Here is a 57,671-nt window from a genome sequence, read left to right on the forward strand (position 1 = left end):
CCGGGCTCCCCGGGCTCGCCGGGCTCCCCGGACTCGCCGGGCTCCCCAGAGCACCCGCACCCCTCGCGCCCTCCGCCCCCGGACGCCTGAGCACGCCGGCCAGCCGCCCCCCGAACGCGGCCCCGTGATCCTCGCCGGAGCGCTGCAGGAGTTCGACATCTCCGCCGTGACGGCGCGCGGTCACTCGCGCCAGGGCGAGCCCGATGCCGTGGGACGCCCGGTCGCCGGGTTTCGTCGTCCACCCCTGCGCGAAGACGTCGTCGGCGTCCGCCTCCGCCACCCCGTCGCCGCTGTCGACGACGTGGAAGACGAGGTCCGGACCGTCCGACAGCACCGTGACCTCGACCCAGGCCGGACGCCTCCCACCCCCGGACGCCGCCCGAAGAGCGTTGTCGATCAGGTTTCCGAGGACCGTGACCGCGTCGAGCGGGCTCGCCAGGCGGCCTTCGACCCACGTCTGGTCGGTGACGCGCAGTTCTACGCCCTGCTCGGACGCCACGGCCCCCTTGGCCACGAGGATGCCCCGAAGATACGGGTCCGCCAGGCCGTCACCGTGGCCGGTCGCCCCGGACAACTCGTCCAGGTACGCGCGCGCCGCGTCGGCGTCCCCGAGGTGCAGCATGCCCGACAGCGCGTGGAGGCGGTTCGTGTACTCATGCGCTTGCGCCCTGAGCGCGTCGGTCAGGGCGCGGGTCGCCTCGAGCTCGCGCCCCAGGTCGTCGAGGTCGGTGCGGTCGGTCAGCGTCACCACGGCGCCGATGTCGCGGCCCAGCCTCCGGACGTCCACGCGGCGCGCCACCAGCACGCGTTCCCCGAGCACGAGCAGTCGTCCGGCATCGGGGGCGACGGCGTCCGGGCTCAACAACTCCGCGACGGCCGGCGGCAGGCCGGCCTCCCGGACGCCGACCCCGGTCGGGATGGGCGTCCCGAGGTAGTCGCGGGCGGCCTGGTTGGCGAGCCGGATGCGTCCGGACTGGTCGACGCCCACCACCCCGGCGAGCGCGCCGCCGAACACGGCGGCGTGCTCGAGCAGCAGGTCGGCCATCTCGTCCAGCTCGAGCCCGTGGGTCATACGGCGCAGGCGCCGCGTCTGGAGCCCGATGATCAGCGCGCTGATCGCGAACGCGGCCAGCCCCACCGACAGCAGGACGACCGCGAGGCGGCGTTGCAGGGCGTCCACGGCGCTGATCGCGATACCGACCGACACCGAGCCGATGACCTGCCCGGACGCCGACCGCAGCGGCACCTTCCCGCGCGCGGACAATCCGAGAGTCCCGCGCTCGATGCCGACGACCTCCCCGCCGGAGAGCGGCACGGACGGATCGGTGCTCACCCGCTGCCCGACCAGCGCCGGGTTGGGGTGGCTGTACCGGATCCCGTCGTCGTCGGTCACCACGACGTAGAGAGCCTGCGTCCGGGCGCGCAGCACCTCGGCGGCGGCCTGCGCGGGGCCGGTCGGGCTCGGCGGGCCCGCCAGCACCCAGGAGGCGAAGCGGGGATCCGCGGACGCCGATCGTGCGATGGCCAGCGCCTGCTGCTCGCTGAGGGACTCGGTGCTGCGGCGCGCAGCGGCGAGGGCGCCCACGAGCGACACGACGGTCACGAACGCGGTCAAGCAGAGCACCATCAAGAGGATGCGCGACCGCCAGGTGAGACCTCGGGCTCGCGCTCCCCGGGCACCGCTGCTCATGGTGAGGACTGTACGGATGGACGCTCGTGAGCGCAATGAGCACAACTGGTTGTATGCGGACATCACCGCTTGTGTGCAGAAGGGTGCCCGGGCCTTTTCCTGGCGTTACTCTTAGCCCGACGCGGGGAGACCTGCGTTCCGAGATCAAAGGAGAGCTCGATGTTGGCAATGTGGGGATTGCTGATCGTCATCATTTTCATGGTGTTGATCATGACGAGGCTGACCTCGCCGTTCACGGCGCTGGTTCTGTCGCCCGTCATCGTGGGTCTGGTGGCGGGTTTCGCCAACCAATTGGGCGCTTTTGCGCTCGCGGGAGTCGTCGGCAGCAAGACGGAAGCGACGGACAAGGGCGTGGCGCCCACCGTCGTCATGTTGATGTTCGCGATTCTTTTCTTCGGATTGATGTTGACCGCGGGATTGTTCGATCCGCTGGTGCATTTCATCCTGCGCATCGTTCAGGGAGACCCGCTGAAGGTGCTCGTCGGAACCGCGATTCTCGCCTCGGCCGTGTCGGTCGACGGCGACGGCTCGACCACCACGATGATCGTGTGTTCGGCCATGATTCCGGTCTACAAGAAGCTGAACATGAAGATGATGGACCTGGCGGTCATCATCATCCTCGCGAACTCGATCATGAACCTGCTGCCCTGGGGCGGCCCGACGGCCCGCATCATCGCCGCCCTCAAGGTCGACGAGGGCGAACTCCTGCGCAAGATCCTGCCCGGCATGGCCATCGCCATCGTGTGGGTCATCATCGTCGCGGTGCTGCGCGGTCTCTCCGAGCGCAAGCGGTTGGGGATCGTGGCGTTGTCGCCGGAGGAAATCGCCGGCCTGCGCGCGAACCTGAACGACGAGGAAGGCGACTCCCTCAAACGGCCGAAGATGATCTGGGTCAACCTGCTGCTGACGCTGCTCGTGATGACGTACCTGATCTTCGGCGGCATGTGGATCATTCCGAAGATTCCGTCGGCGATCATCTTCATGGTCGCGTTCGCCATCGCGCTCCTGATCAACTACCGCAAGCTGTCCGACCAGCGCAAGATCGTCGAGGAGCACGGCGCGAACGCGATGCACGTGGTCACCATGGTGTTGGCCGCCGGCATCTTCATGGGCATCCTGAACCAGTCGCACATGTCCACGGCGATGGGCGAATGGCTGGCCAACGTGGTGCCGTCCTCGATGGCGAGCCACTGGGGACTGGTCGTCGCGCTGGCGTCCGTCCCCGGCACCTTCATGCTGAGCAACGACGCGTTCTACCTCGGCGTGCTGCCGATCCTGTCCCGCACCGGTGAGCAGTACGGCTTCTCGGCGATGGACATGGCGGTCGCCTCCACGACCGGCCAGGCCTTCCACCTGCTCAGCCCGCTGGTCGGCTTCATCTACCTGCTGCTGCACCTGACCGGGGTCGATATGGGCACCTGGCAACGCAAGTCGGCGAAGTGGGCGATCGGCACGTTCGTGGTCTTCCTGTTCAGCATCGCCACATTCGGCGGCGTGCGCCTCTAGGCTGGTGCACGACCAAAGGGGGTCGCTCATGGACGCCGCGCCGGCACTGTCGGTCGTCAGCGTCGCACACGACCCCGACGCTCTCGTCCCGGTCCGGGCCCTGCTCGCGGAGCAGGGCCTGGGCCTCGACGACGACGTCGAGTTGTTCGTCACCGCGCACCGCGGCGAGGACCTCGTCGGGTGCATGGGGCTGGCCGGCAACGTCGTGAAGTGCTCCGCGATCAGCGACGACGAGCGGGGCTTCGGGCTGAGCGCCCGGCTGATGCAAGAGGTCACCTACCAGGCCCTCGACCGCGGCCGCTCCCATCTGTTCGTCTACACCAAGCCCACGAACCGCCGCGTGTTCGAGTCGTTGGGCTTCACGTTCCTCGCGGAGGTGCCCGGCACCGTCGTCCTGCTGGAGAACACCCCGTTCGGGCTCGCCCGCACCTGCCGGCAACTGCGGCGTCACGACTACGTGCCGGCCACCCGCGTCGGCGTCGCCGTGCTGAACGCGAACCCGTTCACGCGTGGCCACGAGTACCTGGTGCGCACCGCCGCCCAGAACGTCGACGTGCTGCACGTCTGGGTCGTCTCCGAGGACGCCTCGATGTTCTCCGCCGACGAGCGCTTCGAGCTCGTGCGCGCCGGCTGCGCGGCCGTCCCCGAGGGGGATCGCATCCGAGTCCGGCGGGGCACCGACTACACCGTGAGCCGGGCGACGTTCCCCAGCTACTTCCTCGGCGACGAGGCCGAGATCGTGCGCGGGGCCGCCGGGCTCGACCTCCAACTGTTCCGCGAGCATCTCGGGCCGGCGATCGGGGCGACGGACCGCTTCGTCGGCACCGAACCCCTGTCGCCCATCACGAACCTGTACAACCAGGAGATGCACCACTGGCTCGAGGAGGCGGCGTCGGCGTCCCCGACCATCCGCGTCCACGAGATCGAGCGCGTCGCCGTCGGCGACGCTCCGGTCTCGGCGAGCCGCGTCCGCGCGCTGTTCGCAGCCGGACGCCTCGACGAGTTGGACGCCCTCGTGCCGCCCACGACACTCGCGTACCTGCGCGCTCGCGCGCACACCGGCCAGACGTCACCGACGCCATCAGTGAAGAAGTGAAGAGGAAAGGAGTCAGGCCATGAGGATCGTCAGAGCGGCGGTCGCCGGGAGCCTGGAGTCGAGCGACGCTCTCGTCAAGGTGTCGCCGAACGACGAGTTGGAGGTGGACATCCAGAGCACCGTGATGGGTCAGTACGGCGACGCGATCACCACGGTGGTGAACGAGACGCTGGAGAAGCTGGGTGTCACCGAGGGCTTCGTCTCCGTCGACGACAAGGGGGCGCTGGACTTCGCGATCCGCGCCCGCGTCCAGGGGGCCGTCTTCCGCGGCTCCGACGAGCAACCCGATTGGAGCCGGCTGTGACCGAGACCACCGAAGTGATGCCTCGCCCGAGGCGCTCCATGCTCTTCGTGCCGGGCTCGAACGCGTCCTGGCTGTCGACGGTGCACGTGTACGGCGCGGACACGGTCATGTTCGACCTGGAGGACAGCGTCGCCCTGCGGGAGAAGGACACCGCCCGGATCCTCGTCCGCGAGGCCCTCATGTCCCCGATCTGGAAAGACGTCGAGGTCTGCGTCCGGGTCAACGCGATCGACACGCCGTTCTTCCGGCCCGACCTGGAGGCGATCGTGCCGGCCGGGGTCGCGATCGTCCGTCTGCCGATGGTCCGCGACGCCGACATGGTGCGCGAGCTCGACCGCGTCCTCACCGAGATCGAGGAGAAATGCGGCCGCGAGGTCGGTTCGACCAAGTGCATGGCCGCCGTCGAGTCGGCGTCCGGCGTCGTCAATGCTGTCCAGATCGCGAAGGCCAGCCCGCGCATGGTGGCGATCGCGCTCGCCGCGTACGACTACATGATCGACATGCACACGGTGCGCGGCACGGCCGCCGACGAGTCCGAGCTCTTCTACGCGCGTTGTGCGGTGCTGCACGCCGCGCGTGTCGCCGGCATCCCGTGCTACGACGTCGTCTACAGCGATGTGAACGACGAGGAGGGCTTCCTCCGCGAGATCGGGATCATCAAGCGGCTCGGCTTCGACGGAAAGTCGCTCGTGAACCCCCGTCAGATCGAGCCGCTGCACAACGCGTACGCTCCGACGGAGGCCGAGGTCGACCGGGCCAAGCGCGTGATCGAGGCGGCCGACAAGGCCGAGGCCGAGGGTCTCGGCGTCGTGTCGCTGGACGGAAAGATGGTGGACGCCCCCATTGTGGCGAGCGCCTACCGCACGGTGCGGCTGGCCGAGTTGTCCGGGACCAGGCGCTGAGGGGACGACGATGACTGAAACACAAACCACGGAAACCACTCAGGCCGCCCAGGCCGCGCCCGAGGCGTCCACGACCACGCCGGCACCGCCGGCCGACCCGGCTCACCCGGCCGAGTTGGACGCCCTCCCCGCGTTCAGCGGTTGGGCGGCCAAGATGCCGTACCTGCGCGACTCGAAGGCGAAGCGCCGCCGCAAGGTCATGCGCTCGCTCAAGGAAGCCATCATCCGCAGCGGGCTCACCGACGGCGACACGATCAGCTTCCATCACCACTTCCGCGAGGGCGACAAGGTCATCCTCCAGGTGGTGAGCCAGCTCGCCGAGCTGGGCCTGGGGAACCTGACGCTGGCGTCCTCGTCGCTGAACAACTGCCACGCCGGGCTCGTCGAGTACATCCGCAGCGGCGTCATCGGCCGGATCTACACGTCCGGCATGCGCGGCGAACTGGCCCGGCAGATCTCGGCGGGCGGCCTGCTCCAGCACCCGGTGACGATCCACTCGCACGGCGGTCGCGCCGCGCTCATGGAGACCGGCGAGCTGAAGCCCAAGGTCGCCTTCCTCGGCGTCTCGGCGTGCGACGAGTACGGCAACGCGAACGGCTTCACCGGGCGCGCGCACTGCGGCTCGCTCGGCTACGCCCGGACGGACGCCCAGTACGCCGAGCAGGTGATCCTGCTGACCGAGCAGATCGTCGACTACCCGAACACGCCGGCGTCGATCCGCCAGGACCAGGTCGACTTCGTCGTCGAGGTCGACGAGGTGGGCGACCCCTCCCGCATCAACGTGGGCGCTGTCCGCAACACGAAGAACCCGCGCGACCTGCTCATCGCCCGCCGCGCGGCCGCCGTCATGGAATTCGGCGGCTACTTCGAGGACGGCTTCTCTATGCAGACCGGCTCGGGCGGCGCGGCCACCGCGACGACGCTCTACCTGAAGGACCGCATGGAGCGCGCCGGCATCAAGGCCGCGTGGGCGCTGGGCGGCATCACGGGCACGCTGGCGTCGCTGCACGAGCAGGGCCTCGTCGGACGCCTGCTCGACGTGCAGTCGTTCGACGCCGGAGCCGCGGAGTCGCTCGCGACCTCGCCCGCCCACACGGAGATCTCGGCGGCCGAGTACGCGTCGCCGCTGGCGAAGGCCTGCTGCGTGGACGAGCTCGACATGGTGATCCTGTCCGCCCTGGAGATCGACCTGAAGTTCAACGTGAACGTCCTCACGGGGTCCGACGGGCTCATGATGGGCGCCTCCGGCGGGCACTGCGACACGGCGGCGGGCGCCAAGCTGGTGATCGTCGTGGCGCCGCTGATCCGCTCGCGCATCCCCACCGTGGTGGAGAAGGTGTCGACGCTCATCACGCCCGGCGACAACGTGGACGTCCTGGTGACCGACTACGGCATCGCTGTCAACCCGCGCAGCGTGGGCGTGGCCGAGCGGCTGAGGGCGGCCGGGCTGAAACCGACCACCATCGGCGACCTGTACGAGCAGGCGCTCAAGATCTGCGGCAAGCCGCGGCAGATCGAGCGGGGCGACGAGATCGTCGGCATCGTCCGGTACCGCGACGGTTCGGTGATCGACACGGTCAGGAACGTGCCGAGCGCGTGACGGACGCCGAGGCCGTCCTGCGGCGACGCGAGGAGCGGCGGGCAACGCACGAGGCGTTGCTCGCCCGCTTCGCGCTTCCGGTGGTGAGCATCACCGTCGTCGCCCCAGGCCCGCTCAAGGATTCGCCGGCGATCCGTCGGCGGCTTCAGGCCGCGGACGCCGCCGTGCGTGCCTGCGTCGCGGGCGCCGGCTGGACCGTCGTCGAGTCGTGTGACCTCGGCGGTCCGACCGGGCCCGAGTCGATCTTCGTGGTGGACGCCGAGCCGCGCGCCCTCAAGCGGGCGCTCGTCGCGCTCGAGGACGCCCATCCCGGCGGCCGGCTGTGGGATGTCGACGTGGTCTGCGCCGGCCCGTACGGCCCTCAGCCGCTCGGACGCGGCGAGCTGGGCGAGGCCCCGCGCCGCTGCGTGCTGTGCGAGCGGCCCGCGCACGCCTGCGCGCGTGCGCGCCGCCACCCGCTCCCGGTGCTGCTGGCCGGCATCGAGGCCGTGGACGCGGGGGCTGCCGTCCCGGGGGACGCCGCCGCGTGGGCCTCGCTCGCCGCGGAGGCGCTGCGGGTCGAGGCGCGCCTCACCCCCAAGCCCGGCCTGGTGGACGCCGCCGGCTCCGGCTCGCACGACGACATGACGCTCGACACGCTGCTGGCCAGCGCGGACGCCCTGGAGGAATGGTTTCTCGGGTGCGTCCTGCTCGGCCGCGCGCAGGGGGCGAGGGCAGAGGCGTCCGACGCCCGGAGCCCCGGCGTCGACGAGGCCGCGCTCGACGACCTCGTCGCGATGGGCAAGGCGGCCGAGGACGCGATGCTCACGGCGACGGGCGGCGTCAACACGCACCGCGGCGCGCTGTTCTCGCTCGGGTTGATCCTGGGGGCGGTCGGTCAGGCGACCGCGGGCGGGCGGCGTCCCGACGTGGACGCGGTGTGCGCGGACGCCGGCCGCGTGGCCGGCGTGCTGCGCGACCGGTGGGCCCGCTCGCTCGGCGCGCGCGCCGCCCGAGACCAGGCCGGATCGCACGGGGAGCGAGCGTACCTGGCCGCCGGGACGGGCGGGATCCGGGCCGAGGCGGCGTCCGGGTTCGCGACGGTCCGCGGGGCGGGGCTGCCGGCGCTGCGGGAGCGGCGGGCGGCGTCCGGGGGTGCGGGCCGCGAGGACGCCGCCCTCCTGTGGGCGCTCGTGTCGCTGATGGCCGTCGTGGACGACTCCAACATGGTCACGCGCGGGGGAGTGGCCGGGCTGCGCGAGGCGCAGGCGTGGGCGTCCGGGCTGGTGAGCAGGCGTCCGGACGACGACGCGCTCGTCGCCGAGCTGCGCGCCGCCGACGACCGGTTCGTGGCCCGCCGGTGGAGCCCGGGTGGCTCGGCGGACCTGTTGGCCCTGACCTGGTTTCTCGATCGCGTCGGCGCGATCGGTCGGGATTGACGAACCGCGCCCCGCGCTTGATCGTTAGTTCGTATTTCCGTATTATCGGAGCATGAACGCCGACGAACCCACCCTCGAGCAGCGGGTCGCGCGCCTGGAGGCCCTCGTGGAGGCCCTCCAGGCCGGCGGCGCGGGTGGGGGCGCGGGCTCCGCGCAGGCGGACCGGTCGCCGGCAGGTCCGGCGCTCGACCCCGACACCTTCTGGGCGCTGGAGGAGCTGATCCGGCGCGCCCCCGAGGGGGCCCTGCTCTACACGGGTGCGTTCGATGTGGCCGATCGCGGCCCGGTGCGCTGGCAGTACGGGGGGACGCCCGACGAACTGCTGGCCGCCGACCCCGACGACCTCGCGGTCACGCTGGACGCCCTCGCGCACCCCGTGCGCATCACGCTGCTGCAGCTCGTGCTGGGCGGCGTCCGGACGACGTCCGAGCTGGCTGAGCGCCCCGAGCTCGCCTCCACCGGGCAACTGCACCACCACCTGCGCATCCTCGTGTCCGCCGGCTGGCTGACCAGCCCGTCGCGCGGGCGCTACGACGTGCCGGCGTCCCGGATCGTCCCGCTGCTGACGATCTGGCTCGCCGCGCGTCCCACCTGACCGTCCTCCACTGACCCCCTTCACCGCCACCGACCGCCGGCCGGGCGCTGCGCCCTGCCCTGACGACGAACGGAGCACCGCCATGTCCACGACGCCGACCACCTCCGCGACGAACGCCACCCCTCCCCACGACGCCCCCTCCGGACGCCTCGGACGCCTCACCCGACGCCGCCTCGGCCTGATCGCGCTCGTCGGCGCCGTCCTCGGCACGCTCGTCGCCCTCGCGGCGGGCGTCGGGGCGCCGCACCCGGTGGGCGATCACGGGGACGCCGCGCTCGCGGCGCGCGTCCGGGCCCAGATCGCCGACGACCGCGGGTTCGCGTCCCTGTCGGTGGCCGAGGTCACCCCCGAGCGGGTCACGTGGGCCGGGCTGGGGGAGGCGTCCCCGGGGGTGCCGCCGACCTCCGGGACGCCGTACCCGCTGGGCTCGATCACGAAGACGTTCAACGGCATGCTGCTCGCGGACGCCGTCCGGCGCGGCGAGGTCCGGCTCGACCAGCGCGTCGACACGCTGCTGCCGGGGCTTCGCGGCAGCGAGGCCGGCGGCGTCACCCTGGAGGAGCTGGCCAGCCACCGCTCGGGCCTGCCGCGGCTGCTGCCGTCGGAGATGGCGTGGGGGGCGGCGTCCGCGTTCTCGCTGGGCAACCCGTACCGCCTGAGCCGCGAGCAGCTCGTCGAGGGGGCCGCGCGAACGCCCCTGTCCGGCCGCGGAACCGTCGCCTACTCGAACCTGGGGGCCTCCCTGCTGGGCCACGCCCTGGCCGCGGCCGCGGACGCGCCCGACTGGGAGACCCTCGCCCGCGAGCGGCTCTGGACGCCGCTCGGCATGACGTCCACGCGCGAGGCCTCCGTGCCCCAGGACATCCCCGCGGGGACGGCCGTGGAGCGCACGGCGTCCGGCGGGCACCCCACCCCGTGGACGACCGAGGGCCAGGCGCCCATGGGGGCGTCCGTCTGGACGACCGCCGACGACCTGGCGCGCTACGCGCAGGGCGTCCTGACCGGCCGGGCGCCCGGCATGGCGGCCCTCGAGCCCCACTGGGACGCCTCCGGGCGCGCCCGCGTCGGGCTGCACTGGTTCACCAGCGAGGTCGACGGACGGACGTTCGCCTGGCACAACGGCGGGACCTCCGGCGGCCGGACGATGCTCGTGGTCGACCGGGACGCCCGGCGCGCCTACCTGGTGCTGGGCAGTTCGACCCGCGAGGTCGACGACATCGCGATGGGCCTGGCGACCAACGGGCGCGTCGAGTCCCGCCCCGAGCTGCCGATCGTGGGCCTCGTCGTGCTGGGTTTGGCGTTGCTGACCGGGATCGGGGCGTTCCGGCAGGCCGGCCGGCCGGCGACGCGCGCCCAGCGCGCCGAGACCCTCCTGAGCGGCACGGCGTTCGCCATCCTGCTCGTGCGCGTCGGCCCCTGGACGCTGCTGCCCGGCTGGCTCGCCGGCGCGCTGGTGGGGGCGATGATCCCGGCGCTGGTCGTGGCCGGTCTCGGGCTGGTGGCGGGTCCGCACCGGACGGAGGGCCCGGTGCGGACGGTGCTCGGCTGGCTCGGCGCGCTGGTCGGCGCGGCGCTGCTCGCGGTCGCCGCGTCCGGGGTGATCTAACCCTTCTTCGGCGTCCGTTCGATGAGGAACTTCTGCAGCAGGTTCGTCGTCCGGGCGGCCGGCTCGGCGTCCGCGGAGACGAACGGCTTGGCGCGGAAGCGCACCTGCATGACCGTCGCGCGCGTGCCCTTCCAGGGCTGGTAGGCGTTGAAGATGATCTGGTAGGCGGTGCCGTCCAGTTCGCCGCGGACGGTGCAGGACGCGGTCTCGACGCGGTCGTCGCCCATCGGGTTGGGCAGGTTCGGCGCGTCGGACGCCTTCGTCATCTGCTTCGCGCTGGCCTTCGCGTTGGCGCCGCAGAGCGTGGCGGCGGGCAGCCGCCTCGGCGGGTTGTAGTCGCTGACGGCCATCACGGTGTCGCCCCGGCCGTTCCACGAGGCGGTGATCGTGTCCTCGCCTCCCGAGCTGGTCTGCTGGTCGATCGTCCAGCGGGGGTCGAGCGTCAGTTCGAGCGTGCCCTGCTTGACGACGACCCATCCCTGCGGGGTCGACGACGGCGGGCCGGGGATCGGCGCTGCCGACTCCGAGGGCGTCGGCGTCGTCGCCTGTCCGCCGGGGGACGCCGCTCGGTTCGCCAGCGCGCGGCCGGGCATGGCAAGATCGCTGGGTGAGCCCGCACCGTCTATGCGGGCCGATAGAAAGGAACATCGTCATGCTGCGAACCCACGACGCCGGAAGCCTGCGGGCCGAAGACGCGGGCAAGACCGTCACCCTCGCCGGTTGGGTGGGGCGACGACGAGACCATGGCGGTGTCGCCTTCATCGACCTTCGCGACGCCTCGGGCATCGCCCAGGTGGTGGTGCGTGACGAGATCCTCGAGTCGTCCGGGGCGCACGACCTGCGCAACGAGTTCTGCATCCAGGTGACAGGCGTCGTCGAGTTGCGTCCCGACGGCAACGCCAACCCCGACCTGCCCACGGGCGACATCGAGGTGGCGATCACCGAGCTGACGGTGCTGAACCCGTCGGCGCCGCTGCCGTTCCAGATCGACGAGCGCCTCAACGTGGGCGAGGAGGCGCGGCTGCGCTACCGCTACCTCGACCTGAGGCGTCCGGCGCCCGCGGCGGCGATCCGGCTGCGCAGCAAGGTGAGCCGGGCCGCGCGCGACGTGCTGCTCGACCGCGAGTTCGTCGAGATCGAGACCCCGACCCTGACGCGGTCGACGCCCGAGGGCGCGCGCGACTTCCTCGTGCCCGCCCGCCTCGCGCCGGGCAGTTGGTACGCGCTGCCGCAGAGCCCGCAGCTGTTCAAGCAGTTGCTCATGGTCGCCGGCATGGAGCGCTACTTCCAGATCGCGCGCTGCTACCGCGACGAGGACTTCCGCGCCGACCGGCAGCCCGAGTTCACCCAGCTCGACATCGAGATGAGCTTCGTCGACCAAGACGACATCATCGAGCTCGGCGAGGCGATCGCGAAGAGCGTGTGGAAGCTGATCGGGGTCGACCTGCCGACGCCGTTCCCGCGCATGACGTTCGCCGACGCGATGGACCATTACGGCTCCGACAAGCCCGATCTGCGCTTCGACAACCCGATCCAGGAGGTCACGGACTTCTTCGCCGACACCCCGTTCAGGGTGTTCCAGGCGCCGTACGTCGGGGCGGTCGTCATGCCCGGCGGCGGCTCGCAGCCGCGCCGCACGTTCGACGCCTGGCAGGAGTGGGCGAAGCAGCGCGGCGCGAAGGGCCTCGCCTACGTCACCGTCGGCGACGGCGGCGAGCTCGGCGGCCCCGTCGCGAAGAACATCTCGGACGCCGAGCGCGCCGGTCTGGCCGCCCGCGTCGGCGCGCAGCCCGGGGACTGCATCTTCTTCGGCGCGGGGGAGCGGACGGCGTCGCAGAGCCTGCTCGGGGCCGCGCGCCTCGAGATCGGACGCCGCTGCGGCCTGATCGACGAGGACGCCTGGAGCTTCCTGTGGGTCGTGGACGCGCCGCTGTTCAAGTCGGCGTCCGAGGCGAAGGCCGAGGGCGACGTCGCCGTCGGCGGCGGCGCGTGGACGGCGGTTCACCACGCCTTCACCTCGCCGAAGCCCGAGTGCCTCGACACGTTCGACACCGATCCGGGCCACGCGCTGGCGTACGCCTACGACATGGTGTGCAACGGCAACGAGATCGGCGGCGGGTCGATCCGTATCCACCGGCGCGACGTGCAGGAGCGGGTGTTCAAGGTCATGGGGCTCGGCCCCGAGGAGGCGCAGGAGAAGTTCGGCTTCCTCTTGGACGCTTTCCAGTTCGGGGCGCCGCCGCACGGCGGCATCGCCTTCGGCTGGGACCGCATCGTGGCCCTGCTGAGCAAGTCGGAGTCGATCCGCGAGGTCATCGCCTTCCCGAAGACCGGCAACGGTTACGACCCGCTCACGCAGGCCCCGGCGCCGATCTCCGCGCAGCAGCGCAAGGAGGCCGGCGTGGACTTCAAGCCGGAGGCGTCCAAGAAGCCCGCCGTGTGACGTTTCTCTGCGACGTTCTCCACACTCTGGTGTCGAGAACGTCGCACGCCCCACGCGGTCATGCCGCGTGGGGCGTGCGACGAGAGCGCCCTCCCAGGGGCCTCACTCGGGTCGATCATTCTCCTTGTCGGCGTCGTCCTCGGCCAGCAGGCCGAACAACCGCCGCCGGGCGTCGGTGAGGACGCCCTCGGCGTCCGCGATCTGCTCGGACGTTCCCGACGTCATCACCGCCTTCGTCGCCATCGCGAGCGAGCCGTAGGCGCGCCATAGACGCACCGCGTCGTCGGGATGGAGCGGGCCGAACTCGTCGTTCACCGCGTCCCAGGGCTTGGGGTCGATGTCGGTGGCGACGCCCCGGCCGGTCTCGGTCAGGCGGAACGCCTTCGCCCCGTCGTTGTCGAAGGCCTCGATGAGGCCCTCATCCTCGAGCGCGGACAGCTGCGGGTAGACCGCGCCCGGGCTGGGCTTCCAGACGCCGTTCGTCTTCTCGGCGAGCCCCTGGATGAGCTGGTATCCGTTGCACGGCTGCTCGAGCAGCAGGGCGAGGACGGCCAACCGGACGTCCCCGCGGCGCGCCCGCCGGACACCGGGGCCGTGGTGCCGCCCGGGCCCGAAGCCCATCGGCCCGGGGCCACCCGGCCCGCCCGGCCCGAACCCGCGTCCGAGGCCCTCGGCCTCGAACTCGCCGGGACCGAAGCCCTCACGGCCCCGTGTTCCCCGCGGACGCCCACGGCGTCCTTCTCGGCGCTCGGCACCCTCGGCTCGGCGCCGGCCGCGCCCCGCGCGACGACCGAGGTCGTCGCCGTCATTCATCATCAGCCACCACGGCTGTCGCATGGCGTAGTCCATGACGTTCTCCTTTCGTCGTCTACGTACTACTAACGATATATCGCGAGTGTTCGTCTGGCAAGTCCGCCGTTCTGTCGGCCCGCCCGCCTAGGATGGCGAGCCGTGACGGACCTGTTCGGAAACCCCGACCCCCCGGCGCGCGCCGGCGAGGCGTCCTCGCCCCGCGGGGGCTCGCTGTCGAGCGCCGATCACGCGAACCTGCCGCTCGCCGTGCGCATGCGGCCGGTCACGCTCGACGAGATCGTGGGCCAGCAGCACCTGCTCGGCCCGGGCTCGCCGCTGCGGCGGCTGGCCGAAGGGCGGCCGATGAGCGTGTTCCTGTGGGGGCCGCCGGGCGTCGGCAAGACGACGATCGCCTCGGTGGTCTCGCGCGCCACCAACCGCCGCTTCGTCGAGTTGTCGGCGGTGACGGCGGGCGTCCGGGAGGTCCGCGCCGAGCTCGAGGCCGCTAAGCGCGAGCTCGCGCGGGGCACCAGCACGGTGCTCTTCGTCGACGAGGTGCACCGGTTCAACAAGGCCCAGCAAGACGTGCTGCTGCCCGCCGTCGAGAACCGCCTCGTCACGCTCATCGCGGCCACGACCGAGAACCCGAGCTTCTCGGTCATCTCGCCGCTGCTGAGCCGCTCGCTGTTGCTCACGCTGAAACCCCTGACCGACGACGACATCGGCGTCCTGCTCGACCGGGCGCTGACCGACGAGCGCGGGCTCGTCGCCCCGGGCGGCGAGCGGTACACGCTCACCCCCGACGCCCGGTCCACGCTCGTGCGCATGGCGGGCGGGGACGCGCGGCGCGTCCTCACCTACGCCGAGGAGGCGGCGGCGTCCGCGTCGGCTCGGGGCGCGACCGAGATCGACGCCGACACCGTCGAGAAGTCGGTCGACCGCGCGGCGCTGCGCTACGACAAGGACGGCGACCAGCACTACGACGTCATCAGCGCGTTCATCAAGAGCGTCCGGGGCAGCGACGTGCAGGCGGCGCTGCACTACCTGGCCCGCATGATCGAGGCCGGGGAAGACCCGCGGTTCATCGCCCGGCGCCTCATCATCCTCGCCAGCGAAGACATCGGGATGGCGGCCCCCTCCGTGCTGCAGACCGCCGTGGCCGCGGCGCAGGCCGTCCAGCTCATCGGGATGCCCGAGGCGCGCATCAACCTGGCCCAGGCGACGGTCGCCGCGGCCACCGCCCCCAAGTCGAATGCGGTGATCATGGCCATCGACGCCGCCCTGGCCGACGTCCGCTCGGGGCGGGTCGGCGAGGTTCCGGCCCACCTGCGCGACGCGCACTATCCGGGCGCCAAGGCGCTCGGGCACGGCGAGGGCTACCGGTACGCCCACTCCTACCCCCATGGCGTCGCCGCGCAGACCTACCTGCCCGACGTGCTCGAGGGCGCCCAGTACTACCGCCCGACGGGCAACGGCAACGAGGCCGCGATCGCGGAGCGGCTCGGCGTCCTCGACGAGCTTCTCGGCCGGACGCCGCCCGCCGGCCGGTCGCCGGCCGACGGGGCGTCCGGCTGATCTTCCGGACGCCCGGGCCCGACTCCCAACCCCCGCCCCTCCGGCTGGGATTGTCGGCGGCGTGCACTAGGCTGCGCATGGCCGCTCCGGCAGGGGCGTCCGCATTCGTACCTGACGAAGGATGGCTTTGATGAAGACCGCCGAGATCCGGCGCCGCTACCTCGATTACTTCGCGCAGCACGGCCACACGCTCGTGCCGTCGGCGTCGCTGGTCTACAACGACCCGACGCTGCTGTTCGTGAACGCGGGCATGGTGCCCTTCAAGCCCTACTTCACCGGCGCCGAGCCGGCCCCCTACGACCGGGCCGTGAGCTGCCAAAAATGCGTGCGGACGCTCGACATCGAGGAGGTCGGCAAGACCACGCGTCACGGCACCTTCTTCCAGATGCTCGGCAACTTCAGCTTCGGCGACTACTTCAAGGAAGGCGCGATCAACTTCGCGTGGGAGTTGGTCACGGGTTCTCAGGACGCCGGGGGCCTCGGCTTCGACCCCGAGCAGGTCTGGGTCACCGTGCTCGGGCCGGGCTACCACCCCGACTACCCCGAGGGCGACGCCGAGGCGGCGTCCTACTGGCGGTCCGTCGGTGTGCCCGACGAGCGCATCCAGCGCCGCAGCCTCAAAGACAACTACTGGCACATGGGCATCCCGGGCCCCGGGGGGCCGTGCTCCGAGATCTACATCGACCGCGGCCCGCAGTTCGGGGCGGACGGCGGCCCGGCGGTGGATGAAGACCGGTTCCTCGAGATCTGGAACCTCGTGTTCCAGCAGGAGGATCTGTCGGAGGTCCGGGCGAAAGACGACTTCGACATCATCGGCCCGCTGCCCAGCCAGAACATCGACACCGGCGCCGGCCTCGAGCGCATCGCCTACCTCATGCAGGGCAAGGCGAACATGTACGAGATCGACGAGGTCTACCCAGTGTTCGCGAAGGCGGCCGAGCTGGCGGGCAAGAGCTACGGCGCGAACCACGACGACGACGTCCGCATGCGCGTGGTCGGCGACCACATCCGCAGCTCCCTGATGCTGATGACCGACGGCGTCACCCCGGGCAACGAGGCGCGCGGCTACGTGCTGCGCCGGCTGCTGCGCCGCAGCATCCGCGCGATGCGGCTGCTGGGCGTCGAAGACCAGGTGCTGCCCGAGCTGCTGCCGGTGAGCCGCGACCTCATGCGCGCGTCCTACCCCGAGATCGACGCCGAGTGGCCGCGGGTCTCCGAGGTCGCGTACGCGGAAGAGGCGGCGTTCCGGCGCACGTTGGCGGCCGGCACGCAGATCTTCGACGTCGCCGTCGGGCGCGCGAAGAGCGCGGGGGCCACCGTGCTGGCGGGCGACCAGGCGTTCCAGCTGCACGACACCTACGGGTTCCCGATCGACCTCACGCTCGAGATGGCGTCCGAGGCGGGGCTCGAGGTCGACCAGGCCGAGTTCAAGCGCCTCATGCAAGAGCAGAAGGATCGGGCGAAGGCCGACGCGCGCGCCAAGAAGGGCGGGGCGGCGTCCACCGAGGCGTACCGCCAGCTGCGCGACGCGGGGGAGACGCCGTTCCTGGGCTACACCGACCTGACCACGGTGTCGCCGGTGCGCGGCATCGTGTCCGACGGCAAGCTGATCGGCTCGGCGCGCCCGGGCGACGTGGTCGAGGTCGTCCTCGACGAGACGCCGTTCTACGCCGAGGCCGGCGGGCAGGACGCGGATACCGGCCTCATCACCGGCGACGGCCTCTCGCTCGACGTGGTCGACGTGCAGCGGCCGGTCGCCGGGTTGACCGTCCACAAGGTCATGGTCACCGAGGGCGAGTTGACGGTCGGCCAGCAGGTCACGGCCGAGGTGGACGCGGCGGCGCGCTTCGGCGCCTGCCAGGCCCACACGGCGACGCACATCGTGAACGCGGCGCTGCGGCAGATGCTCGGCCAGGGCACCCACCAGGCGGGCTCGTACAACAAGCCGGGCTACCTCCGCTTCGACTTCAACTCCACCCACGGCCTGTCCGGCGCCATGCGCAGCGAGTTGGAGGGCATCGCGAACGAGGCGATCCGCTCCGACTACGAGGTCACCGACTCCCAGATGCCCCTGGCCGAGGCGAAGGCCCTCGGCGCGCAGGCGATGTTCGGCGAGAAGTACGGCGAGGTCGTCCGGGTGGTCGAACTCGCCGGGCCCTGGTCGCGCGAGCTGTGCGGCGGCACGCACGTGGGCCGCACCTCGCAGATCGGGCTGCTGAACCTGGTGGGCGAGCAGTCGGTCGGCTCCGGCATCCGGCGCGTCGAGGCCCTGGTGAGCCAGGACGCCTTCGCGCGCTTCGCCGCCGAGCGCGCGTTGATCGCGACGCTGTCGGACGCGCTGAAGACCCAGCCCGAGCAGCTCGCCGAGCGCGTCGAGAAGATGGCGGCCCAGCTCAAGGCGGCCGAGAAGCAGATCGCCGATCTCAAGGCAGCGCAGCTGCTCGGCAGCGTGAGCAGCCTGGCGGCGACCGCGTCCGACGCAGGGGCGGTCAAGCTGGTCGCTCAGAAGGTGCCCGGTGTCGGCGGCAATGAGCTGCGAACCCTCGCGCTCGAGATCCGGCAGGCCGTCGGGGCACAGCCTGCGGTGGTCGCGCTCGTCGGGGGCACCGAGGCCAAGCCCGTGGTGACCGTCGTCACGAACGAGGCGGCGCGGGCGGCCGGGGCCAAGGCCGGGCACCTGGTCGGGGCGGCGGCGTCCCGGCTCGGGGGCCGCGGCGGCGGGAAGGACGACATCGCCCAGGGCGGCGGCACGAACGGGGCGGGAGCCGACGACGCGCTCGCCGCCGTGCGCGCGTCCCTGGCGGGGTGACGGGGCGTCCGGGCGCATGAGCGGTTTTCGCACCGGGGCGCGGCTGGCCCTCGATTGGGGGCAGGCGCGCATCGGCGTTGCGTCGTGCGATCCGTTGGGCACCCTGGCCTATCCTGTTGAAACAATTGCAAACGCCGCTGACGAGACGGCGGTTCTCGCCCGGTTGACCGCGTTGGTCGCCGAGTACGAGCCGATCGAGTTCGTGATGGGCCTCCCGCGTCATCTCGCGGGGGTAGAAGGGGCTGCCGCCAAGGGCGTCCGCGAGCGAGCGGCGTTGCTGGCCGCCCGGTTTCCCGACATCCCGATCCGCCTCGTCGACGAGCGGCTGACGACCGTCGTGGCCTCGCAACAGATGCGGGCCGCGGGGCGCAGCAGCAAGCGGCAGCGTTCGGTGATCGATCAGGCGGCTGCCGTCGCGATCCTCACCAGCGCACTGGCCACCGAACGCAACACCGGGCGTCCGGCGGGTGAACTGATCACGGGGAAGGACGCTTGATGGCAGGTCATCGGTACAAAGAGCGCGACACGTTGCGCGATCCCGATACCGGCGAGTGGGACAAGAAGGAGTTGCGGCACCGGGCCAAGAGTTGGGCCGCCGTCGCGCTGGCGTTCAGCGTCTTCCTCGTGGGTGGCATCTTCCTCGCGACCAAGGCCATCGGCGTCTGGCAAGACTTCCGCAGCAAGGGCGATTACGCCGGGTCGGGCGTGGCCGACGTCACGGTCGACATCCCGAGCGGGGCGAGCGTGCTGAAGATCGGCTCGATCCTGGAGAGCGCCGACGTGGTGAAGGACGCGAAGACCTTCCAGCAGGCGGCGTCCATGCGGCCCGACGAGGCGCAGAAGCTGCAGGCGGGCCGGTACAAGCTCCGCACGCAGATCCCCGCCGCGACCGCGCTCGACATGCTGCTCGACCCGAGCCGGTCGGTGAAGATCATGATGCAGGTGCGCGAGGGCCAGCGGATGTCGCAGGAGCTCGCGTCGATGGCGAAGGCGTCCGGCATCTCCCAAGACGATCTGGCGTCCGTCATCGATCGGAGTTCCGCGGCCGAGCTCGGGTTGCCGAACTGGGCCCAGCCGCCGCTCAATGCGACGAAGGCCGAGGGCTTCCTGTTCCCCGACACCTATCAGGTGCCGAACAATCCGACCGCCGAGTCGGTGGTCAAGGTGCCGATCGCCCAGTTCAACCAGGTCGCCAGCTCCCTCGATTTCGCGAACAAGGCGAAGGCGACCCCCGTCAAGGACCCGTGGAAGGTGCTCATCGTCGCCAGCATCATCGAGCGCGAGGTCTACCGCGATGAGGACCGGCCGAAGGTGGCGCGCGTGCTCTACAACCGCCTCAACAAGGGCATGCGCCTCCAGCTCGACTCGACCGTCGCCTACGCCGTCAACAAGACGAACACGATCTGGACCACGCCGGAGGACCGGCAGTCGCGCAGCAAGTACAACACCTACCGCTACGACGGGCTGCCCCCGGGGCCGATCTCCGCGCCGGCGCAGAAGGCTCTCGAGGCGGCGCTCAACCCGGCGCCGGGCGATTGGACGTACTTCGTCCCGATCAACCTCGACACCGGCGAGACCGCGTTCACCAACAGCAAGGCCGAGCACGATGCGGCGGCGGCGAAGCTGCAGGCCTGGTGCAAGGCGTCCCCGGCGAACCAGAAGAAGTGCGCCTGAGGCGTCCGTCCGAACTGAGTGGCTGCGGCGGCCCGCAGGCCGCCGCAGCCACCCGGGGACGCGCCAGACGCTGACACGGGGCGGGGTGCCCCGGAGCGCGTGAGAGACTGGTCCAATGCTCCGTTACATGACGGCCGGGGAATCCCACGGCCGGGCGCTCGTCGCGACCATCGAGGGCCTTCCCGCGCACGTCCGGGTGACCACCGACGACATCGCCTCCTCGCTGGCGCGCCGCAGGCTCGGTGTGGGCCGCGGCGCTCGCATGAAGTTCGAGGCCGACGAGGTGACGCTCCTCACCGGCGTCCGGCACGGCGAGACGCTGGGGTCACCCGTCGCGATCATGGTCGGCAACACCGAATGGCCGAAGTGGGAGCAGGTGATGGCCCCCGATCCGGTCGACGAGGCGGTGCTGGCCGAGTTGGCCCGCAACGCCCCGCTGACGCGGCCGCGTCCGGGGCATGCCGATCTGGCGGGGATGGCGAAGTACGACTGGGACGAGGCTCGCCCGATCCTGGAGCGCGCGTCCGCGCGCGAGACCGCGGCACGGGTCGCGCTGGGGCGGGTGGCGTCCAACTTCCTGCAGCAGGCTTTCGGCATCGAGATCGTCAGCCACGTGGTCGAGCTGGGGCCGGTCGTCGCCGAGCCGGCCGCCCTGCCGACGCTCGCCGATCTCGCGTCGGTGGACGCCGACCCGGTCCGCTGCTTCGACCCGGCCGCGAGCGAACGGATGCTCGCGGAGGTCGAGGCGGCCAAGAAGGACGGGGACACGCTCGGCGGCGTCGTCGAGGTCGTCGCGCACGGCGTCCCGGTGGGCGTCGGGTCGCCCTCGCAGGGCGACCGCCGCCTGGACGCCCGCCTGGCCGGGGCCCTCATGGGCATCCAGGCCATCAAGGGCGTCGAGGTGGGCGACGGGTTCGCACTCGCCCGCACCCGCGGCTCGCTGGCGCACGACGAGATCGTGCCCGGCGAGCACGGCCCCGGACGCCTCTCGAACCGGTCCGGCGGCACCGAGGGGGGCATGAGCAACGGGCAGCCGCTGCGCGTCCGCGCGGCGATGAAGCCCATCGCGACCGTGCCCCGGGCTCTCCGCACCGTCGACGTCGCGACAGGGGAGGCCGCCGCCGCTCATCATCAGCGCTCGGACGTCTGCGCCGTTCCGGCCGCCGGCGTCGTCGCCGAGGCGATGGTCGCCCTCGTGCTGGCGGAACTCACACTCGAGAAATTCGGCGGCGACTCCGTGGAGGAGACGCGCCGCAACCACGCCGCCTATGTCGGGCGGCTCGTCGAACGGGGTCTGGCGTGAAGCGTTGCATCGTCCTGATGGGGGCGTCCGGGGCCGGCAAGTCCACGATCGGCCCGGCGCTCGCCGCGCGCCATGGGCTGCCGCACCTCGACATCGACACCGAGATCGAGCGGACGACCGGCATGGCGATCCGCGACATCTTCGCCGAACACGGCGAGCCGTACTTCCGCGAGATCGAGCGCGACACCACGATCGCCGCCCTGGGTACGCCGAGCGTCATTTCGCTCGGCGGGGGCACCCCGATGAACCCCGACACGCGCGCCGCGCTCGCCGACCACCACGTCGTCTGGCTCAAGGTGGCGGTCGGCGAGGCGGTCCGGCGGATCGGGCTCGACGAGGGGCGTCCGCTGCTGGCCGGCGGCCAGATCCGCGGCACGCTCATCAAGATGCTCGTCGCCCGGACGCCGATCTACGAGTCGTGCGCCTCCATCACCGTCGACACGACCGGGCGCCGCGTCGACGAGATCATCACCGAAATCGACGAGAAGCTCGGCGCGGGCGAGGGCCCCCAGAACACGCTGATCCGGGTGTCGGCCGAGAAGCCGTACAACGTCGTCGTCGGGCGCGGCGTCCTCGCCGACCTGCCCACGCTCTTCCCGGGCGCGGCGCGCGTGGCGATCATCCACCCGCCGACGCTCGCCCACCGGGTCGCAGCGATGGTGCCCCGCTTCCAGCAGAAGGTGACGCCGATCGAGGTCCCCGACGCCGAGGACGCCAAGTCCGTCGAGGTGCTCGAGCGCTGCTGGCGCGAGCTCGCGGGCGCGGGCTTCACCCGCTCGGACGCCGTCGTCGGCGTCGGCGGGGGAGCGACCACCGACCTCGCCGGCTTCGTCGCGGCGACCTGGCTGCGGGGGGTGCGGTACGTGGCCGTCCCGACGACCGTGCTGGCGATGGTGGACGCCGCGGTCGGCGGCAAGACCGGCATCAACCTGCCGGAGGGCAAGAACCTCGTGGGCGCGTTCTACGAGCCCGAGGTCGTCCTGGCCGACCTCGACGTGCTCGACACCCTCGGCGCGCACGACCTGAGCTCGGGCCTGGCCGAGGTCGCCAAGGCCGGCTTCATCGCCGACCCCCGCATCCTGGAGATCATCGAGGCCGACCCGGCCGCCGTCCTCGACCCGCACAGCGCCGCCCTCGTGGAGGTCGTCGAGCGGGCGATCGCGGTGAAGGCGGAGGTCGTCTCCGCCGATCTGCGCGAGTCGACGTCCGTCGGCAAGGAGGTCGGCCGCGAGGTGCTCAACTACGGGCACACGCTCGGCCACGCGATCGAGCGGCACGAGGGCTACCGCTGGCGTCACGGGGACGCCGTCGCCGTCGGCATGGTCTACGCCGCCGAGCTGGCCGCCGGGCTCGGCCGGTTGGACGCCGCGACCGTCGCGCGCCACCGCTCGGTGCTCGCCGCGCTGGGCTTGCCGACCTCCTACACGGGCCCGTGGCCTGACCTGCGGGCGGCGATGAACCTCGACAAGAAGACCCGCGGCTCCGCGCTGCGCTTCGTGGTGCTCGACTACGTCGCCGACCCCGGCATCGCCGAGGCGCCCGGCGAGGACGTCTTGGAGGCCGCCTTCGCCCGCCTGGCGGGGTAGCCCGCCCGCGTGGGCGGTTTCGCGGCGCGCGGGGCCGCCCGGTAGAGTAGCCCGTCGGAACGAGTGACGGTGAGAGGGAACACGCATGCCTACGATTTCGACCAACGACCTGAAGAACGGCACGGTGCTCGATCTTGATGGCCAGCTCTGGCAGGTCATCTGGTTCCAGCATCACAAGCCGGGCAAGGGCAACACGGTCGTTCGCAGCAAGCTGAAGCACGTGCTGTCGGGCAAGGTCGTCGACAAGACGTTCAACTCCGACACCAAGGTCGAGAGCGCGAGCGTCGACCGCCGCGAGATGCAGTACCTGTACCACGACGGCAGCGCGTTCGTGTTCATGGACACCGCGACCTACGACCAGCTCCCCGTGCCCGACGAGACCGTCGGCGACGCGAAGGATTACCTGTTGGAGAACCAGGTGGCGACCGTCGCCCTGCACGACGGCACGCCGTTGTACATCGACCTGCCCGCGTCGGTGGAGCTGGAGATCACCTACACCGAGCCCGGCCTGCAGGGTGATCGCAGCACCGGCGGCACGAAGCCCGCGACGCTGGAGACCGGCAAGCAGATCCAGGTGCCCCTTTTCCTCACGACGGGCGAGCGCGTGAAGGTCGACACCCGCGACGGCAACTACCTGGGGCGGGTCTGAGAGTGGCCGACCATCGGGGCCCCGGCACCCGAACCAAGGCGCGCAAGCGCGCCCTCGACATCCTGTTCGAGTCGGAGCTGCGCGACCGCGACCCGCTCGAGACGCTCGCGGAGAGGGTGGACGACGCGGAGCCGCCCGTCCGGCCGTTCACGGCCGAGATCGTCGAGGGCGTGACGGCCGACCTGCCGCTCATCGACAAGACCATCACGGAGAGCCTGGCGGGGGAATGGACACTCGCGCGCATGCCGCGCGTCGACCGTAATCTGGCCCGCGTCGCCGTGTATGAGATGTTCTTCACCGATCTCGCCCCCGAGATCGCGGTGAACGAGGCCGTCGGGCTGGCCCGCGAGTTGTCGACCGACTCCTCGCCGGACTTCCTGAACGGCGTCCTCGGTCGCGCGTTGCGCACGCTCCGCGAGACGTACCCGGCGACGCCCCGCACGACCGACGACCGCGATCGCGGCGCTCCGGCTGAGCCGGACGCCGCCGGCGTCCCCGACGAACCGGACGCCGACGGCGTCCCCGACCAGCCGGGCGACGCCGAGCCGCAGCCGGCAGACCCGCCCGCCCCCCACGCAGACGCAGACCCGAAGGACTGATGCAGATGAACGCGCGTCCCACTGAGGCACTCCTGGTTCTGGAGGACGGGCGATCGTTTCGGGGCACGTCCTTCGGCGCGCAGGGAGAGGCGTTCGGCGAGGCCGTGTTCTCGACCGGCATGACGGGCTACCAGGAGACCCTGACGGACCCGAGCTACCGCCGGCAGGTCGTCATCGCCACGGCACCCCAGATCGGCAACACCGGCTGGAACGACGAGGACGACGAGTCGCGCCGCATCTGGGTGGCGGGCTACGTGGTGAGGGACGCGTCGCGCATCCGCTCCAACTGGCGAAGCACCCGCACCCTCGACGACGAACTGCGCGCCCAGGGCGTCGTCGGCATCGCCGACGTCGACACCCGCGCGCTCACCCGCCACCTGCGCGAGCGCGGCGCGATGCGCGTCGGCATCTCCACCATCGAGACGGACGCCGCGCGCCTTCAGGCGCGCGTGCTGGAGCAGCCCGTCATGGCCGGGGCGAACCTGGTGGACGAGGTCACGGTCGCCGAGCCGATCGTCGTGCCGGCGCAGGGGGAGAAGCGCTTCACCGTGGCCGCGCTCGACCTGGGCATCAAGGAGATGACGCCCGAGCAGCTCGCCCGCCGCGGCATCGAGGTGCACGTGCTGCCCGCGACGGCCACCCGCGACGACATCGTCGCCCTCGACCCCGACGGGGTGTTCTTCTCGAACGGTCCGGGGGACCCGGCCGCCGCGGACGACGTCGTCGACCTGCTGCGCGGCGTCCTGGACGCCGGGCTGCCCTACTTCGGCATCTGTTTCGGCAACCAGATCTTCGGGCGCGCGCTGGGCTTCGGCACCTACAAGCTGAAATACGGCCACCGCGGCATCAACCAGCCGGTGATGGACCTGCGCACCCGCAAGGTCGAGATCACCGCCCAGAACCATGGGTTCGCGGTGGACGCCCCGCTCGATCGGGCGGTCGAGACGCCCTGGGGCAGCGCCCGGGTGAGCCATCTGTGCCTGAACGACGACGTCGTCGAAGGGCTGGAGCTCACCGCGCCCGACGGGCGCGTGCTCGGGTTCAGCGTGCAGTACCACCCCGAGGCGGCGGCCGGACCGCACGACTCGAACTACCTCTTCGATCGCTTCTGCGACGTGATGTCGACCAACCGCTCCACGAAGGAGAGCCACTGATGCCGCGGCGGACGGATATCTCGTCGATCCTCGTGATCGGCTCCGGACCCATCGTGATCGGCCAGGCCTGCGAGTTCGACTACTCCGGCACCCAGGCCTGCCGGGTGCTGCGGGAGGAGGGCTTCCGCGTCGTCCTCGTCAACAGCAACCCCGCGACGATCATGACCGACCCCGAGTTCGCGGACGCCACCTACCTCGAGCCGATCACCCCCGAGTTCGTCGAGCGGGTCATCGCGAAGGAGCGTCCGGACGCCCTCCTCGCCACCCTGGGCGGCCAGACCGCCCTCAACACGGCGGTGGCGCTGCACGACAACGGCGTGCTCGCCCGGTACGGCGTCGAGATGATCGGCGCGAACTTCGAGGCGATCCACAAGGGCGAAGACCGGGAGCGGTTCAAGGAGATCGTCAGCGGTCTCGACGTGCCGGGCGCCCACCCCGAGTCGGCGCGGTCGGTGATCTGCCACAGCCTCGACGACATCCTGGGCGCCGCCGACGAGCTGGGCTATCCGCTCGTGCTGCGGCCGTCGTTCACGATGGGCGGCGTGGGCTCCGGCTTCGCGCACGACGAGGCCGAGTTGCGCGAGATGGCGGCGCTCGGGCTCGCGGCGTCCCCGGTGACGGAGGTGCTGGCCGAGGAGTCGATCCTCGGCTGGAAGGAGTTCGAGCTGGAGGTGATGCGCGACAAGGCCGACAACGTCGTGATCATCTGCTCGATCGAGAACTTCGACCCGATGGGCGTCCACACGGGCGACTCGATCACGGTGGCGCCGGCCATGACGCTCACCGACCGCGAGTACCAGGCCATGCGCGACGTGGCGATCGCGGTCATCCGCGAGGTGGGCGTCGACACTGGGGGCTGCAACATCCAGTTCGCGATCAACCCGGTCGACGGCCGCATGATCGTCATCGAGATGAACCCGCGCGTGTCCCGCAGCTCGGCCCTGGCGTCCAAGGCGACGGGCTTCCCGATCGCGAAGATCGCGGCGAAGGTCGCGGTCGGGTACACGCTGGACGAGATCCGCAACGACATCACCGCCGAGACGCCGGCGTCCTTCGAGCCCACGCTCGACTACGTCGTCGTGAAGGTGCCGCGGTTCGCGTTCGAGAAGTTCCCGACGGCCGACGACACGCTCACCACGCACATGAAGTCGGTCGGCGAGGCGATGGCGATCGGGCGGAACTTCCCCGAGGCGCTCGGCAAGGCGCTCCGCTCGCTGGAGGACCCGGGAGCCCCCTTCGACTTCACCTCCGAGCTCACGCACACCGCCGAGGAGTATTTGGCGGTCGCGAGCCGGCCGCACGACGGCCGGATCAACAAGGTGATGGACGCCATCCGCGCCGGCGCGTCCGTGGAGCAGGTGCACGAGGCGACAGGCATCGACCCGTGGTTCGTCGACCAGCTCGTCGGGGTGAACGAGGTGGCGCAGGAGCTGCGGCAGGCGTCCAGCATGACCCCCGGTCTGCTCCGGCGCGCCAAGCGCGTCGGCCTCTCGGACGCCCAGATCGGCGCCCTGCGGACCACGAGCGACGAGGTCGTCCGCGGCGTGCGGTGGGCGCTCGGCGTCACGCCGGTCTTCAAGACCGTCGACACGTGCGCGGCCGAGTTCGCCGCCCGGACGCCGTACCACTACTCGAGCTACGACGAGGAGGACGAGGTCGCGGACCGCGATCGTCCCGCCGTGCTGATCCTGGGCTCGGGCCCGAACCGGATCGGCCAGGGCATCGAGTTCGACTACTCCTGCGTCCACGCGGCGATGGCCCTGCGGGAGGCCGGCTACGTGACCGTGATGGTGAACTGCAACCCCGAGACGGTCTCGACCGACTACGACACCTCCGACCGGCTCTACTTCGAGCCGCTCACACTGGAGGACGTCCTGGAGGTCTACCACGCCGAGCTCGCCCACGGCCCGGTCGCGGGCGTGATCGTGCAGCTCGGCGGGCAGACGCCCCTGAAGCTCGCGAGCGCGCTCAAGGCGAACGGCGTCCCGATCGTCGGGACCTCGCCCGAGTCGATCGACCTCGCGGAGGACCGCGGCGAGTTCGGGCACGTGCTCGCGGCGGCCGGCCTGCCGGCCCCGAAGTACGGCATGGCCCAGTCCGCGGAGCAGGCGATCTCCATCGCGAACACGATCGGGTACCCGGTGCTCGTGCGGCCCTCGTACGTGCTGGGCGGCCGCGGCATGGAGATCGTCTACGACGATCAGGCCCTGACGGCCTACATCAACCGCGCGACCTTCATCACCCCGCAGGCGCCGGTGCTGGTCGACCGGTTCCTCGACGACGCGATCGAGATCGACGTGGACGCCCTCTACGACGGCACCGAGCTCTACCTGGGCGGCGTCATGGAGCACATCGAGGAGGCCGGGATCCATTCCGGCGACTCGGCGTGCTCGCTGCCGCCGATCACGCTCGGCAAGGAGGTCATCGACCGCATCCGCGAATCGACCGAGGCGATCGCGAGCGGGGTCGGCGTCCAGGGGCTGCTGAACATCCAGTACGCGCTGCAGGGCGACGTGCTGTACGTGCTCGAGGCGAACCCGCGGGCGTCCCGCACGGTGCCGTTCGTGTCGAAGGCGACCAACACCCAGCTCGCGAAGGCGGCCGCCCGGCTCATGCTGGGGGAGAGCGTCGCGCAGCTGCGGGACGCCGGCGTCCTCCGTCGCCACGGCGACGGGACGGCCGTGCTCGACTCCGCCCCGATCGCGGTGAAGGAGGCCGTCATGCCCTGGAACCGGTTCCGGACGCCCGACGGCGTGTCGGTCGACTCGCTGCTCGGCCCGGAGATGAAGTCCACGGGCGAGGTCATGGGCCTCGACCTCGTGTTCGGCACCGCGTTCGCGAAGAGCCAGACCGGCAGCTACGGCGGGCTGCCGCTGGAGGGCACGATCTTCGTGTCGGTCGCCAACCGCGACAAGCGGCACGCGATCTTCCCGGTGAAGCGTCTGGCCGACCTGGGGTTCAAGATCGCGGCGACCGCCGGCACCGCGCAGGTGCTGCGGCGCCACGGCGTCGACGTGACCGTGTACCGCAAGGAGCATCAGGGCCCGGGCGCCGACGGCACGAAGACCGTCGTCCAGGGAATCCTGGACTCCGAGATCGACATCATCTTCAACACCCCCCAGGGCACGAGCGCCGACGGGGCGCCGCGCCGCGACGGCTGGTCGATCCGGTCGGCGGCGATCTACATGGACATCCCGTGCATCACCACGGTCCAGGGGCTCTCGGCCGCGGTGCAGGGCATCGAGGCGGAGAAGATGGGCGACGTGGGCGTCCGGTCGCTGCAGGAGTGGGGCGCGGACGTCGAGGCCGAACTGGCGGCGGAGGCGTCCCGGTGAGCGCCCGCGAGCGGCTTCTGGCCTCGGGGTACGCGCGCGTGCTGCGGCCCGCTCTGTTCGCGGCGCGCGGGGGCGACCCCGAGCGCATCCACCACGACATGATCGCGGGCCTCGCCGCGCTCGGCGGGCTGCCGGGCGTGCGGGCCGGCGTGGGCGCGCTCACGCGGGCGGCGTCCACTCCGGTGAGCGTGGCGGGGATCGAGTTCCCCGGCGTGGTCGGCCTGGCCGCCGGCATGGACAAGGACGGCCGCGCCGCCCGGGCCTGGCAGCACCTCGGCTTCTCGTTCGCCGAGCTCGGCACCGTCACCGCGCACGCCCAGCCGGGCAACCCGCGGCCGCGGGTGTTCCGGCTGCCGGAGAGCCGCGCGCTCATCAACCGGATGGGCTTCAACAACGCCGGCGCCCTCGCGCTGGCGAATCGCCTGGCCGTGGCCGGGATCTTCCGGGGAAACCGGGCGGCCGGCGTCCCGCTGGGGATCTCGATCGGGAAGACCAAGGCGACCCCGGTCGAGGACGCCGTGCCCGACTACCTCACGTCGCTGCGGTGCGTCGCGCCGCACGCCGACTACGTGGCGATCAACGTCTCCAGCCCGAACACGCCGGGGCTGCGGGGCCTGCAGGAGGCGTCCCAGTTGGCCGAGCTCCTCGGCGCCCTGACCGCGGAGGCCCGCGCGCTGGCGCTCGGCGCCGCGCCGGTGCCGATCTTCGTGAAGGTCGCGCCGGACCTGTCGCTCGGCGGGCTGGACGAGCTCGTCCGGGTGGCCGAGGACGCGGGCGCCGCCGGGCTCATCGCCACGAACACCACGCTCGCCCGGGACGGACTGGCCCCGGCCGACCAACACCTCGCGTCGGAAGCGGGCGGGCTGTCGGGCGCACCCCTCACCGACCACGCCCGCGAGGTGGTGGCCCACGTCGCCGCCCAGACGTCGCTGCCGGTCATCGCCTCCGGCGGCATCATGACGGTCGAGGACGCCCTGGCGGCGCTGGACGCCGGCGCCGCCCTGGTCCAGCTTTACACTGGCTTCATCTACGGCGGGCCGGCTCTGATCGCCGAGATCGAGGACGCCGTCGCCGCCGCCCGAGCGCGAGGAGCACGCCCATGACCCCGTACCGCCGGCGCCTCAAGGCCGTCGTCGCCGAGCGCGGCGCCCTCTGCGTGGGCATCGACCCGCATCCGTCCCTGCTCGAGAAGTGGGGCCTGCCCCGCTCGGCCGACGGGCTGGAGCGCTGCGCGCGCGAGTTGGTCGCCGCGGTCGGCGACCAGGTCGCGGTGTTCAAGCCGCAATCGGCGTTCTTCGAGTCGTACGGGTCGGCCGGCATCGCGGTGCTCGAGCGGGTCCTCGCCGACATCGCGGCGGCTGGGGCCCTCAGCATCCTCGACGTGAAGCGCGGCGACATCGGTTCGACGATGGACGCCTACGCCGACGCCTATCTCACCCCCGACGCCCCGTTGTCGGCCGATGCGATCACCGTGTCGCCCTATCTCGGGTTCGGATCGCTCACGCCGGCTTTCGAACGCGCGATCGCGAACGACCGCGGCGTCTATGTTCTCGCGCGCACCTCGAATCCCGAGGGCGGGGAGATCCAATTGGCCCTGGGTAAAGAGGGATCGGTGGTGCAGGAGATCATCGACGCCGCAACGCAGGCCAATGCAGGAGCTCAAACCAGGGCAATCGGGCTTGTGATCGGCGGAACGCACCACACTTTGGGGTGTGACGTGTCACAATTCAACGGTTCCATCCTGGTGCCCGGAATCGGCTTCCAGGGTGGGCGCATGGAGCTCCTCCCCGAGCTATTCGGAGAAGCGACCAACCAGGTCCTTCCCGTCGTAGGGCGGGGGGTGCTCTCGGCTGGACCCAGCCACGGGGCCTTGCAGACAAAGGTGCGCGATTTCCTCGCGAGATGACCTGGTCGGATGCGGGGTTCACCGCTAGGTTGTGTCCAACCCGTTGTCCGCTGCCCCTGGGAGATAACGTGTCCATTCCACAATTGACCACCGAACAGCTGCAGGCCGCCCGCGCGGCCGCGACGCAGGCGCGTCGTCAGCGAGCCGACCTCAAGGCCAAGGTTCGGTCCGGTGCCCTGTCGCTGTCCGAGGCCATCGATGTCGCCGGTGAAGACGACGTCCTGGCCCACGTGAAGGTCGTCGATCTGCTCAAGTCCCTGCCCCGCGTGGGCGAGAAGCGCGCCGCGGCGGTCATGGAGCGCCTCGACATCGCGCCGAACCGGCGCATCCGCGGCCTCGGCCGTCACCAGATCGCCGGCCTGAAGGCCGAGTTCAAGTGACGCCTGACATCACGGTCATCTCCGGCCCGACGGCCGTCGGAAAGGGAACCGTGGTGTCGGCTCTGCGTGCACGATGCCCGCAGGTGTGGGTGAGCGTGTCGGCCACGACGCGCCCGCCCCGCCGGGGCGAGGTCGACGGGGTCCATTACCTGTTCGTCTCCGAAGAAGAGTTCGATCGCCTCGTCGCCGAGGGCGGGCTCTTGGAGTGGGCGGTCGTCCACGGCCGCCATCGCTACGGGACGCCGGCCCGGCCGGTCTTCGACGCGGTCGAGGCGGGCCTCCCGGTGATCCTGGAGATCGACCTCGCCGGTGCGCGGCAGGTGCGCCAGCGGGTGCCGGAGGCGTCCTTCGTCTTTCTGGCCCCGCCGACGTGGGAGGCCCTGGTGCGCCGGCTGGTCGGCCGGGGCACCGAGAACGCGGCCCAGCGGGAGCGCCGGCTGGCGACGGCCCGCACCGAGTTGGCCGCGGCCAGCGAGTTCGACCACGTGGTCGTGAATGACCAAGTGGGAAAGACCGTCGATCAGTTGGTAGACTTGTTGGGCTTGTGCACTCCTACTGGTGAAGGTCAATCTTGAGCAACCAAATTCCTGAGGGCATCACGAACCCGCCGATCGACGAACTGCTGACGAAGGTCGACTCCAAGTACCGGCTCGTCCTGTTCGCGGCCAAGCGGGCCCGTCAGATCAACGCGTACTACAGCCAGCTCGGCGAGGGGCTGCTGGAGAACGTCGGGCCGCTCGTCGACACGAGCGTGCAGGAGAAGCCGCTGACCATCGCGCTGCGCGAGATCAACGCCGACGTCCTCGAATGCACCGACATCGATCCCGAGGCCGAGGCGGCCGCGCGGGCTGAGGCCGAGGCCGATCCCGACTTCAGCCTCGACCCGTTCAACAACAACGATCTGGCTTGAGCGGCCCGCGCCGTGAGCCGCATCCTGCTCGGTGTCGCCGGCGGAATCGCCGCGTACAAGGCCTGTGAGCTGCTGCGGCTGTTCTCCGAGTCCGGCGACGAGGTGACGGTCGTCCCCACGCGCAACGCGCTGGCGTTCGTCGGCGAGACCACGTGGGCGGCCCTGTCGGGGCGTCCGGTCCACACCGAGGTCGTCGAATCCGCCCACGAGGTGCCGCACGTGCGCCTGGGGCGCGAGGCCGACCTCGTGGTGGTGGCTCCCGCGACGGCCGACCTGCTCGCGCGGGCGGCGTCCGGGCGGGCTGACGATCTGCTGACCAACGTCCTGCTCACCGCCCGTTGCCCCGTGCTGTTCGCGCCGGCGATGCACACCGAGATGTGGCTGCACCCCGCGACGCAGGCCAACGTGGCGACGTTGCGGGCCCACGGGTGCGTGGTGCTCGACCCGGCGGCAGGGCGGCTGACGGGCGCCGACACGGGCCCCGGCCGGCTGCCCGACCCCGACGACATTCATCAGGTCGCGCTCTCGCTGGTCGGCGACGAGGCGACCCTCGCGGCCGTGCGGCGGCGCGATCTGGCCGGCCGGTCGGTCGTGATCAGCGGGGGCGGCACGCACGAGGCCCTCGACCCGGTGCGCTTCCTCGGTAACGCGTCGTCGGGGCGGCAGGGCATCGCCCTGGCCCGCGCGGCGGCCCTGCGGGGTGCGCGCGTGACCCTCGTGGCGGCGAACGTCTCCGCGGCGATGCCCAGTTCGGTCGAGGTCGAGCGGGTCGTCTCCACGGGCGACCTCGGCGAGGCCGTCCGCGCGCACGCGCAGCATGCCGACATCATCGTGATGGCGGCCGCGCCCGCCGACTTCACGCCCGTGACCACGTCGGCCGGCAAGATCAAGAAGGACGGGGAGTCGGGCTTGACGCTGGAGCTGACCCAGACGATGGACGTCCTGAAAACCATCAGCCACGAGCGCCCGCGCGAGCAGGTCATCGTGGGCTTCGCCGCCGAGACCGCCGGCAGCCCCGAGGAGCTGCTGCGGCTGGGCCGCGAGAAGCTGGCCCGCAAGGGCTGCGACCTGCTCGTGTGCAACGACGTCACTGGGGGAGCGGTCTTCGGGGGCGACCGCAACGACGTCGTCATCATCGACCGCGAGGCTGTCGTCGCCACGGCGACGGCCGACAAGAACGTCGTCGCGCACCGCATTCTGGACGCCGCGTGCGGCGTCCTCGACCAATGAAAGCGAGCCATGAGCCGTCTGTTCACATCGGAATCCGTCACTGAGGGCCATCCGGACAAGCTGGCGGACGCCGTCAGCGACGCCGTCCTGGATGCCCTGCTGAAGGAGGATGTCGGCAGCCGCGTCGCCGTCGAGACCCTCGTCACCACGGGCACCGTGGTCGTGGCGGGCGAGGTGACGACGAAGGCGTACGCCGATATCTCCGGCATCGCCCGCGAACGCATCCTGAGCGTGGGCTACGACCACGCGGAGGCGTCCTTCGACGGCAAGAGCTGCGGCGTCCTGGTGTCGCTGGGCAACCAGAGCCCCGACATCGCGCTCGGCGTCGACGACGCCGAAGAGGTGCGCGGCAGCGCCGCGGGCGACGCGCTCGACCGGCAGGGCGCCGGCGACCAGGGGCTCATGTTCGGCTACGCGTGCCTCGACACGCCGACGCTCATGCCGCTGCCGATCGACATCGCGCACCGCATGTCGGAGCGGCTGGCCGAGGTCCGCAAGAGCGGCGAGCTCGACTGGGTGCTGCCCGACGGCAAGACCCAGGTGACGATCGAGTACGACGGCGACCGGGCCGCCCGGGTGGACGCGGTGGTCGTCTCCACGCAGCACACCGAGAAGGCGTGGGCGTCCGACATCGTGACGCCGTCGATCATCGAGACGGTGATCGAGCCGGTGCTCGCGCGCTACGACATCAGCCGCGAGGGCCTGAAGACCTACGTGAACCCGACCGGCAAGTTCTGCATCGGCGGCCCGATGGGCGACGCGGGGGTCACCGGCCGCAAGATCATCGTCGACACGTACGGCGGCATGGCCCGCCACGGCGGCGGGGCGTTCTCGGGCAAGGACCCGTCGAAGGTGGATCGCTCGGCGTCCTATGCGATGCGGTGGGTGGCGAAGAACGTCGTCGCCGCGGGCCTCGCCGAGCGGTGCGAGGTGCAGGTCGCCTACGCGATCGGGCGGGCACACCCGGTCGGCTTCTACACCGAGTGCTTCGGCACCGAGAAGGTGCCGGTCGGCCAGATCAACGACGCGGTGCTGCAGGTGTTCGACCTGCGTCCGGCCGCGATCATCCGCGACCTGGACCTGCTCCGGCCGATCTACTCGCTGACCACGAACTACGGCCACTTCGGCCGGGAGTTGCCCGAGATGACGTGGGAGCGCACCGATCGCGCCGACGCGCTCGCGGCGGCCGTCAGAGGCTGACCCGGGTTTGTCGGCGCCGGCGCCTAGGATGCCCGGCATGACCGATGCGACCTCGCCCTCCGTGCTGCCGGGGGGCGAGGCGTCCGAGGGGGATCCCCCGCTGGTGGCCGAGGTCGCGGTCGACGTCTCGCTGCCGCACCTCGATCGTCCGTTCGACTATCTCGTGACGCCCCAGCAGGCGGAGGAGGTCGCCGTCGGGTGCCGCGTCCGGGTGCGGTTCGCGGGCAAGCTGCGGGACGGGTTCGTGCTCGCGCTCAAACGCGATTCCGAGGCGGGCAAGCTGCGTCCGCTGGAGCGGGTGATCTCAGGCGAGGTCGTCCTGGCGGCCCCGATCGCCCGGCTTGCGCGGCAGGTGGCCGACCACTACGGGGGCACGCTGGCCGACGTCCTGCGGCTCGCGGTCCCCGGGCGGCACGCGGCCACCGAGAAGGCGTCGCGCGCGGCGCCGGCCGCGCCGGCGTCCGCGGGGGAGGCGGGCGTCCTGCCGCGGTTCGCGGAGGGGGACGCCTTCCTCGCCGGGCTCGCCGGGGGCCGGCCCGTCCGGGCCTCGTGGTCGCCCGTGCCCGTGTTCGGGCCCGACGGCGACTGGGCGGGCGGGCTCGTGGACGCCGCCGCGGCCACGCTCGCCGCCGGCCGGGCAGCCGTCCTGGTGGTTCCGGACGCCGAGGCGCTGGCCCGGCTCGAAGCGCGCTGTGCGGCGTCCTTCGGGGCCGGCAGCTTCGTCACCCTCACCGCCGAACTCGGCCCGGCGGCCCGCTACCGGCACTTCCTGGCCGCGGCCCGCGGCCAGGCGCGGCTGGTGCTCGGCACGCGCGCGGCCGTCTACGCGCCGGTGGCCGACCTGGGGCTGATCGCCGTCTTCGACGACGGCAACGACTCCCTCGCCGAGCCGCGGGCGCCCTACCCGCACGTCCGCGAGGTGGCGTCGCTGCGCGCGAGCGGCGAGCACGCCGGGCTGCTGCTGGCGGGCTACGGGCGGACCGCCGAGGTGCAGGCGCTCGTCGAGAAGGGCTGGGTCGTGCCGATCGGGTTGCCGCCGGCGGAGATGCGGCGGCGGGGGCCGGTCGTCCGGGTGGCGGCCGACACCGAACGGGCGCTCGACCGCGACCCGGACGCCCGCGTCGCCCGGCTGCCCCACGACGTGTTCGCGACGCTGCGCGCCGGGCTGGCGTCGGGACCGGTGCTCGTGCAGGTGCCGCGCGCCGGGTACGTGTCGTCGGTCGCCTGCCAGGGCTGCCGCGAGCCCGCCCGCTGCCCGCGGTGCCGGACGCCGCTGCGGGGCGAGCGGGGGGCGTCCGGCCTGGCGCTGGTCTGCCGGCTCTGCGGCCCGCTGCCCGGGCCGTGGCGCTGCCCCGAGTGCGGGGACACGCGGCTGCGCGCCCCGCGCGTCGGGGTGACGCGGACGGCGGAGGAGCTCGGGCGTGCCTTCCCGCAGACGCGGGTCGTGCAGTCGTGGTCGGGGCACCCGGTGGCGGAGGTGGACGCCGAGCCGGCGATCGTCCTGGCCACCCCGGGCGCCGAGCCGGAGCCGACGCACGGCTACGCGGCGGCCGTCCTGCTGGATGCGACGCTGTTGCTCGAACGCCCCGAGCTGCGCGCCGCCGAAGAGGCGCTGCGGCGCTGGCTGGCCGCGTGCGCTCGGGTGCGGCCGGCGTCCGAGGGCGGGGCGGTGCTGATCGTGGGGGAGACCCACGCGCGGGCCGTGCAGGCGCTCGTCCGGCTGGACGCCGCGGGCTTCGCCGAACGCGAGCTGGCGGGCCGGCGGGAGGCGTCGTTCCCGCCGGCGAGCAAGCTGGTCGTCGTCGAGGGGCCGGCGGACGCCGTCGCGGGCTTCGCGGAGGCGTCCGGCCCGGTGGAGGGCGTGGAGACGTTCGGGCCCCTGGAACTCGGCGACGACGTCGTCCGGGTGACGCTCCGCGGCCCGACCTCGTCGGGGCCCGCGCTGGTCGCCGCGGCGAAGGCCGAAGCCAGCCGTCGGTCGGCGCGCAAGTTGCCGGGCTCCGTGCGCGTCCGGGTCGACCCGCAGGTGATCGACTGACATCCTGGGTGCCAGCCGGCACGAGGAGGTCATGATGCAACCCCGCGGACTGGAGGCGGCCCTGCGGCTCGTCGACAAGGGCGTGGAGATTCCGAACCCGTGGTCGATCGACATCGCCGACGACGTCGACCCCGACCTGATCAGCGGCGACGGGGTCGTCATCCACCCCGGGTGCCGCCTGCGCGGCGCCTCGACCGTCCTCTCCGCCGGCGTCGAGCTGGGCCGCGAGGGCCCGGTCACGATCGAGGACTGTCAGCTCGGCCCCGGCGTCCAGCTCAAGGGCGGGTACGCGGCCAAGGCCGTGTTCCTGGAGGGGGCGAACCTGGGGCTCGGGCACCACGTCCGGGAGGGCTGCCTGCTGGAGGAGGAGTCGGGCGGCGCGCACACCGTCGGGCTGAAGCAGACGATCCTGTTCCCCTTCGCGACGCTCGGTTCGCTCATCAACTTCTGCGACGCGCTGCTCGCCGGCGGCACGTCGCGCTCCGACCACTCGGAGGTCGGGTCGAGCTACATCCACTTCAACTTCACCCCGACGGGCGACAAGACGACGCCGTCGCTGTTCGGCGACGTCCCGCGGGGCGTGATGCTGCGCGAGCACCCGATCTTCCTGGGCGGTCAGGGCGGCACGGTCGGCCCGGTGCGCGTCGGGTACGGCACGGTCGTCGGCGCCGGTTCGGTGCTGCGCGGCGACGTCGGTCAGGAGGACACGCTCACCCTCGTCGGCTCCCCGCCGAGCCTCAGCCGGCCGTTCGACCCGACCGTCATGCCGAAGCTCGCGCCGATGGTCGCGAAGAACCTGGGGTACCTCGCCCAGCTGGACGCCCTCGAGGCCTGGTACCGCGGCGTCCGGGCGCCGTTCTTCGCGTCCCAGCCGCTCGGCGACCACGTGCTCGCGGGCGCGCTCGCGGCCCTCGCGAGCGCGCGGGGCGAGCGGGTCAAGCGGCTGCAGAAGCTCGTGGCCAAGCTGGATGCCGCCGACCCACGTCACGCGCCCTTCGTCGAGCACATCGACGCCCTCGTCGCCGGGTTCGGCGGCCCGACGCCGGAGGCGCCGGGGGCGCTGGCCGACGCGGCGGGCCGCGCGGCGGCGTCCGGGACGCGGTACGTCGCCGCGATCCAAGGCCTGGACGACGCGCTCGTCGCCGAGGGCACCGCGTGGCTCGCGGGCATCGTCGAGCAGCGGCAGGACGCCGCCGCGTCCCTCGTCGACGGGCTGGGGCGCGTCTTCGGTCGCTAAGGTGGCGGCGTGCGTCTCGTCTTTGCCGGAACCCCCGCCGTCGCGATCCCGTCGCTGGAGGCCCTGCTGGGCTCCGGCCACGAGTTGGCCGCGGTCGTGACGCGCCCGGACGCCCCCCGCGGGCGCAGCAAGCGCCTCGTCCCGAGCGAGGTGGGGGCGTGGGCGTCCGATCACGGGGTGCCGGTGCTGAAGCCGGAGCACCCCCGCGACCCCGGCTTCGTCGCCGCGCTGACCGATCTAGCCCCCGACGCCTGCCCGGTCGTCGCCTACGGGGCGCTCGTGCCGCAGCGGGTGCTGGACATTCCGCGGCTCGGCTGGGTGAACCTGCACTTCTCGTTGTTGCCGCGCTGGCGCGGGGCCGCGCCCGTCCAGCGCGCGATCATGGCGGGCGACGAGGTCACGGGCGCGACGACGTTCCGGCTGGTCGAGGAGCTGGACGCCGGCCCCGTCTTCGGGACGCTCATCCAGCCCCTGGCCGGCGACGAGACCGCCGGCGAGGTGCTCGACCTGCTCGCCCACGAGGGCGCCGGGCTCCTCCTCGACACGATCGACGGCCTCGAGGCGGCCGAGCCCGCCGAGCAGGACGACCCGGACGCCGTCACCGTGGCCCCCAAGATCACGCCCGCGGACGCCCACCTCGACTGGACGCGGGACGGCCGCGAGCTCGACCGCGTCGTCCGCGGGTGCTCGCCCGAGCCGATGGCCTGGACGACGCTGGCCGGCCAGCGGTTCAGGATCGCCCGCACCCGCCCCACGGACGCCGCCGAGCTCGAGCCCGGCGAAGTGCGCGCCGAGAAGCGCCGCGTCCTCGTCGGCACCGGCGGGGTCGACCTCGAACTGCTGCAGGTGCAGCCCGCCGGCAAGAAGGTCATGGCCGCGGCCGACTGGGGCCGCGGGCTGCACGCGGGCGGCGTCCGGTTCGACGGGCCCGCCTGATGCCCCACCGCAAGCTCGCCCGCCGGCGCGGGCCCGACCCGGCCCGCGCGCTGGCGTACCGGGTGCTCCGCGAGGTGTCCGAGGGGGCGTACGCGAACCTCGCGCTCGGCCAGGCGCTCGCCGACGCCCGCCTCGACGCCCGCGACGCGGCCTTCGTCACCGAGCTCGTCGCGGGCACGTGCCGGCTGGCGGGCACCTACGATCGCGTGCTCGCCGCGGCGTCCGGACGCGACGTCGCGCGCCTGCAGCCCGCCCTGCTCGACGTCCTGCGGCTCGGGGCGCACCAGCTGCTCAGCATGCGCGTCCCCGCGCACGCGGCCGTCGGCGCGGGCGTCGAGCTGGCGGCGGCCGAGGTGGGGGAGAAGGTCGCCGGGCTTACCAACGCCGTGTTGCGCAAGGTGGCCGCCCGCCCCCTGGACGCCTGGCTCGCCGCGCTGTCGGCCGGCGAGGACGCCGTCGGGGCCCTCGCCCTGCGCACGCACCACCCGCGCTGGATCGCGGAGGAGTACGTCCGGCTGCTCGGCGACGAGGCCGAGGAGGCGCTGGCCGCGAACAACGTCAGCCCGGTGCCGACGCTGGTCGTGCGTCCGGGCCTCGCGGACCTTTCCGAGTTGGGCGGCGAACCGACGCGCTGGAGCCCGTTCGGGGCGAGGCGTCCGGGCAACCCGGCCGACGTGGACGCCGTTCGCCAGGGCCGCGCCGGCGTCCAGGACGAGGGCAGCCAACTCGTGGCGCTCGCGCTGGCGGAGGCGTCCGGCGGCGAGGGGCCCGCGGACGCCGACGCCCCGGGCGCAGCGCCCTGGCTCGACCTGTGCGCCGGTCCGGGCGGCAAGGCCGCGCTGCTCGCGGGTCTGGCGGCCGACGGCGGACGCCGGCTCGTGGCCTCCGAGGTCGCCGAGCATCGCGCGCGGCTGGTCGCGCAGGCGCTGCGGGCCTACTCCGGCGACCACGCGCCGGCGGTGCTCTGCGCCGACGGCACGGCCCCGCCGTGGCGGGAGGCGTCCTTCGCGCGGGTGATGGCCGACGTGCCCTGCACGGGCCTGGGCGCGCTGCGGCGGCGTCCGGAGGCTCGCTGGCGGAGGCGTCCGGGCGACGTCGACGATCTCGTCCCTCTCCAGCGATCGCTCCTCGCCTCGGCCCTGGACGCCGCCGCCCCCGGCGGCGTCGTCGCCTACGTCACGTGCTCCCCGCACCACCGGGAGACGACCGAGGTCGTCGGCGCGGTGCTGCAGGCGTCCGGACGCAGCGTCACGCCGCTCGCCCCCGCCAGCCCCCTTCCGCCGGACGCCCTCCTCGCCGGCGGACCGTTCGTGCAGCTCTGGCCGCACCGGCACGCGACGGACGCGATGTTCCTGGCCCTGCTCCGCGTCGACAACTAGAGTCGGCCCGTGGCCAACCGCATTCATCCGAGCATCCTGAACTCGAACCTGGCGTCGCTCGATGCCGAGATCGACCGCATCCCGAGCTCCGACGGCATTCACATCGACGTGATGGACAACCACTTCGTCCCGAACCTCACGATCGGGCTGCCGGTCGTGGAGTGCCTCCGCAAGAACCACCCGGACGCCTTCCTCGACATGCACCTCATGATCGAGGACGCCGACACCTGGGCCCCCGGCTACGCCGAGGCCGGCTGCGAGTCGGTCACGTTCCACGTCGAGGCCGCCCGGGCGCCGGTGAAGCTGGCCCGGGACCTGCGCGCCGCGGGGGCGCGCGCGTCGATGGCGCTGCGCCCGGCGACCGACATCGCCCCGTACGAGGACCTGCTCCCCGAGCTCGACATGATCCTCATCATGACCGTCGAGCCGGGCTTCGGCGGCCAGTCGTTCCTCGACATCATGCTGCCGAAGATCCGCCGCACCCGCGCCCTGGCGAAGAAGGCCGGCCTCGATCTGTGGATCCAGGTGGACGGCGGCGTCTCCGAGAAGACCATCGACCGGTGCGTGGACGCCGGGGCCGACGTCTTCGTCGCCGGCTCCGCGGTCTTCCGCGCCGACGACCCCGACTCCGTGGTCAGCGCCCTCCGCGACCAGGCCGACCTGCGCTCCGGCCACGCGTGAGCGACCCTCGTCCCGACGTGAGCGACGCCGGTCCCGGGCCGTCGCGGGCCGCCCCCGAGCGGGTCTACCGCACCCTGCGCGCCCTGGAGGGCGGCGTCCTGTCGCGGCTGTTCCGGCTCGACTTCGCGGGCCGTGACCGCATCCCCCCGAGCGGCGGGGCGATCGTCGCGGCCAACCACCTCAGCTACGCCGACCCGCTGCTGCTCGACCACTACCTGCTGAGCGCCGGCCGCTTTCCGCGCTTCCTCGCGAAGGCGCCCCTGTTCGACCTGCCGGTCATCGGGTGGCTGGGCCGGTCGACCGGCCAGATCCCGGTCTTCCGCAACAGCGAGCACGCCGGGGACGCCCTCGTCGCGGCCGCCGCCGCGCTCGAGCGCGGCGAGTTGGTCGTCATGTACCCCGAGGGGACCGTGACCCGCGACCCCGATCTGTGGCCCATGACCGGACGCCTCGGTGCGGCCCGCCTCGCGCGCCGGGCCGGCGTCCCGGTGATCCCGGTCGGGCAGTGGGGCGCGCACGAGGTCATGCCGCCCCCGCGCCCGGGGGCGCCGCGGCTGCTGCCGCGCAAGACGATCCACATCCGCGCCGGCGACCCGCTCGACGTCGCGTCCCTGGACGAGCACGAGGGCACGCGCGCGATCATGGACGCCGTCACCGCCCTCGTCGCGGAGTTGCGGCACGAGACACCTCCGCCCGGCCGGTGGGACATGCGGGTCGGCGAGCGCGTCGCCCCGGCCTGACCCAGCGTCGGGTCGCCCCCGACTGAGCGTCGCGCAACCCTCGTCTCAAGATCCGGGCATATCCACACGAGTGAACGGACGCCCGGCTAGTTTCACCCCACAGGCTCACCCCGGGTGCACGGTCGCGCTCTCCTGGCAAATGTTTTTTCGCATTTCTTACGGCATGGGACTGAGGAAACGGACATGAACCGAACTGCACGCGCACTCGCGGCCGCGACCGCGGGGTTGGCACTGTTGGCCGGGTGTTCCGGCGGGGGCGGCAACGCGGCCACCGGCGACACGATCAAGGTGGGCCTGAACTACGAGCTCTCGGGGGCGGTGGCCACGTACGGCCAGGCGAGCGTCCAGGGCATCGAGATGGCGGTCGACGAGATCAACGCCGCCGGCGGCGTCAAGGGCAAGAAGATCGAGCTGGTGAAGTACGACAACAAGTCGGAGCCGGCCGAGGCGACCACGCTCGCGACGAAGCTCATGACGTCCGACCGCGTCGTCACGGTGATCGGCCCGGCGACGTCCGGCAGCTTCAAGGCGCAGGTCCCGGTCGCGATCAAGAACAAGATCCCCGTCGTCTCCGGCTCGGCCACCGCCGACGATGTGACGGTGGACGCCCAGGGCGTCAAGGAGTACGCGTTCCGCACCTGCTTCAACGACTCCTACCAGGGCACCGCGATGGCGAACTTCGCCACGAAGAAGCTCTCGGCCAAGCGCGCCCTCGTCTACGCGGACAACTCCAGCGACTACGCCAAGGGCCTCGCGGCGAACTTCAAGAAGACGTTCACCGACGCCGGCGGTCAGATCGTGGGCGAAGAGGCCTACACGACGGGCGACACCGACTTCAACGCGACGCTCACGCGCATCAAGGGCCAGCAGTTCGACGTGCTGTACGTCCCCGGGTACTACCAGGAGGCGTCCCTGCTCATCAAGGCCGCCCGCGGCCTCGGCATCAACCAGCCGATCCTCGGCGGCGACGGCTACGACAGCCCGGTGCTGCTGCAGCAGGCGGGCGCGTCGGCGCTGAACAATGTGTACTTCACGAACCACTACAGCGCGCTCGACAAGGACCCGAAGGTCACCGAGTTCATCGCCGCCTACAAGAAGAAGTACAACGCCGACCCGAACGCGTTCAACGCGCTCGGCTACGACACGGCCAAGTTCGTGGCGGACGCCGCGAACCGCGCGGCCACGATCGACGGCCCGGGCATCAAGGACGCGATGGCCTCGACGAAGGACTTCCCGGCGGTCACCGGCACCCTCAGCATCGACGCCAACCACAACCCGGTGAAGGCGATCGTGGTCGTCGGGCTGAAGAACGGCCAGCAGGCGACCAGCGAGAAGGTCGGGTAGTCGGGCGTGGAGGAGGTTCTCCAGCAGGTCATCAACGCCCTGTCGGTCGGCAGCATCTACGCGCTGATCGCGCTGGGCTACACGATGGTGTACGGCATCATCCAGTTGATCAACTTCGCCCACGGCGACGTGTACATGGTCGGCGCCTTCGTCGGCTACTGGAGCATGGCGGTCGCCCGGCTCGGCTTCGTCGAGTCGCTGGCGTTGGGCATGCTCGCGTGCATGGTGCTCGGCGTGGTGATCGAGCGGGTCGCGTACAAGCCGCTGCGCAACTCGACCCGCATCGCCGTCCTGATCACGGCGATCGGCATGTCGTTGCTGCTGGAGTACACGATGATGTTCTTCGTGGGCGCGGAGGCGAAGCAGTACCCCGCGCTGCCGGACTTCTTGAACGGCACCGTGCAGGTGGCCGGCATCACGGTCCGCAACCAGCAGCTCATCATCATCGGCATCGCGATCCTGCTGATGGCCCTCCTCCAGTTCGTGGTGCGGACGACGCGCGTCGGCAAGGCGATGCGCGCCGTCTCCCAAGACCAGGACGCCGCCCGCCTCATGGGCATCAACGTCGACAACACGATCTCGGCGACGTTCGCGATCGGGTCGGCGCTGGCCGGCGCGGCCGGCGTCCTGGTCGGCATCTACTACAACTCCATCAACCCGCTGATGGGCATCCTGCCCGGCCTGAAAGCCTTTGTCGCCGCCGTGTTCGGCGGCATCGGCCTCATCCCCGGGGCGCTCATCGGCGGGTACTTCATCGGCTTCACCGAGACGGGCGTCTCGGCGGCCGGCTATTCCATGTACAAGGACGCCGTGGTCTTCGCGATCCTCATCGTCATCCTGATCGTGAAGCCGGCGGGCCTGCTGGGGCGCGACGTCCGGGAGAAGGTGTGATGTCGAACCTCGTCCGGGGCCTCGTCACGAAGGTCGTCCCGCTGGTCGTCGTCTTCGCGGTCGTCCAGGTGCTCATCGCGACGTACGTCATCTCCGACTACCAGATCGCGACGATGGCGACGATCTGCATCAACATCGTGCTCGCGGTCAGCCTGAACCTGATCACCGGCTTCACCGGGCAGTTCTCGCTGGGCCACGCCGGGTTCATGGCGATCGGCGCATACACGGCGGGCATGGTCCTCATGCAGGAGCCGAGCATGCTCGGCTTCGTCGTCGGGCTGCTCGGCGGGGCGGCTCTGGCGGCCGTCGTCGGCGTCCTGGTCGGCCTGCCGACGCTCCGGCTGCGCGGCGACTACCTGGCGATCGCGACGCTCGGCATGGCCGAGATCATCCGGATCCTGCTGCTGAACCTGCCGTTCACGAACGGGGCGGCCGGCCTGTCGGGCATCCCGCAGTTCCTCGACTGGCCGACGATGTTCGTCCTGACCGTCGCGACGGTCTGGATCATCTCGAACTTCCTGCGCAGCTCGGCCGGGCGCGCGTGCGTCTCGGTGCGCGAGGACGAGATCGCCGCCGAGTCGATCGGCATCAACACGGTGCGCAGCAAGGTGCTCGCCTTCACCATCGGGGCGTTCTTCGGCGGGCTCGCGGGCGGCATGTACGCCTCGTACTTCTACTTCATCAAGCCCGACCTGTTCGGCTTCATGAAGTCCATCGACATCCTCGTGATCGTCGTCCTGGGCGGCCTCGGCAGCATCTCGGGCTCGATCATCGGCGCCGCGCTGCTCGCGCTGATCTCGACCGCCCTGCAGCCGTTCCCGGCGCTCCGGATGATCATCTACGCCCTCGCGCTCGTCGTGATCATGCTGTTCCGGCCCCAGGGGCTCATGGGCTCCCGCGAGGTGTCGCTCGGCGTCCTGCGCCGGTTCCGGCGCCCCGAGGTCGTGCCGGCGGCGGCGTCCGCGGCACCGGCCGTGAAGCGCGACGACGACGAGGAGGCGGTCTGAGGTGGCCGAGATCCTCTCCGTCGAGCACGTCACGCGCAACTTCGGCGGCCTGGCGGCCGTCTCGAACGTCTCCCTCAACCTGGACGCCGGCGAGCTGGTCGGCCTCATCGGGCCCAACGGCGCCGGCAAGACGACCGTGTTCAACCTGCTCACCGGCGTGTACCCGCCGAGCCACGGCGCGATCAGGTTCACCCGCGACGGCGTCAGCCGCGACATCGGGGGCGTGAAGCCCCACCGCATCTGCGCGGCCGGGGTGGCCCGGACGTTCCAGAACATCCGGCTGTTCAAAGACCTCACCGTGCTGCACAACGTCATGCTGGCGATGCAGGGCAACGAGCCGTACGGCCTGCTCAGCGCCGTGTTGCACACGCCGAAGTACCACGCGGCCGAACGGCGGATCCGCGACGAGAGCCTGCGGCTGCTCGAGCTGATGGGCCTGTCGGACAAGGTGGGCGAGCAGGCGCGCAACCTCTCCTACGGCGACCAGCGCCACCTCGAGATCGCCCGCGCGCTGGCGACGCACCCGACCCTGCTGTTGCTCGACGAGCCGGCCGCGGGCATGAACCCCGCCGAGACCTACGCGCTCACCGACCTCATCACCCGGCTGCGGGCGGACTTCGGCCTCACGGTGCTGCTCATCGAGCACGACATGAGCCTCGTGATGCGCATCTGCGAGCGCATCTACGTGCTCGACCACGGCGTCGTCATCGCCTCGGGGACGCCGGCGGAGATCCGCGCCCACCCGAAGGTCATCGAGGCCTACCTGGGGGAGGCGGCCGATGTTTGAGATCTCCGACCTGAACGTCCACTTCGGCGGCATCCACGCGCTGAAGGGCGTCTCGCTGGCCGTGGAGGACGGCGAGATCGTCACCCTCGTCGGCGCGAACGGCGCCGGCAAGACGACGACGCTGCGGACGGCGTCCGGGCTGAAGAAGCCCACGTCGGGCAAGATCGCCATCGACGGCAAGGACATCACGCGTCGGTCGGCGCAGGACCGGGTGAAGCTCGGCCTCGTCCAGGTGCCCGAGGGACGCCGCGTGTTCCCGCAGATGTCGGTGCTGGAGAACCTCGAGCTGGGTGCCTACCTGCGCCGCGACAAGGCGGGCATCGCGGCCGACCTCAAGGGGGTGTTCGAGCGGTTCCCGGTGCTGGGGGAGCGCCGCCGCCAAAGCGGGGGCACGCTCTCCGGCGGTGAGCAGCAGATGCTCGCGATGGGCCGGGCGCTCATGGGACGCCCCCGCATCCTCCTGCTGGACGAACCCTCCATGGGGCTGGCCCCGCTGCTCGTGCAGGAGATCTTCGACATCGTCCGCGATATCAACGCCCAGGGCACCACGATCCTGCTGGTCGAGCAGAACGCGAACATGGCGCTCCAGGTCGCGCACCGCGCGTACGTCATGGAGACCGGAACGATCGTGATGAGCGGCCTGACCAGCGAGTTGTCGCAAACGGACGACATCAAGAAGGCGTACCTGGGAGGCTGAGTTATGTTCGTCAAGCTGCGCATGACCGCGAACCCGTTCACGGTCGACCCCGACACCCGCGTCACCGAGGCGCAGGAGATCATGGAGTCCAAGCGGGTGCGGCACCTGCCGGTCGTCGACGGCGGCCGGGTGGTCGGCGTGATCTCCCGGGGCGACCTCGCGGCCGCCGCGCCGTCGAAGGCGACGACGCTGAGCGCGGGGGAGTCCCGGTACCTGCTGAGCAAGCTGACCGTCGCCCGCGTCATGAGCAAAGACCCGGTCACGGTGACGCCCGACGCCCTCCTCGAGGAGGCCGCGGTGCTGCTGCGCGACCACAAGATCGAGATGCTGCCCGTCGTCGACGGCGGACGCCTCGTCGGCGTCATCACCGAGAGCGCGATCCTGGACGCCTTCATCGAGATCCTGGGCTTCCGCGACCACGGAGCCCGGTTCATGATCGAGGCGCCGGATACCCCGGGCACCCTGTCGCGGCTGAGCGCGATCACCGGCAAGCACGGCGCGAACATCCTGCACGTGGCCGTGTACCGCGGCGAGGGAAACCACAGCACGGTCGTGCTGGGCGTCAACACGACGAACACGGGCCAGCTCGAGGCCGACATCGCCGCCGAGGGGTTCCGGGTGCTCTCCCGGCGCGAGAACGCCTGACGCCCGCGGGCGTCCGGACGCCTACCGCTCCCGGCGCCGCAGGTAGCGCTCGAACTCCTCGGCGATCATGTCGCCGGGCTCGGCGTCCTCGTCGTAGTTCTCCTCGAGCGAGGTGATGTACTGCTCGACGTCGGGGTCACCCGCGGCCAGGTCGTTGACGCGACCCTCCCACGCGGACGACTCCTCGGGCAGGTCGCGCACGTCGAGCGCCTCGTCCAGGATGTCTTCCACCTTGCCGAGCAGCGCGAGCGTCGCCTTCGGGTTCGGCGGGTCGGAGACGTAGTGCGGCACCGCCGCCCACAGGGACGCCACGGGCAGCCGCGCGTCGCGGCACGCCTGCGCCAGGACGCCCAGGATGCCGGTCGGGCCCTCGTACTCCGCGGAGTCCTGCGATACGGGGATCGGACGCCGGTGCGGCGAGTCGGCCAGCATCGCGCCCAGGAGGATCACGTGCTCGGGCTCGACGCTGCGGATGGCGGAGACGAGGCGTCCGCAGAACTCGCGCCAGTGGTAGTTGGGCTCGGGCCCGACGACGAGCACGAGGTGCCGCTCGCCGAGCTTGCCGAGGAACACCTCGACCGTCGGCCACCGCAGCAGCCGCTCGCCGGTCTCGGTGTTGGACACCATCGGCCGGTTCTCGGTGAAGTCGTAGAAGTCGTCGGGGTCGATCGAGAAGACAAACTCCGCCGACGTCAGTTCGACGAGGTGATCCACGACCCCGGACGCCGCCTCACCGGCGTCATTCCACCCCGTGAAGGCGGCGACCACCGCCGGATGAGTCAGGCCGCGGAGCTGGGACGTGGATGACATGTCGACCACCTTACCCAGGGACGTATCCTTACCCGGTGCGTCCAGATCTGCGTTCCGCCTTGTCCCGTCACGTCGTCGTCGCCGACGGGGGCATGGGCACGATGCTGCAGACGTTCGATCTCTCGCTGGCCGATTTCGACGACCTGGAGGGCTGCAACGAGATCCTGAACGTGACGCGTCCCGACGTCGTCAAGGCCATCCACGCCGCGTACTTCGAGGCCGGCTCCGACCTGGTGACGGCGAACACGTTCGGCGCGAACCTCGCCGCGCTCGGCGAGTACGGCATCGCCGACCGCATCGCCGAGCTGGCGGAGGCCGGCGCGCGCCTGGCGCGCGAGGCGGCCGACGAGGCGTCCACCGACGAGCGTCCGCGCTACGTGCTGGGCTCGATCGGGCCGGGGACGAAGCTGCCGAGCCTCGGGCACGTCGAGTTCTCGGCGCTGCGGGACGCCTACGCCGTCCAGGCGGGGGCGCTCATCGCCGGCGGCGTCGACGGGTTCATCATCGAGACCTGCCAGGACCTCCTGCAGGCCAAGGCGGCCGTCATCGGGGTGAAGCGCGCGCAGGCGTCCGAGGGGACGAACCTGCCCATGGTCGTCAGCGTGACCGTCGAGACGACGGGCACGATGCTGATGGGCTCCGAGATCGGCGCCGCGCTCACGGCGCTCGAGCCGCTCGGCATCGACCTCATCGGGCTCAACTGCGCGACCGGGCCCGCGGAGATGAGCGAGCACCTGCGCCACCTCGCGCGCCAGGCGCGCATCGGCCTGAGCTGCATGCCGAACGCGGGCCTGCCCGAACTGACGGCCGACGGGGCGCGCTACCCGCTGCAGCCGTCCGAGCTGGCGGACGCGCTGGACGCCTACGCGACCGAGTTCGGCCTCACGCTCGTGGGCGGCTGCTGCGGCACGACGCCCGAGCACATCCGGCAGGTCGCCGAGCGGCTGGGCGGGCGTCCGCTGGCGCCGCGGACGCCGACGCCGGTGCCGAGCGTGTCCAGCCTGTACGCCGACGTCCCGCTGCGGCAGGACACGTCGTACCTGTCGATCGGCGAGCGGACGAACGCGAACGGCTCCAAGGCGTTCCGCGAGGCGATGCTCGCGGGGGAGTGGGAGGCGTGCGTCGGCATCGCGAAGGGGCAGTCGCGCGAGGGCGCGCACCTGCTCGATCTGTGCGCCGACTACGTCGGACGCGACGGCGTGGCCGACATGCGCGAGCTGGCGTTCCGGCTCAACACGGCCGTCCCGCTGCCCGTCGTACTCGACTCGACCGAACCCGCGGTGCTGGAGGCGGGGCTCGAGAAGCTGCCCGGCCGCTGCACGATCAACTCGGTGAACTACGAGGACGGCGACGGCCCCGACTCGCGCTACGCGAAGGTCATGCCGCTGGTCGCGGAGCACGGGTGCGCGGTGGTCGCCCTGACGATCGACGAGGAGGGCCAGGCCCGCACCGCCGAGTGGAAGGTGCGCGTCGCCGAGCGGCTCATCGCCGACCTGACGGGGCGCTGGGGGCTGCGCGAGTCCGACATCATCGTGGACTGCCTGACGTTCCCGATCGGCACGGGGCAAGAGGAGACGCGGCGCGACGCGGTCGAGACCATCGAGGCGATCCGGGAGATCACGACGCGGCACCCCGACGTCCAGACGACGCTCGGCGTGAGCAACGTGAGCTTCGGCCTGAACCCGGCGGCCCGGCAGGTGCTGAACTCGGTGTTCCTGAACGAGTGCGTCGAGGCCGGCCTGAGCTCGGCGATCGTCCATCCCAGCAAGATCGTGCCCATGGCGCGCATCGACGACGAGCAGCGGCAGGTGGCGCTCGACATGGTCTACGACCGCCGGCGCGAGGGCTACGACCCGCTGGCGCGGTTCCTGGAGCTGTTCGAGGGCGTCACGACCGTCGCGGCGAAGGAGGAGCGGCTGGCCGAGCTGGCCGCCCTGCCGCTGGGCGAGCGTCTGCAGCGCCGCATCGTGGACGCCGAGGACCGCGGCCTGGCCGACGACCTCGACGAGGCCCTCGCGGCGAAGCCGGCGCTCGCGATCATCAACGACGACCTCCTCGCGGGCATGAAGACCGTGGGCGAGCTGTTCGGCTCGGGCCAGATGCAGTTGCCGTTCGTGCTGGCGTCGGCGGAGGTGATGAAGCGGGCGGTGGCCCACCTGGAGCCCCACATCGAGACGACCGACGACGGCGGCGGCAAGGGCACGATCGTGCTGGCCACCGTGAAGGGCGACGTGCACGACATCGGCAAGAACCTCGTCGACATCATCCTGACCAACAACGGCTACACCGTGGTGAACCTGGGCATCAAGCAGCCGGTCGCCTCGATCCTGGACGCGGCGGTCGAGCGGCACGCCGACGCCATCGGCATGTCGGGCCTGCTCGTGAAGTCGACCGTCGTCATGAAGGACAACCTGCTCGAGATGAACAGCCGCGGGCTCACGGCGACGCCGGTGCTGCTCGGCGGCGCCGCGCTGACCAGGGCCTACGTCGAGCAGGACCTCAACGAGCTGTTCGAGGGCGAGGTCCGCTACGCGCGCGACGCCTTCGAGGGCCTGTCGCTCATGGACGCCGTCATGGCCGTCAAGCGCGGCGAGCCGGGGGCGTCCCTGCCGGAGCCGCGGAAGCGCCGGGTGGCCGCTCGGGCGGCGTCCGGGGAGGAGCAGCCGGTCGACGAGCGGCGCTCCGACGTCGCGCGCGACGTCGACGTGCCCGCCCCGCCGTTCTGGGGCAGCCGCGTCGTCAAGGGCGTGAAGCTCGCCGACGTGGCCGCCTGGCTCGACCACCGGGCCACGTTCATGGGCCAGTGGGGGCTTCGCGGCACGAAGGAGACGCCGTACGAGGCGCTCGTCGAGTCGGAGGGGCTGCCGCGGCTGCGCATGTGGCTCGACCGCATCGCGACCGACGGGCTGGCCGAGTTCGCGGTGAGCTACGGCTACTGGCCGTGCTTCTCCGAGGGCAACGCGCTGGTGGTCTGCGACCCGGGCTCGGTGGCCTCCGGGGGGCCAGACTCCTGGACGCCGCTGCACCGGTTCACGTTCCCGCGGCAGCGGCGCGACCGGCGGCTGTGCCTGGCCGACTTCTTCCGCGACGCCGGGGAGGCCGCCCGGAAGGGTCCGGACGTCATCGCGTTCCAGCTCGTCACGATGGGGTCGCGGGTGGCGGAGGAGACCGCGCGGCTGTTCGCCGACAACTCCTACCGCGACTACCTGGAACTGCACGGGCTGTCGGTGCAGCTCACCGAGGCGCTCGCCGAGGCGTGGCACGCCCGCGTCCGGGAGGAACTGGGGCTCGTCGGGGGTGGCAGCGTCGACGAGATGATCCGCGACCAGGCCTATCGCGGGTCGCGGTACAGCTTCGGCTACCCGGCCTGCCCCGACCTGGAGGATCGCGCGAAGTTGGTCGATCTGGTGCGCCCCGAGCGAATCGGTGTCACCCTGTCGGAGGAACTGCAGCTCCATCCCGAACAATCCACCGACGCCCTCGTCGTCCATCACCCGGAAGCCAAGTACTTCAATGCACGCTGAGCCGACCCGACGGATCCGCCGACTCCGCGCCGCCGCAGCCGCCGCGGTGGCCACGCTGGCGCTGGCGTCCGGGTGCACGCCCTCCGGCCCGGGCGAGCCGACGCCGACGAGCCCGTCGGCGTCGCCCACGCCGCGCGACTTCACGGTGCTGACGACCGAGAAGCCCGGCACGTTCGACCCGGCCGCGGCCGTGTCGAGCGCCGACGCGACCGTGGCGCTCGACGTGTTCCAGCGGCTCATGGTCGTCCAAGCCGGCGGGCCTGACCTCAAGCCGGACGCCGCGACCGACTGCCTGTACACGTCGCCGACGGTGTACGAGTGCAAGCTGACCGAGGGGTTGGTGTTCTCCAACGGCAACAAGCTGACGGCGTCCGACGTGAAGTTCAGCATCGACCGCGCCTACCGGCTCGGCATCGACGGAACCTCGGTGACGCTGCTGAACTCGCTGCAGCGCGTCGAGAAGGTGGACGACCTGACCGTCCGGTTCCACCTCAAGTGGGCCGACAGCCAATTCGGGTTCGCGCTGGCGACGCCGGCGGCGTCCATCGTCGACGAGCAGACGTACGATCCCGACGCGGTCCGCGGCAACGACAAGATGCCGGTCGGGTCGGGGCCGTACGCGCTGGCCAAGTCGGACGCGGGCGGCCTGACGTTCACGCGCATCCAGGGGTACCAGGGCGCGACGACCGGCGTCATCGACCGCATCAGGCTCGCGTACGCGGCCGACAGCCCGGCCGTCGAGCAGGCGATGACCGGCAAGACGGTGGACGCGGTGTGGCGCGGCCTGGATACGGCCGCGGTCGCACGGATGGACGCCGAGGCGGCGGCGTCCCAGGATCGCCGCACGAAGGGCGGCTACGCGAAGACCGAACTGCACAACACGCGCATGCAGCGGCTGATCTGGAACCCGTCGTCGTCCAACAGGGCGCGCGCCGACCTGCGCGTCGTGGTGTCGCAGGCGCTGCAGGCCGACCGGACGCTGACGTCCCTCGTCCCGCCGGCCTCGACGGAGTCGGTGGCGTCCTTCCCCGCCGGCGGGCGTCCGACGATCAAGCAGCCGAGCGGCGAGCGCGTGAAGCTCACGCTCACCTACGACTCGCACGTGCCCGACGAAGGGGATCTGGCGCGGCTGCTGCGCGACCGGCTCGAGGAGCGCGGCGGGCTGAGCGTGCTGCTGAAGCCCGACAGCGGGGGCACCGACCTGGTCCTCACCGACAAGCCGGCCTGGGTGAACATCCCCTTCGGCTGGCTGCAGCCGTACCTGGACGCCCCGCTGCCCGGCTCGAAGGCCAAGCTGGCGCACCTCGACCAGAGCGCGCGGGAGACCTCGGACGCGAACGCGCGCGAGGCGCTGCTGGGGGAGATCCAGCAGCAGGCCGCGGCCGACCTGACCGTGCTGCCCATGTCGCTCGGCCCCCAGACGCTCTACCTGTCCCAGACGACGAGCGTCGCGGGCGACCCCTTCGGGCCGGCGTGGCAGCTCGGGCTGTGGAGTTTCCGGCGCGCCTGAGCCCCTAGGATGGCCGGATGACCGAGAACCAGCCACCCGCCGCCGGCCCGGGCCCGACGGGCGTCGTCACCGGTCCGCTGCGCCCCGGGGAGCGGGTCACGCTGACCGACGGGAAGGGGCGGCGGCACTCGGTCGTGCTGCGCGAGGGCGGCACGTTCCACACCACGAAGGGCGGCATCAGCCACGACGAGCTGATCGGCGGCCCCGAGGGCAACGTCGTGAAGTCGGTCGGCGGCATGGAGTACCTGGTGTTTCGCCCCGTCATGCACGAGTTCACCGTCGGCATGCCGCGCGGCGCGGCCGTCATCTACCCGAAGGACGCCGCCGAGATCCTCATGTGGGCCGACGTCTTTCCCGGCGCCCGGGTGCTGGAGGCCGGCGTCGGCTCGGGCGCGCTCAGCATCGCCCTGCTGCGCGCCGTCGGGGCGTCGGGCGCGGTCTACAGCTACGAGCGGCGCGCCGAGTTCGCCGACGTGGCTCGCAGCAACGTCGACCGCTTCTTCGGCGAGCCGCACCCCGCCTGGCACCTGCGCGTCGGCGATCTGGTCGAGGCGCGCGGGCCCGAGCAGATCGACCGGGCCGTCCTCGACATGCTGGCCCCCTGGGAGTGCGTGGATTCGGTCGGGGAGGTGCTCGTCGCGGGCGGCTTCCTGTGCTGCTACGTCGCGACGACCACCCAGCTCGGACGCACCATGGACACGCTCCGCGCCCACGGCGGCTTCACCGAGCCGGTCGCCCGCGAGTTCACGTCGCGCGACTGGCACGCCGAGGGGCTCGCGATCCGGCCCGGGCACGCGACGTCGGGGCACACCGGGTTCCTGATGTTCTCCCGCCGGCTCGCGCCCGGCGTCCAGGCGCCCCGGCGGCGGAGGCGTCCGGCGCCCGGCGCCTACGGCCCTGACTACACCGGCCCGCGTCCGCGGGATCTGGCGGCACCGGAGGCGTTTTCGTGAGCGAGGCGCGCCGCGACGACGGCCGCCGCGTCGAGATGCTCGAGCGGCGCCTCGCCGAGGCGCGCTCCGACGCCCGCGCGCTCGCCCAGGTCAACGACAAGCTCAACCAGACGCTGCGGGACGCGCGCGAGTCCCTGCTCGCGCTCCGCGAGCAGTTGGACGCCCTGGCCGCCCCGCCGAGCCAGTTCGGCCTGGTCACGGGGCTGCCCGAGGCCGGCCTCGCCGACGTAGCCGTCGGGGGGCGCGCGCTGCGGGTGAAGGTGAGCCCCGAACTCGTCGCGGTGGAGAGCCTGCAGGTGGGGGCGTCCGTGCTGCTCAACGAGGCGATGACCGTCGTCGGGCTGGCGGAGGCGGCGGCAGCCGGCGAGATCGTGCGCGTGCGCGAACCGCTGGGCGACGACCGGGTGCTCGCGGCGACGGCGTCCGAGGAGGAGATCGTGCTGCGGCTGGCCGCGCCGCTGGTCGGCGCTCCGCTCGACCCCGGCGAGTCGCTGCTGGCCGACCGCCGCGCGTTCGTCGCGTGGGCGCGGGTGCCGCGCAGCGACGTCGAGGAATTGACGCTCGACGAGGTGCCCGACGTCACCTACGCCGACATCGGGGGCCTGGGCCGCCAGATCGACGAGATCCGCGACGCGGTGGAGCTGCCGTTCCTGCATCGGGACCTGTTCGAGACGTTCCGGCTGGCCGCGCCCAAGGGCGTCCTGCTGTACGGGCCGCCCGGCTGCGGCAAGACGATGATCGCGAAGGCGGTGGCCAGCGCGGCGGGGTCGCACTTCCTCAACATCAAGGGCCCCGAGCTGCTGAACAAGTACGTCGGGGAGACGGAGCGCCAGATCCGCGTGATCTTCGGGCGGGCGCGCGAGCTGGCCGACGAGGGGCGTCCGGTCGTCGTGTTCTTCGACGAGATGGACTCCCTCTTCCGCACCCGCGGCTCGGGCGTGAGCTCCGACGTCGAGTCGACCATCGTGCCGCAGCTGCTCAGCGAGCTCGACGGCGTCGAGGGGCTGCATCACGTGATCGTGATCGGGGCGACGAACCGCGAGGACCTCATCGACCCGGCCATCCTCCGGCCCGGCCGACTCGACGTGAAGATCAAGCTCGACCGCCCGGACGCCGCCGGCGCCCGCGAGATCCTTGCCAAGCACCTGACCGACGACGTCCCGCTGAACCCGGCGACGGGGCTGGACGACCTGCTCGACGCCGGCGTCGAGGCGCTGTACCGCCGCGACGAGGGGAACCGGTTCGTCGAGGTCACCTACGCCTCGGGGGCGAAGGAGGTGCTCTACGTCGCCGACTTCGTGTCGGGCGCGATGCTCGCGAACATCGCCGGAAGGGCCAAGAAGGCCGCGATCAAGGAGGTGCTCGCCGGGGGCGAACAGGGCATCCGCCTCCACCATCTGCTGGACGCCTGCCGTGCCGAGGTCTCCGAGAACGAGGAACTGCCGAACACCACGAACCCCGACGACTGGGCCCGCGTCTCTGGACGCCGCGGCGAGCGCATCGCGTTCCTCCGCACCCTGCACCACGCCCGCGCCCTGGAGGCTTGAGACGGGGCTGCCCCGCCCTGCCGCGCTGCCCCGCCCCGCGTCCCCTGCCGCCCCGCGACCTCGGTGCCCGGCCCGCGCTGCCCGCCTCGACCCCTCCGTGCCGCCCCGCCCGCAAACGAATGCGCACGGGATCCGGCCCGGCCAGTGAGAACGGCGTCATGGCCGATCCATCGCGCACAGCTTCGCATCCCGAGCTGCCAGCACCTGACGGACCGCCGCCACGAACTCCTCCGGGCGGTTCAAGACGGCCTCTGCGGCGAACCTGACCACGCTCCACCCGGCGGCGGCCAACAAGACGTCGCGCCGACGGTCCCGCAGGAACGCCGACCGCTCGCCGTGATGACGCCAGCCGTCGATCTCGAGGCCGAGGCGGCGGGCGATGAACGCGATGTCGAGAAAGGCGTCCTCCTCCCGCCCCAGACTCACGCAGTAGTTCGCTCGCCACCCCCGCACTCCACCCTGACGGAGGGCCTGGTGCGCGGCGCGCTCGGCCGCCGACCACGGCTCGGATCGGGAGTCGGACAGCAACCGTCCGACCCGCTGGTGCCCCGGCCTGTTGCGCGTGAGTGCGTAGGCGTCCTCCAGCGAGGCCAGCGACACGCGGCGCCGCAGGCCGTCATCGATGGCCGCAGCCCCCTCGGACGCCACGAGCTCGAGCACCGTCAGCGCCTTGCTCGAACAACGAACGCCCTGGCACTGGCGGGTCAGCGAACGCGGTGTGGCGCGACGATCGAGGGCGTAGCCGGGCCGCGACCGCAGGTGCGTGCCCCCGGCCTCGACGTCGGGAGGCTCATCACGCCAGCCCATCAGGAAGGCCGCCGTCGTGCCGCAGAACACCGCGCGCGGGTCCGCCAACGCGAGCGCCGCGACCCGCACCGAGAACTCGCGCTCGCGGGCGGCGTCCACGTACACCCCGCGGAAGGGCGCCACGATCTCCCCGGACGCCCGCGCGCGGCTGAGCAGCGAGGCGAGTTCGGGGTGGGCGGAGCGGCGGACGGCTCCGGAGGCGAACGGGACGGCGAGACGAGGATGCACACCACCACCAGTAGGGATGGGAGCCCGCGTCGCGTCACGAGTAGGGAAATGCGCAGGGCAGCATGCAAAGGGGTGCGCGATCGATCGACCATAACGCCGTTCCCGCTGGATCTCTCGATGACCAGAGAGCATTCGTTCGCGGCGGGGCCGAGGGCCGGGGCCGGGGGAGAGGCGTCGGGGCGCCATGCCGGGGAGGGCCAGTCGGCGGGGCCAGAGCCGAGAATCGGCGGACGGCAACCCACCGCAACCTGTCGTTGAAACCGTAAGAACATCTATGGTGGGCCGGACGACCTGTTCGACGAACCCACCCGCCTGCGGCCGCCTCAACCACTCGCTCTCGCAACACAAGGAGTTCCCCGGTGCCTGAAGCCGCCACCTTCCGCCTCGACGCCGACGGGCGTCGCACGTTCGCGGGCCTGATCATCGGCATGTTCGTCGCGGCGATCAGCCAGACGATCGTCGGCACGGCGATGCCGCGGATCGTCGCCGAGCTGGGCGGCATGGACCACTACAGCTGGGTCGCGACGGCCGCGATGTTGGCGTCCGCGATCGTGACGCCGATCGTCGGCAAGCTCTCTGACCTGTACGGACGCCGCTCGTTCTACCTCGGCGGCCTCGTCGTCTTCATGATGGGGTCGATCGTGAGCGGCCTGTCGGTCAGCTTCGGCATGCTCATCGCGGGCCGGACGATCCAGGGCATCGGGATGGGCACGCTGATGCCCTTGTCGCAGACGATCATCGGTGACCTCGTCCCGCCGCGCCAGCGCGGCAAGTACCAGGGCTACATGGGCGCGGTGTTCGGCGTCTGCACGATCGCCGGGCCGATCGCGGGCGGCGTCATCACGGACGCCCTCGGCTGGCGCTGGCTGTTCTTCGTCGCGCTGCCGTTCGGCATCGCCGCGACGCTGGCGATCTCGCGGTTCATGAAGCTGCCCTTCGAGCCGCGGCACGCGCGCATCGACTACGCGGGTATGGCGACGCTCTCGGTGGCGCTGGTCTGCATCCTGATCGCGGCGTCCTTCGGCGGCACCAGCTACGACTGGAACCACCCGCTCATCATCGCCCTGTTCGTCGTCGGCGCGGTCTTCGCGGTCGTCTTCGTGCTCGTCGAGACGCGCGCCGAGGAGCCGGTGATCCCGCTGCGGCTCTTCCGCAACCCGGTGTTCACGCTGTGCCTGCTGTCGGCGTTCATCCTGGCCACGCTCATGTTCGGCGCGATCATCTACCTCCCGGTCTTCGCGCAGGGCGTGCTCGGGGTCGGCGCGACGGAGTCGGGCCTCATCGTCATGCCGCTCATGGTCGGGCAGATCCTCACGGGCATGGGGGCCGGCTGGCTCATCGCCAAGACCGGCCGCTACAAGGAGATGATGCTGCTCGGCGTGGTCGCGGTCGGGGTCGGCATCATGCTGCTCACCCAGCTCACCTGGCGTTCGCACCCGCTCGACGTCGTCGTCGCACTGGCGGTCTTCGGCGTCGGCCTCGGGACGATCCTGCAGCAGTACACGCTGCTCGTGCAGAACGCGGTCGCCCGCCGCGACCTCGGCGTCGGGACGGCGGCCACCCAGTTCTTCCGCAACGTCGGCTCCACCGTCGGCGTGGCCGTCTGGGGGGCGGTGATGACGTCGGGGCTCGGCGCCGCCATCGCGTC

At 71.8% G+C, this 57,671-nt stretch carries 47 protein-coding genes and 1 pseudogene (1 of these 48 running past the window's edge); 43 read left to right on the top strand and 5 right to left on the bottom strand.

Annotation, left to right across the window (positions count from 1 at the left end; translation table 11 throughout):
- Positions 1-1,690: sensor histidine kinase (locus WMJ97_RS02685; protein ID WP_347347417.1), on the bottom strand; the 1,690-nt coding region annotated here is incomplete at its 3' end.
- 159 nt (positions 1,691-1,849) lie between these two features.
- On the opposite strand from WMJ97_RS02685, the gene WMJ97_RS02690 reads away from it, so the two are divergent.
- The 8 genes from WMJ97_RS02690 (at position 1,850) to WMJ97_RS02725 (ending at position 10,717) form a co-directional block, all read left to right on the top strand.
- Complete coding sequence (locus WMJ97_RS02690; RefSeq protein ID WP_347347418.1) at positions 1,850-3,196, top strand: citrate:proton symporter; 1,347 nt, start codon at positions 1,850-1,852, stop codon at positions 3,194-3,196.
- A gap of 28 nt (positions 3,197-3,224) precedes the next feature.
- Positions 3,225-4,292 carry a [citrate (pro-3S)-lyase] ligase gene (gene citC, locus WMJ97_RS02695; protein WP_347347419.1) on the top strand — a complete coding sequence of 356 codons (1,068 nt, stop codon included), beginning with the start codon at positions 3,225-3,227 and terminating at the stop codon, positions 4,290-4,292.
- Positions 4,293-4,311: 19 nt separating this feature from the next.
- Positions 4,312-4,596 carry a citrate lyase acyl carrier protein gene (gene citD / locus WMJ97_RS02700; protein ID WP_347347420.1) on the top strand — a complete coding sequence of 95 codons (285 nt, stop codon included), beginning with the start codon at positions 4,312-4,314 and terminating at the stop codon, positions 4,594-4,596.
- Positions 4,593-5,498: an aldolase/citrate lyase family protein gene (locus tag WMJ97_RS02705; protein ID WP_347347421.1), complete on the top strand. Its 906-nt coding sequence runs from the start codon at positions 4,593-4,595 to the stop codon at positions 5,496-5,498. The genes citD and WMJ97_RS02705 overlap by 4 nt, the downstream gene beginning before the upstream one ends.
- Before the next feature lie 10 nt (positions 5,499-5,508).
- Positions 5,509-7,098, top strand: a complete 1,590-nt coding sequence (citF, locus tag WMJ97_RS02710; protein ID WP_347347422.1) for a citrate lyase subunit alpha — start codon at positions 5,509-5,511, stop codon at positions 7,096-7,098.
- Positions 7,095-8,516: a citrate lyase holo-[acyl-carrier protein] synthase gene (gene citX / locus WMJ97_RS02715; RefSeq protein WP_347347423.1), complete on the top strand. Its 1,422-nt coding sequence runs from the start codon at positions 7,095-7,097 to the stop codon at positions 8,514-8,516. The genes citF and citX overlap by 4 nt, the downstream gene beginning before the upstream one ends.
- A gap of 52 nt (positions 8,517-8,568) precedes the next feature.
- Positions 8,569-9,111, top strand: a complete 543-nt coding sequence (locus WMJ97_RS02720; protein ID WP_347347424.1) for a helix-turn-helix domain-containing protein — start codon at positions 8,569-8,571, stop codon at positions 9,109-9,111.
- 82 nt (positions 9,112-9,193) lie between these two features.
- Complete coding sequence (locus WMJ97_RS02725; RefSeq protein ID WP_347347425.1) at positions 9,194-10,717, top strand: serine hydrolase domain-containing protein; 1,524 nt, start codon at positions 9,194-9,196, stop codon at positions 10,715-10,717.
- Here the strand turns inward: WMJ97_RS02725 and WMJ97_RS02730 are convergent.
- Positions 10,714-11,310, bottom strand: coding sequence for a hypothetical protein (locus tag WMJ97_RS02730; protein WP_347347426.1), 597 nt, complete (start codon positions 11,308-11,310; stop codon positions 10,714-10,716). The two genes, WMJ97_RS02725 and WMJ97_RS02730, sit on opposite strands and share 4 nt — an antisense overlap.
- A 59-nt stretch (positions 11,311-11,369) precedes the next feature.
- Here WMJ97_RS02730 and aspS point away from each other — a divergent pair, with 59 nt between their 5' ends.
- Complete coding sequence (gene aspS, locus WMJ97_RS02735) at positions 11,370-13,160, top strand: aspartate--tRNA ligase (RefSeq protein ID WP_347347427.1); 1,791 nt, start codon at positions 11,370-11,372, stop codon at positions 13,158-13,160.
- A gap of 102 nt (positions 13,161-13,262) precedes the next feature.
- Here aspS and WMJ97_RS02740 read toward each other — a convergent pair whose 3' ends face one another.
- Positions 13,263-14,009 (bottom strand): PadR family transcriptional regulator, encoded by a 747-nt coding sequence (locus tag WMJ97_RS02740; RefSeq protein ID WP_347347428.1) that lies wholly within the window; start codon positions 14,007-14,009, stop codon positions 13,263-13,265.
- 111 nt (positions 14,010-14,120) lie between these two features.
- Here WMJ97_RS02740 and WMJ97_RS02745 point away from each other — a divergent pair, with 111 nt between their 5' ends.
- The 29 genes from WMJ97_RS02745 (at position 14,121) to WMJ97_RS02885 (ending at position 46,644) form a co-directional block, all read left to right on the top strand.
- On the top strand, positions 14,121-15,527 hold the full coding sequence (locus WMJ97_RS02745) for a replication-associated recombination protein A (protein ID WP_347347463.1): 1,407 nt from the start codon (positions 14,121-14,123) through the stop codon (positions 15,525-15,527).
- Positions 15,528-15,657: 130 nt separating this feature from the next.
- Positions 15,658-18,336 (top strand): alanine--tRNA ligase, encoded by a 2,679-nt coding sequence (alaS, locus tag WMJ97_RS02750; protein WP_347347429.1) that lies wholly within the window; start codon positions 15,658-15,660, stop codon positions 18,334-18,336.
- A 16-nt stretch (positions 18,337-18,352) separates the two neighbouring features.
- Positions 18,353-18,832 (top strand): Holliday junction resolvase RuvX, encoded by a 480-nt coding sequence (gene ruvX / locus WMJ97_RS02755; protein ID WP_347347430.1) that lies wholly within the window; start codon positions 18,353-18,355, stop codon positions 18,830-18,832.
- The gene (gene mltG, locus WMJ97_RS02760; protein WP_347347431.1) at positions 18,832-20,010 is read left to right on the top strand and encodes an endolytic transglycosylase MltG; all 1,179 of its coding nucleotides are present in this window, start codon (positions 18,832-18,834) and stop codon (positions 20,008-20,010) included. Before ruvX ends, mltG begins: the two co-directional genes overlap by 1 nt.
- Positions 20,011-20,125: 115 nt before the next feature.
- Entirely contained in the window at positions 20,126-21,313 is a 1,188-nt protein-coding gene (gene aroC, locus WMJ97_RS02765; RefSeq protein WP_347347432.1) for a chorismate synthase, read from the top strand.
- Entirely contained in the window at positions 21,310-22,899 is a 1,590-nt protein-coding gene (aroB, locus tag WMJ97_RS02770; RefSeq protein ID WP_347347433.1) for a 3-dehydroquinate synthase, read from the top strand. The genes aroC and aroB overlap by 4 nt, the downstream gene beginning before the upstream one ends.
- Positions 22,900-22,984: 85 nt before the next feature.
- Entirely contained in the window at positions 22,985-23,548 is a 564-nt protein-coding gene (gene efp / locus WMJ97_RS02775; RefSeq protein ID WP_347347434.1) for an elongation factor P, read from the top strand.
- 2 nt (positions 23,549-23,550) lie between these two features.
- Positions 23,551-24,147, top strand: a complete 597-nt coding sequence (gene nusB, locus WMJ97_RS02780; protein ID WP_347347435.1) for a transcription antitermination factor NusB — start codon at positions 23,551-23,553, stop codon at positions 24,145-24,147.
- Between the two features lie 5 nt (positions 24,148-24,152).
- Entirely contained in the window at positions 24,153-25,301 is a 1,149-nt protein-coding gene (carA, locus tag WMJ97_RS02785) for a glutamine-hydrolyzing carbamoyl-phosphate synthase small subunit (protein WP_347347436.1), read from the top strand.
- A complete protein-coding gene (gene carB, locus WMJ97_RS02790) occupies positions 25,301-28,636 on the top strand; it encodes a carbamoyl-phosphate synthase large subunit (protein ID WP_347347437.1) in 3,336 nt (1,111 codons plus the stop codon). The genes carA and carB overlap by 1 nt, the downstream gene beginning before the upstream one ends.
- The gene (locus tag WMJ97_RS02795) at positions 28,633-29,739 is read left to right on the top strand and encodes a quinone-dependent dihydroorotate dehydrogenase (RefSeq protein ID WP_347347438.1); all 1,107 of its coding nucleotides are present in this window, start codon (positions 28,633-28,635) and stop codon (positions 29,737-29,739) included. The genes carB and WMJ97_RS02795 overlap by 4 nt, the downstream gene beginning before the upstream one ends.
- Positions 29,736-30,542 carry an orotidine-5'-phosphate decarboxylase gene (gene pyrF / locus WMJ97_RS02800; RefSeq protein ID WP_347347439.1) on the top strand — a complete coding sequence of 269 codons (807 nt, stop codon included), beginning with the start codon at positions 29,736-29,738 and terminating at the stop codon, positions 30,540-30,542. The genes WMJ97_RS02795 and pyrF overlap by 4 nt, the downstream gene beginning before the upstream one ends.
- Before the next feature lie 56 nt (positions 30,543-30,598).
- Positions 30,599-30,922: an integration host factor, actinobacterial type gene (gene mihF / locus WMJ97_RS02805; protein WP_347347464.1), complete on the top strand. Its 324-nt coding sequence runs from the start codon at positions 30,599-30,601 to the stop codon at positions 30,920-30,922.
- Positions 30,923-30,930: 8 nt separating this feature from the next.
- Positions 30,931-31,497, top strand: a complete 567-nt coding sequence (gene gmk, locus WMJ97_RS02810; protein WP_347347465.1) for a guanylate kinase — start codon at positions 30,931-30,933, stop codon at positions 31,495-31,497.
- A complete protein-coding gene (gene rpoZ, locus WMJ97_RS02815; protein WP_347347466.1) occupies positions 31,491-31,832 on the top strand; it encodes a DNA-directed RNA polymerase subunit omega in 342 nt (113 codons plus the stop codon). The genes gmk and rpoZ overlap by 7 nt, the downstream gene beginning before the upstream one ends.
- A gap of 12 nt (positions 31,833-31,844) precedes the next feature.
- Complete coding sequence (coaBC, locus tag WMJ97_RS02820) at positions 31,845-33,062, top strand: bifunctional phosphopantothenoylcysteine decarboxylase/phosphopantothenate--cysteine ligase CoaBC (protein WP_347347440.1); 1,218 nt, start codon at positions 31,845-31,847, stop codon at positions 33,060-33,062.
- 9 nt (positions 33,063-33,071) lie between these two features.
- Positions 33,072-34,262: a methionine adenosyltransferase gene (gene metK, locus WMJ97_RS02825; RefSeq protein WP_347347441.1), complete on the top strand. Its 1,191-nt coding sequence runs from the start codon at positions 33,072-33,074 to the stop codon at positions 34,260-34,262.
- Between the two features lie 37 nt (positions 34,263-34,299).
- Entirely contained in the window at positions 34,300-36,300 is a 2,001-nt protein-coding gene (locus tag WMJ97_RS02830; RefSeq protein WP_347347442.1) for a hypothetical protein, read from the top strand.
- Positions 36,301-36,331: 31 nt separating this feature from the next.
- Positions 36,332-37,537 (top strand): UDP-N-acetylglucosamine pyrophosphorylase, encoded by a 1,206-nt coding sequence (locus WMJ97_RS02835; RefSeq protein ID WP_347347443.1) that lies wholly within the window; start codon positions 36,332-36,334, stop codon positions 37,535-37,537.
- Between the two features lie 9 nt (positions 37,538-37,546).
- Positions 37,547-38,473: a methionyl-tRNA formyltransferase gene (fmt, locus tag WMJ97_RS02840; protein WP_347347444.1), complete on the top strand. Its 927-nt coding sequence runs from the start codon at positions 37,547-37,549 to the stop codon at positions 38,471-38,473.
- Complete coding sequence (locus WMJ97_RS02845) at positions 38,473-39,852, top strand: transcription antitermination factor NusB (RefSeq protein WP_347347445.1); 1,380 nt, start codon at positions 38,473-38,475, stop codon at positions 39,850-39,852. The genes fmt and WMJ97_RS02845 overlap by 1 nt, the downstream gene beginning before the upstream one ends.
- A 9-nt stretch (positions 39,853-39,861) precedes the next feature.
- Positions 39,862-40,533, top strand: coding sequence for a ribulose-phosphate 3-epimerase (gene rpe / locus WMJ97_RS02850; RefSeq protein ID WP_347347446.1), 672 nt, complete (start codon positions 39,862-39,864; stop codon positions 40,531-40,533).
- A 17-nt stretch (positions 40,534-40,550) separates the two neighbouring features.
- Positions 40,551-41,273, top strand: a complete 723-nt coding sequence (locus tag WMJ97_RS02855; RefSeq protein WP_347347447.1) for a lysophospholipid acyltransferase family protein — start codon at positions 40,551-40,553, stop codon at positions 41,271-41,273.
- Positions 41,274-41,456: 183 nt separating this feature from the next.
- Positions 41,457-42,617, top strand: a complete 1,161-nt coding sequence (locus WMJ97_RS02860; protein ID WP_347347448.1) for an ABC transporter substrate-binding protein — start codon at positions 41,457-41,459, stop codon at positions 42,615-42,617.
- A 6-nt stretch (positions 42,618-42,623) separates the two neighbouring features.
- Entirely contained in the window at positions 42,624-43,508 is an 885-nt protein-coding gene (locus tag WMJ97_RS02865; protein ID WP_347347449.1) for a branched-chain amino acid ABC transporter permease, read from the top strand.
- Positions 43,508-44,515, top strand: a complete 1,008-nt coding sequence (locus tag WMJ97_RS02870) for a branched-chain amino acid ABC transporter permease (RefSeq protein ID WP_347347450.1) — start codon at positions 43,508-43,510, stop codon at positions 44,513-44,515. Before WMJ97_RS02865 ends, WMJ97_RS02870 begins: the two co-directional genes overlap by 1 nt.
- A 1-nt stretch (position 44,516) precedes the next feature.
- Positions 44,517-45,302, top strand: a complete 786-nt coding sequence (locus WMJ97_RS02875; RefSeq protein ID WP_347347451.1) for an ABC transporter ATP-binding protein — start codon at positions 44,517-44,519, stop codon at positions 45,300-45,302.
- Entirely contained in the window at positions 45,295-45,999 is a 705-nt protein-coding gene (locus WMJ97_RS02880; RefSeq protein WP_347347452.1) for an ABC transporter ATP-binding protein, read from the top strand. The genes WMJ97_RS02875 and WMJ97_RS02880 overlap by 8 nt, the downstream gene beginning before the upstream one ends.
- 3 nt (positions 46,000-46,002) lie before the next feature.
- Entirely contained in the window at positions 46,003-46,644 is a 642-nt protein-coding gene (locus WMJ97_RS02885; RefSeq protein WP_347347453.1) for a CBS and ACT domain-containing protein, read from the top strand.
- Positions 46,645-46,665: 21 nt separating this feature from the next.
- Here the strand turns inward: WMJ97_RS02885 and WMJ97_RS02890 are convergent, their stop codons facing one another.
- Entirely contained in the window at positions 46,666-47,454 is a 789-nt protein-coding gene (locus tag WMJ97_RS02890; protein ID WP_347347454.1) for a PAC2 family protein, read from the bottom strand.
- Here WMJ97_RS02890 and metH point away from each other — a divergent pair.
- The 4 genes and pseudogenes from metH (at position 47,448) to arc (ending at position 54,988) form a co-directional block, all read left to right on the top strand.
- Positions 47,448-50,978, top strand: coding sequence for a methionine synthase (gene metH, locus WMJ97_RS02895; protein WP_347347455.1), 3,531 nt, complete (start codon positions 47,448-47,450; stop codon positions 50,976-50,978). The genes WMJ97_RS02890 and metH overlap by 7 nt on opposite strands.
- Entirely contained in the window at positions 50,968-52,488 is a 1,521-nt protein-coding gene (locus tag WMJ97_RS02900; protein WP_347347456.1) for an ABC transporter substrate-binding protein, read from the top strand. The genes metH and WMJ97_RS02900 overlap by 11 nt, the downstream gene beginning before the upstream one ends.
- A gap of 71 nt (positions 52,489-52,559) precedes the next feature.
- A pseudogene (locus WMJ97_RS02905) lies at positions 52,560-53,441 on the top strand (tRNA (adenine-N1)-methyltransferase); the annotation flags it as partial.
- The gene (gene arc / locus WMJ97_RS02910; RefSeq protein WP_347347457.1) at positions 53,438-54,988 is read left to right on the top strand and encodes a proteasome ATPase; all 1,551 of its coding nucleotides are present in this window, start codon (positions 53,438-53,440) and stop codon (positions 54,986-54,988) included. The pseudogene WMJ97_RS02905 and the gene arc, both read left to right, overlap by 4 nt.
- Before the next feature lie 156 nt (positions 54,989-55,144).
- Here the strand turns inward: arc and WMJ97_RS02915 are convergent, their stop codons facing one another.
- Positions 55,145-56,023: a DUF559 domain-containing protein gene (locus tag WMJ97_RS02915; protein WP_347347458.1), complete on the bottom strand. Its 879-nt coding sequence runs from the start codon at positions 56,021-56,023 to the stop codon at positions 55,145-55,147.
- A 359-nt stretch (positions 56,024-56,382) separates the two neighbouring features.
- On the opposite strand from WMJ97_RS02915, the gene WMJ97_RS02920 reads away from it, so the two are divergent.
- Positions 56,383-57,671 carry the 5' portion of an MDR family MFS transporter gene (locus WMJ97_RS02920; protein ID WP_347347459.1) on the top strand. Its footprint extends 820 nt past the window's final position, so 1,289 of the gene's 2,109 nt are visible here — the first part of the coding sequence; the start codon lies at positions 56,383-56,385; its stop codon lies beyond the right edge, outside the window.

The sequence above is a fragment of the Nigerium sp. genome (assembly GCF_039811905.1).
Lineage (GTDB): Bacteria > Actinomycetota > Actinomycetes > Propionibacteriales > Propionibacteriaceae > Propioniciclava.

Coding starts and splice junctions, on each gene's coding strand:
- WMJ97_RS02870 (WP_347347450.1), top strand. CDS start 43,508: ATGTCGAACCTCGTCCGGGGCCTCGTCACGAAGGTCGTCCCGCTGGTC.
- WMJ97_RS02690 (WP_347347418.1), top strand. CDS start 1,850: ATGTTGGCAATGTGGGGATTGCTGATCGTCATCATTTTCATGGTGTTG.
- alaS (WP_347347429.1), top strand. CDS start 15,658: ATGAAGACCGCCGAGATCCGGCGCCGCTACCTCGATTACTTCGCGCAG.
- carB (WP_347347437.1), top strand. CDS start 25,301: ATGCCGCGGCGGACGGATATCTCGTCGATCCTCGTGATCGGCTCCGGA.
- WMJ97_RS02880 (WP_347347452.1), top strand. CDS start 45,295: ATGTTTGAGATCTCCGACCTGAACGTCCACTTCGGCGGCATCCACGCG.
- citC (WP_347347419.1), top strand. CDS start 3,225: ATGGACGCCGCGCCGGCACTGTCGGTCGTCAGCGTCGCACACGACCCC.
- WMJ97_RS02730 (WP_347347426.1), bottom strand. CDS start 11,310: ATGCCCGGCCGCGCGCTGGCGAACCGAGCGGCGTCCCCCGGCGGACAG.
- metK (WP_347347441.1), top strand. CDS start 33,072: ATGAGCCGTCTGTTCACATCGGAATCCGTCACTGAGGGCCATCCGGAC.
- WMJ97_RS02835 (WP_347347443.1), top strand. CDS start 36,332: ATGATGCAACCCCGCGGACTGGAGGCGGCCCTGCGGCTCGTCGACAAG.
- ruvX (WP_347347430.1), top strand. CDS start 18,353: ATGAGCGGTTTTCGCACCGGGGCGCGGCTGGCCCTCGATTGGGGGCAG.
- WMJ97_RS02900 (WP_347347456.1), top strand. CDS start 50,968: ATGCACGCTGAGCCGACCCGACGGATCCGCCGACTCCGCGCCGCCGCA.
- metH (WP_347347455.1), top strand. CDS start 47,448: ATGACATGTCGACCACCTTACCCAGGGACGTATCCTTACCCGGTGCGT.
- WMJ97_RS02725 (WP_347347425.1), top strand. CDS start 9,194: ATGTCCACGACGCCGACCACCTCCGCGACGAACGCCACCCCTCCCCAC.
- carA (WP_347347436.1), top strand. CDS start 24,153: ATGAACGCGCGTCCCACTGAGGCACTCCTGGTTCTGGAGGACGGGCGA.
- WMJ97_RS02860 (WP_347347448.1), top strand. CDS start 41,457: ATGAACCGAACTGCACGCGCACTCGCGGCCGCGACCGCGGGGTTGGCA.
- WMJ97_RS02740 (WP_347347428.1), bottom strand. CDS start 14,009: ATGGACTACGCCATGCGACAGCCGTGGTGGCTGATGATGAATGACGGC.
- efp (WP_347347434.1), top strand. CDS start 22,985: ATGCCTACGATTTCGACCAACGACCTGAAGAACGGCACGGTGCTCGAT.
- WMJ97_RS02720 (WP_347347424.1), top strand. CDS start 8,569: ATGAACGCCGACGAACCCACCCTCGAGCAGCGGGTCGCGCGCCTGGAG.
- citF (WP_347347422.1), top strand. CDS start 5,509: ATGACTGAAACACAAACCACGGAAACCACTCAGGCCGCCCAGGCCGCG.
- pyrF (WP_347347439.1), top strand. CDS start 29,736: ATGACCCCGTACCGCCGGCGCCTCAAGGCCGTCGTCGCCGAGCGCGGC.
- WMJ97_RS02890 (WP_347347454.1), bottom strand. CDS start 47,454: ATGTCATCCACGTCCCAGCTCCGCGGCCTGACTCATCCGGCGGTGGTC.
- mltG (WP_347347431.1), top strand. CDS start 18,832: ATGGCAGGTCATCGGTACAAAGAGCGCGACACGTTGCGCGATCCCGAT.
- WMJ97_RS02845 (WP_347347445.1), top strand. CDS start 38,473: ATGCCCCACCGCAAGCTCGCCCGCCGGCGCGGGCCCGACCCGGCCCGC.
- WMJ97_RS02885 (WP_347347453.1), top strand. CDS start 46,003: ATGTTCGTCAAGCTGCGCATGACCGCGAACCCGTTCACGGTCGACCCC.
- citD (WP_347347420.1), top strand. CDS start 4,312: ATGAGGATCGTCAGAGCGGCGGTCGCCGGGAGCCTGGAGTCGAGCGAC.
- aspS (WP_347347427.1), top strand. CDS start 11,370: ATGCTGCGAACCCACGACGCCGGAAGCCTGCGGGCCGAAGACGCGGGC.
- WMJ97_RS02830 (WP_347347442.1), top strand. CDS start 34,300: ATGACCGATGCGACCTCGCCCTCCGTGCTGCCGGGGGGCGAGGCGTCC.
- aroC (WP_347347432.1), top strand. CDS start 20,126: ATGCTCCGTTACATGACGGCCGGGGAATCCCACGGCCGGGCGCTCGTC.